Origin of the sequence: Pseudoalteromonas sp. BSi20495 (assembly GCF_000241185.1) — a bacterium.
GTDB classification, from domain to species: domain Bacteria; phylum Pseudomonadota; class Gammaproteobacteria; order Enterobacterales; family Alteromonadaceae; genus Pseudoalteromonas; species Pseudoalteromonas fuliginea.
Window position 1 is genome coordinate 1 of the sequence record NZ_BADY01000158.1, and the last position, 57,671, is coordinate 57,671.

A 57,671-nucleotide genomic window follows, 5' to 3' on the forward strand; every position below is an offset into this window, starting at 1 on the left:
CAATTAACTTTTAAGTTAATTGTTAGAAAAAGGTCACTTAGGTGGCCTTTTTTAATGCCTGAAGAAAAGTGATTTTCTCCTAGGCATAGCTTTATTGCCGTAGCTTGGGTTGAGTTTTACGAAACCCGAGGGAAAGTTCTTTGTGGTATTATTTGCCAAATAAGGCGGCTTTGGGCATCCTAAAACAGCTTTTAGAGTAAAGCTGTAGCAATAAAATAAAAAGGAATTAGTTTGGACCCTTTTTTTAACTACCTTATAAAAATAGATAGAAAATGTCCCACTTGGGACTTATTAATGTTTGTTATATTAATTTATTTACCAATATTACAGAGGGTTTATATGGAATTAAGTATTGCAGATCTTCTTACATTAATTATAGCTGGGATTACTGCTATTATTGCTTTTATAACGTATAAAGTCGCAGTTAAGTCACATGAAGCATCTAAACAGGCTGTTAAACTTTCTAAGTTGCAGCTAACCGCTGAGCTTTGCTTAAAGCTTTATGAATTGAAGGACTATATAGACATTAAAGAAAATACTTCAGGATTACTTCTTTTAGATTTCTACAGCTCAATTATTGACCGCGATGAATATAAACAGAAGTATGGCAGCCTTATATCATCAATAAAAGATAATGCAAGAGCATCAATATTAGATCAAAGGCTATCTGAAAAGCTAGTTAATGTATGTGACTTTATTTTGAAAGACTCAGATTCAAGACTCGAGCTAACGATTAATGAGAAAGTTGAGACCTTTTCGCCTAAAGAATTATTTAGGGCTAACATAGATAGGGTTAACACAGATAGTGATAACCCTAATATTTACTTTCAAGCTTTGCATAAAAATATTAATGAAACAGTTTTAAAAGCCATAAAAGAACTTAAGCACTAAAGGAAATTCAATAAGCACTAAAAGGTTTGCTATTTAACTTTCGCGATTAATGCTTTTTAGCATACTCTTCAGCTTGTTTTAAAACTCTTAATAAATTACCGCTAAGAATCTTTTTAATATCTTTATCGCTGTAATCTCTGTCCATTAAACCTTGAACAAGATTAGGGTAGCTAGATACATCTTTTAAACCGATAGGTAATGAATTGCCAACTCCATCATAATCAGAGCCAATACCTACATAATCAATACCAATTAGCTCAACTACGTGATCAATATGGTCAAGCACTTGCTCAAGACTTGCAAATGGGTATGGGTTTTTAGCGCGGTACGCAGCATCAAAATCTTTACTTAACTTAGTGCCTTCTTTTTTAGCTGACTCTTTTGTGTTTTTTAATTGCTTGCCCCAACTACCTGCTTTAGCGGTAACAAAGCTTGAGCCAAAGTTGATTTGAATAACGCCGCCATTTTCTTTCAGCGCTAATAACATATCGTCATTCATATTACGCTCAAAGCCAGGCGTGTATTTACGAAGTGATGAATGAGAGGCAATTACTGGTGTTTTAGAAAGCTCCATAACCTGATAAAACGCATCATCAGAAATATGCGATACATCGATTAGCATACCAATATTATTCATTTCAGTGACAAGCTCTTTACCAAATGGGCTTAAGCCTTTCCATTTACGGCGTATATCGTAAGACGAATCCGAAATATGGTTGCTTTGCGAGTGCGCTAGCGTGATGTAGCGAATGCCACGGTCGTAAAAGTGCTGAAGGTTTTTCATATCACCTTCGATAGGAGAGCCATTTTCCATACCCATGGCTATAGACAGCTTACCTTGTTTAAATTGCTCTTCAATATCAGTGCTTGAGCTCGCAATAGCAAACTTATCGGGTGCGCGCTGGGCTATCGCTTCCATACTATCAATCATTTGATTGGCTAGCTGATAGCTTTTTCCTTTACCTTCAAACTCTAAATGCGCAGGAATATAAATTGACATAAATGGGGCGTTTAAACCGCCTTTTACAGCGCGAGGATAGTCAAAATCGCCATCAGTTGTTGCTTTGGTTACATCAACCCAGCTTTCGTGAATTCGATAAGGTACGTCGATATGGGTATCAATTAAAATGGTATCTTTAGCGAGTTTAATTGCCTTGTCAGATGCTGTTATTGTTTGTTCTGCTTGGGCTTGGCTAGTTAAAGCTAGTGATATGGCTACCACTAGAGTGCTGAGTTTTATCATGTTTTGGCTCTTAGGGTAAAAAGCCATTGTGTACGTTCAATTCAAAAGTTACAAGTGCTAATCAAACGACTCTGCTTGATGCTCCTCACTTTGCAGCGCTTTAAATTCGCCTTTCGAAATAATGGTTACAGACTCATGAAGCTCTGAAAAAAACACCATGGCTTCGCCATTTTTAAGCTGAAGCTTAACCTGGTTTACTTTAGATTCAATACTAGCCTCTATTTCGCCATAGTCGGTGCCTTCGCGCAAAACATAGCTTTCTATTAAATTGTATAGCGTATCTTTATCGAGTTGCTCAAAAGGGATGATCATAGTTGCTCATTATTCACTTTATTTAAAACATATTGCCCAAAGTAATTGGGTACGGTTTTTTCTAACCAAAATATAGGCTTAAACGGATTTTTACCGGCAATAAAGCCAACATGCCCTCCTTTTTCAGAGATGCGCAGCGTAACATGCTCACTTACGTCTTGCCTACTCGGTACGGCTTTAATTGAGAGCATGGGGTCGTCTTTTGCATGAATAATTAATGTAGGCACAGCAATATGCTTTAAATATGGCATCGCACTGGCTTGACGATAGTAATCGTGAGCGTTTTCAAAGCCGTGCAAAGGAGCCGTTAGCTGGTTATCAAACTCTAATAGGTCGTCAATGTTCATTAATTGATCGGTAGTGATAGATATTTGCTGCTTAATTTGTGGCAACTTACGTTGCATCGACTTTTTCATGCGATCGAGCAAATACTTTTGATAAATTTTACCTAGGCTTTTACGAATTACATCGCTTGATGACGACAAATCATAAGGTGCAGAAACAACCGCAGCCGCGCTTAAAGGACATGCTAGTGCTTGTTCACCTAAGTATTTGGCAAGTACGTTACCGCCTAACGAAAAGCCAACGGCAACCATGGGTCTATTTGGATATTGTTGCTTTAGATGATTAATAAAAAAAGCTAAGTCGGCGGTATCACCACTATGATATGCGCGAGGCAAGCGATTTACTTCGGTTGAGCAATTTCTAAAGTGCATAAGCACAACTGCATAACCTTGCTTTTTTAATGCCTTCATCATGCCTTTAGCGTAAAAGCTATTTATATTACCTTCAAGGCCATGAAGGACTATAGCAAGAGGTGCAGTTTCGTTATGCGGAAGTGACCAAGCAAGTTCGATAAAATCGCCATCGGGTGTATCAAGTTGCTCAAGTTCGTAGCTAGTGTTATGAAATGGGCGGAAAAAACGCGGCATTATGGTTTGAACGTGACGGTTTGTCATCCACCATGCGGGTTTAAACTGTGGGATCATATTTGTACTACACACTTTGCAAAAAAGAATCGCTAGTGTATCAAAAAGAATAAAAAGCGCCTAATCAGTAACTGATAGGGCGCTTTGTGCGTCGTGCTTAATTTTGTTCAGGAACTTCTGCATCATGTATCTTTTTAAGAAAGAAAAAAGCAAAAAAGATACACAGAGAAACAACAATGGTTAAAAACCCAAAAGACATAAATAAAACTGGATCTGTAAAAAAGTCTCTAAAGAATACGCTCATAAGTTGCTCCCCTCGTTTTTGATGGGTTAATCATAAGCGGTGCTTGCAGGTCGCAATGTGATCGAGATCAATTTATTTACTTAAGCAGATGTAAGTGCGAAGCTAAGTTGATTTAGATCATGCTTTAAGAGGGTGTTCTATAGATTCGGTGCGTACTTCAACAATGTATGAAATGTATTTACTTACACGTATAGCTTTATATTGTTGGGTGTATCAGAAGTTTTTAATTTAAGACCGTTAGCGGTGCTTATGAGCATGCATTGCTGTTGTTTTTCAAGCTTTAGCTCGGCGCTTAGCAATTCTGCGCGTATTGTAGCGTAATCACTTATCGTATTCTGATTAGTTTTTAAATAGCTGCGTGCGGCGCGCAGGGGTTGTAATACGTGAGTATCAAACTCACTCACTACTTGCGTTAACTCATTTAGCTGTTGGGTATTAATACTTAAATCTAATGAATCTAAATAAAGCAGTAATAAGCATAAATTGACGTTTTTTCCTTGCTGGTTTTGTAGTGCCAGCAAGGTTGTTTGTTGCACAGGCTTTGCGTACAAGGTGCACGCAAACTGCCAAAAATGGTCGCTATTGAGCAAGTTCATCGGCGAATGCCTGTTCTTTTTCTTCCATTTCTTCAAGTGCCATAAGTAACTCTTCTTCAACGTCGTTAAGTTTAGGCGTAAGGGTTGCTTGCTTAGCTAATAACTCTTTAAGCTTGGCTTTGTTATCGTCGTTGTAGAGTTCGTTATCGCCGAGTGCTTCTTCAACTTCAGCTAGTTCTGCGGTGAATTTATCGAGTTGCTTTTCAAGCTTTTCAATTTGCTTTTTAAGTGGCTGAGTGGCCTTTCTAAACTCAGCCTCTAAGCGCTTTTGTTCCTTACGATTAACACCTGGGTTTGCTTTAGGCTCGTCGCTTTGCTGCGCTTTAACCGCTTCTTTATTGGCATTGAGTAACCATTGGTAATACGCATCTAAGTCGTAACCAAACTGGGTTACTTTGCCATCATCGACTAGGTAAAACTCATCGGCGGTATTTTTAAGCATATGGCGGTCGTGCGATACGGTAACCATGGCGCCTTCAAAGCCTTGCAGTGCCATAACAAGTGCATGGCGCATTTCTAAATCAAGGTGGTTTGTAGGCTCATCGAGTAGTAATAAGTTTGGCTTTTGGTATACCAACATGGCAAGTACTAAACGTGCTTTTTCGCCGCCCGAAAATGGGGCTACGGGCTCAAGGGCTTTATCGCCAATAAAGGCAAAACCACCTAAAAAGTCACGTAGTGATTGCTCAGTGGCTTTTGGGTCGAGGCGTTGCAAGTGCATTATTGCACTGGCTTTTAAATCAAGAGATTCAAGCTGATGCTGCGCAAAGTAACCAATATTTAATCCGTGATGCTGAATAACTTCACCCGCTTGCGGCTCTAAATCACCAGAAAGCAGTTTAATTAATGTTGATTTACCTGCGCCATTTCGACCAAGTAAAGCAATTCGGCTGCCTGGTACAAGGTTTAGCTCTATATTATTTAAAATAGTGACGTCACCATAACCCGCTTTGGCTTTATCTATTGTCATTAGTGGGTTTGGTAATGCTTTTGGCTCTGCAAACTCAAAGTTAAATGGCGAGTCGGCATGTGCCGGCGCTAGTTTTTCCATGCGTTCAAGTGCTTTCACACGGCTTTGTGCTTGTTTAGCTTTACTGGCTTTTGCTTTAAAGCGCGTTATAAACTGCTCAAGGTGCGCAATTTGATCTTGTTGCTTATCAAACATTGCTTGTTGTTGTAGTAAACGCTCTGCTTTTTGGCGTTCAAACTGCGAGTAGTTACCTTTGTAAACGTTGATAAGTTGCTTATCTACGTGCCAAATTTGATCAACCACCGCATCTAAAAACTCACGGTCATGCGATATAAGTACAAGGGTGCCGGTGTAAGCGCGTAAAAAGCGTTCAAGCCAATAAACAGCATCTAAATCAAGGTGGTTTGTTGGCTCATCGAGTAATAGTAAATCGGCGTCGCGTATTAATGCTTGGGCAAGGTTTAAACGCATACGCCAACCACCCGAAAACGAGCTTACAGGGTTTTCTATTAGGTTATTAGCAAAGCCTAAGCCGTGTAATAGCTCACCTGCGGTTGATTCAATGCTATAGCCTTTAATGTTTTCAAGCTGAATATGTACTTTGGCTTGTGTATCGCCATCGTTGTTTTGCTCGGCCTCACGCAGTGCTATACGCATTGCATAGTATTCTGGATGGCCTTGGAGTACATAATCAATTGCGCTTATTTCAAGGGCTGGAGTTTCTTGCTTTACTGAGGCAATAGACCAATCTTTTGGAATATTGCAATTACCGGCATCTAGTTGCAGTTCTGATTTTAGTAAACCAAATAACGTTGATTTTCCACAGCCATTAGCGCCAACAAGGCCTACTTTGTGTTCTGGAAATAACGTAGCTGATGCGTTTTTTAATAAGGCTTTACCGCCACGAAGTAGTTCTATTTCTGAGATTTGGATCATGAATGCGTTACTTTGCTGTGCCCTTGTTAAGTTGGCGCTATCATAACATAGAACTTAATGCGCTTATCAAGCGTATCAACAAGCGAAGTTATACGATAAAATAGCGGCAGTTCAAACCACAGGAAAAATGTTGTGAGACAAAAGAAGCGATTTATTGCTGGTGCATCGTGCCCTGACTGCAAAGCCATGGATACTATGATGCTATACAGAGAACATGATGTTGAAAAAGTAGAGTGTGTTGAGTGTGGTCATAAAATGGCGCAACCCGATAACGCTGTTCAGGCGTCTACTCGCCAATTTGAACAAGTAATTGGTGTGTTTAAACCGGGCGACTAACCCGGTTTTTTATTGCCTAATTTTTACCGGCTTTAGTAATGCGGTGGAGGCGGCTCAGGTGCTTCTGACATCATAGACGATGATGACTGCGACTCTTTAATTTTTTCTGCTAGCAGCTCAGTTTGGCGTTTCATTTTTGCTAAAAGTTGCTGGTGCACTTTTATTTCATCATTTAAGACTTCAATCGTTTCGTCTTGAAAAGCCACTTTGGCTTCAAGTTCCATTAAGCGATGTTCAATTGTGTTCATTATTCTCTCGTATAATAAATCGCTCTGCGATACCGCTGGAGCTTTCGGTTAACAACGACTTACCGTTATCTGTAAATGTCACATCTAGCACCACCGCCGATTTAGGCTTACTGCCTTCGCGCGGGGCAACCTGCCAAGTTTGAATTTTTTCACCGCTTGGTATTTGCCACAAATCTACGCGCTTATTTGGCGAGCCGGTTGCAAGCAAAGTGCCTTGTTCGTTAAAACGCACAGCAGTAAAAATTTTCTGACGCGCAATATACTTCAGTTTACTCACAAGATCACCTGTAGTCAGCTTCCATACATTTGCTTGTGCCATACTATCGGCCGTAAACGCATAGCGACCTTGTGGATCGAGCGTTACGTGGGTAACACGCGTTGGGTGATTAAAACGATGAATTACTTGCCCTGTACGTGTATCCCAAAAGTAAGCAACATAATCGTTAGAGCCGCTTAAAGCAAAGCGTCCGTTGGGCGATAAATCAACGGTGTTAACTTTATCTTGGTGGCCTAAAAATTCGATACGTCTGCCGGTTTCAAGGTTTATGAATACAACTACGCCGTCGCTACGGCCGTATAAAACACTACGGCCTTGATTGCTAATGGCAATATCGCGAATACTGGCTTTTTGTATTTTGTAATAACCTTTATTTTTGCCTGTGGTTATATCCCACACCGCAAACGTGGTTTTTTCGGCGGTAACGGCCACGCTGTTATCAAAAGCAATGGCTACTGCATACACTAGGCTATCTTGTGATTGTTGCTGAAACCACTGGTATTTTAGCACTTGCTGTTGATTATCCCACAGGGCGACCCCATGGTTAATAGAGGAGATCAAGCTGTATTTACCATCGTTCGATAGCGTTGATGAAAATGCACCTTGCGCAGCATGTTCGTAGCTTGCTACAGCCTGTTGTTTTTTATCGGTACAAGCTGTAGCTAAAAAACAGCTTAATACGATTAAATAAGTACGAAATATCGACATGTTACAGGTATTTCCTCTTAACTCTTAGTGACTGAGAGGTTAGACTAGGACGCGTTGAATGCCTAGGTTGTTTGTCTAATCACTGGATATGTTTTTAGTTTAGCTAACAATGTGAAATTTAGTCATTAAACAAGCAGCCTATCATGTAGGCCGTTAATCTTTAACTAGTAATAATACAATAAATGACAACTGCAAAGTGTGTCGGAGATTTAAAATGAAAAAGACGATTAAATTGTCATTGATTGCAGCGTCAGTTTTAGCGCTTACAGCTTGTAATCAAGAAGCAAAAAAAGAGCAAGCAGAAGTTAAGCTAGACACTGTTGAACAGCAACAAGCATACGGTATTGGTGCATCTGTAGGTAACTTTTTAAATAAAGATCTAGCAGACAAAACTGAAATTGGTATTGAACTAGACCAAGCACTTTTAATTCGTGGTTTTGAAGATGCACTTGCTGGTAATGCAAAAATTGACGAAGAAAAAATTCGTGAAGTGTTAACTGCATTAGATACATCAGTACGTACTAAGCAAGAAGAAACAGCAAAAGTTGAGTCTGAAAAAAGCAAAGAAGCGGGTGTTAAATACTTAGCTGATAACGCTAAAAAAGAAGGCGTTACAGTAACGGAGTCTGGCCTGCAGTACGAAGTGCTTAGTGAAGGTGATGGCGAAAAGCCAGTAGCAACTGATGTAGTTAAAGTACACTACAAAGGGACTTTATTAGACGGTACTGAGTTTGATAGCTCATATGCACGCAACGAACCTACAACTTTCCCTCTTAACCGCGTAATTGCGGGTTGGACTGAAGGTTTACAGCTTATGTCAGTGGGTTCTAAGTACAAGTTTACTATTCCTTCAGAACTTGCTTACGGCGACCGCGATTTAGGTAAAATTCCTGCTAACTCAACACTTATTTTTGATGTTGAATTACTTGAAATTCAAAACGATGAAGACGCAGCTCCTGCAAAATAATCATCATATAAACTAAAAGTTATTTAGCTTATAAATGCAAAAAGGGACCTTAGGTCCCTTTTTTAATACGTTACTTACACGTATTAATTTGTGTGATTAGAAAACAAGTTATCAATAAGCTCATCCTCTAACGCAAATCGTGCTTCTAGCGCTTCACCGATAACAGATAAATCGTTATCAAAATCTTTTAATAAGTCTTCTTTATCTACTTCTGCGTATTTATCGTTAAAATCCAGTGCAATATCAGTTGTACTAGAAATACGCGGGTAAATTGCATTGGCAAGTTCTTGGCTTTTTGGGCCTTTATTTTCACAAGCTTTAGCAATGTCATCATAAATTTCAAAATGACCGGCAGACAAATAATCCATCAGAATTTGGCAAAAAGATTCAATTTGAGCAGGCTCTGGTAAAGCATGATCTTTTTTATCATATGGAGAAAAACCAGCCATTTTACAAAAGAGCACAATAAGCTCTTGGCGTTCATTTAACCATTTATCGATTACTGTGTGGCTACCACCCCATTTCTGTTGAGCTTTTTCTACACGCGTCAGCATAACTGTTCTCCTAGCTGGGTTGGTCTTTAAATTAAGTATAATAAGTTTATATACATCAAGATATATTTAATTTGCGTGTATATCAACAAGTAAAATAGATGTTCTAAAAGCGATGTAATTTATTGAATGGTAAATGGTGAGATTTATTGCAGGCAAGAAAAAACCACCGGTTAAGGTGGTCTAATTTCTTTCATTGGCTTGTTATAACAAGCTTTCTTATTTTTATGAGATAATTTTTATTGTTGTTATTTTAAAACTTTTATTTTTATTATTTTAAGATTTTTATTATTGTTTTTGTTAACGCGGGACAAACAATAACAAGCTTTTTTCGATGTTGCAAACATATTAATAAAAAGTTTTAAATGTTATGGTTTGTTTGCTTGTTTTATAGTCAAAATAGGTTGAAACCGTAGATTATATTGATCTGCCTCTAGGTAAGGCTGTTTTCGTCCCTAAGCAATAGAGGGTCGGAGAATATGGTGGTACAATCTTGCACAATTTATACAAGTCTTAGGATCATTTACGCCATGAGCGAATTAAAAAACGACCGTTATTTACGTGCACTTGCAAAACAACCTGTTGATGTAACTCCGGTATGGATGATGCGCCAAGCAGGACGCTATTTACCAGAGTATCGCGCTACACGTGCACAAGCGGGCGATTTTATGAGCCTGTGCCGTAATGCTGAGCTTGCATGTGAAGTTACACTGCAGCCACTACGTCGCTACCCGTTAGATGCCGCTATATTATTTAGTGATATTTTAACGATTCCAGATGCGATGGGTTTAGGTCTGTACTTTGAAACTGGCGAAGGTCCTAAGTTCGAACGCCCTATTTCATCTCTTGCTGATGTTAAAAAAATTCCAAAACTTGATCCAACTGACGAGCTTGGCTACGTAATGAACGCGGTAAGCACTATTCGTCGTGAACTTAAAGGTGAAGTACCGCTTATCGGTTTTTCTGGTTCACCTTGGACGCTAGCAACTTATATGGTTGAAGGCGGTAGCAGCAAAGTATTTGGTAAAATTAAAAAAATGGCGTTTGCAGAACCGCAAACACTTCATTTATTACTCGATAAGTTAGCTGATTCAGTTATTGATTACTTAAATGCTCAAATTAAAGCTGGCGCGCAATCGCTAATGGTATTTGACTCATGGGGCGGTGTATTAAGCCCGCGCGATTACAACGAATTTTCACTACAATACATGCATAAAATTGTAGATGGCTTAATTCGTGAGTACGACGGTCGTAAAGTACCGGTTACTTTGTTCACTAAAAATGGTGGTCAATGGATTGAAGCTATTGCAGCAACAGGCTGTGATGCAATCGGTCTTGATTGGACTATTAATATCAGCGACGCTAAGCGCCGCGTGGGTGATAAAGTAGCTCTACAAGGTAATATGGACCCATCTATGTTACACGGTACACCAGAGCGTATTCGCCAAGAAGTAGGCACTATTTTAGAAGACTTCGGTACAGGCAATGGCCACGTGTTTAACTTAGGCCACGGTATTACACCAGATGTAGACCCTGAAAATGCTGGCGTATTCATTAATGCAGTACATGAGCTAAGTGCTAAGTACCATAAGTAATAGTCACTTAAACAAGCTTTAAAACTGTTTAAAAGTAAAAACCCGCTAAGTTGCGGGTTTTTTGTTACCTATTTATAAAGGCTTTTAAAACTACTTATTTAAATAAGCGATTTAAACCATTTAATGCCGCAACACGGTAGGCTTCAGCCATGGTCGGGTAGTTAAATGTGGTATTTACAAAGTAGTCGATATTATTGCCACCATTTTTTTGTTCCATAATAGCTTGGCCAATGTGAACAATTTCAGAGGCACGTTCGCCAAAACAATGTACGCCAAGTACTTCTTTGGTTTCGGTGTGGAATAATATTTTTAAACTACCTACTTCAGTACCAGCAATTTGCGCGCGAGCCAAATGCTTAAACTGAGCACGGCCAACTTCATATGGTACTTTAGCGGCTGTAAGCTCTTGCTCGGTTTTACCTACTGAGCTCATTTCTGGAATGGTATAAATACCAGCCGGAATATCAACAATCAGTCTGTCATCGCAGTTACCACATGCAATTGCATCAGCAGCTATACGACCTTGGTCAAACGCAGCACTTGCAAGGCTAGGATAGCCAATTACATCACCTACAGCGTAAACGTTATCAATTTCTGTTTGGTATGTTTCGTTAACTTTTAATTGGCCACGGCTATCGGCTTTTAAGCCAATGGCTTCAAGATTTAGTGTATCAGTGTTACCAGTACGACCATTAGCAAATAAAATACAATCAGCTTTTACGCGTTTACCTGATTTTAAATGCATTATAACGCAGTCGTCACGCGTCTCAATTCGGTCAAACTCTTCGTTGTGACGAATAACAATACCGCTATTCCAAAAGTGATAGCTAAGCGCGTCAGATATTTCTGCATCCATAAAGGCAAGTAGTCGGTCGCGTGTATTAACCAAATCAACTTTAGCGCCTAAACCTTTAAATATTGACGCGTACTCACAACCAATTACACCAGCTCCGTAAATCAGTACACGATGAGGGTCATGCTCAAGGCCAAGTATTGTGTCACTTTCGTAAATACGAGAATGCGTAAAATCCACCTCTGGCGGGCGATAAGGGCGCGAACCCGTTGCTATAACAATCGTTTTAGCAGTCAGTCGCTCAGTTGAACCATCATTTCGTTTTACTTCAATTGTGTGCTTATCTACAAAGCTCGCATCACCTTGAAACATATGAATGCGGTTACGATCGTAAAAGCTGCTACGTAAATTAGATTGCTTAGAAATAACAGAACTTGCGTGACGTAAAATATCAGGAAATGTCAGGCGGCTAGGGCGCTCACCAACATTAAATAACGGATTTGCTTTATATTCAATATAGCGGCTAACAGAGTGGCGAAGCGCTTTTGAAGGAATTGTTCCCCAATGTACACAACCGCCACCAACTGATTCTTGGCGTTCAATAACCGCTACTTTTTTATCGTTTTTTGAAAGGTTCATGGCGGTACCTTCACCGCCAGGACCCGTGCCAATAATTATTGCATCATATTGGTATGTCACGGGTACTTTTTTTTGTTCTGGTTGTTTGGCCACAGCCACTCCTAAATTAATTAAAAGAGGCTTTTAATAACCTCGCATTAAGTGCTAGCCATGCCTGTTTTTGATTTTCCCAGGCGGCTTCCAACTCATGGTATTGTGCCATTAATGCTGAGCGTTCACACTGCTTTGCCATGTTATTTTTTTTAACTTCTAACACTTGTTTTTGTAGTGAACAATAATTTTGCAGTTTTTTCAGCAGTAAATCGTACTCTTGTTGTAATAATGTAATCTTATCTTGTGCTAAAGGCAATTTTGCAAGACGCGTTTGCGTTTTGCTCATGAGCGTTTCGGCCTTCGCTTTTTCTATACGCTCAACAGGAGTACGCTTTAGCTTATTGGCTAAACCAACAGCAGCTAAAGAGCGGATCATCCATTTTGTTGGATCGTAATGAAACCACTTAATACCGTTACGGTAGTCGCTTGCAAAAATATGGTGGAAGTTGTGATACCCCTCACCGTATGTAAATAATGCTAAAAAGCCGTTATCACGTGCCGTATTTTTTTCGGTGTATGGGCGAGAGCCCCAAATATGTGCAACTGAGTTTATAAAAAAGGTAAAGTGTTGGCTTAGTACTAAGCGTAGTAAACCTGCAAGAATTAACATCCCCCACACATCACCAACCAATAAACCAAGTGCTAGAGGCAAGCCTACGTTCATAGCAATCACAAGCTTTAAGTAATGTTTGTGTTGCCACATAACTATTTTATTGCGCTGTAAATCACGACAATTACTATAATCACCGTAGCTATCGCCTTGGTAGTCACGTAACATCCATCCGATATGGCTATACCAAAAACCATTGGTCGCCGCGTAAGGGTCTTTTATTGGGTCGTCAACTTGACCGTGATGTATACGGTGATCGCTACTCCAATGCAATGCACTGTTTTGCAGCGCAAAAGCACCGCCAAGCGCAAAAATAAATTCAACTGCAGGGTGTGCGTTATAGGTTTTATGTGCCCATAATCGATGGTAGCCGGCAGTAATTGATAAGCCTGCATAAAACATGCAGCCTACAAAAGCAATCCAATGCGCGCTGGTAAATCCGTAGCTAATTGCGTACCAAGGTACAAGTGTGGCAGCCGCCAAAAAGGTTAGGCTAAAAAATAGGACGTTTGTCCAAATAATCGGTGGTTTATTCATAATTCTCAATCTCAGCGTACAACTGTAAGCTAAAATAGTATTTCAAACTCTTGTCGTCAAGTATTAGACTGTACAATTGAGCTAATATCACTAAATATTCATATAAAATAATTCAGGGAGCTGTTGATGTCGGGTGTTAGAGCGCAACAGAAACAAAAAACACGACAGGCGTTAATTCAAGCGGCATTTAATCAGCTGAGTGCTGATCATAGTTTTTCGAATTTAAGTTTACGCGAAGTAGCACGAGAAGCTGGTATTGCCCCAACTTCTTTTTATCGTCATTTTAAAGACATGGATGAGTTAGGTTTAACCATGGTAGACGAAGCCGGTTTAACCCTTCGCCAACTTATGCGTCAAGCTCGCAGACGAATAGCAAACGATGGCGGCAGTGTTATAAATACCTCAGTGGTTACTTTTATGGAGTTTATTGATAACTCAAGTAATCAATTTAGATTATTACTACGAGAACGCTCCGGGACTTCTAAAGCATTTAGAGCCGCAGTAGCGCGCGAGGTAAAACATTTTATTTTAGAGTTGGCTCATTATTTAGAAAGTGAAACTAAATGTAATGCTATGCACGCCTATATTCAGGCGGAATCTATGGTAACGCTCGTATTTAATGCGGGTGCAGAAGCGCTCGATATAGAAGGATTGCAACGCGACGAATTGATTGAGCGCGTTATTTGGCAGCTGCGTTATATTACTCGTGGAGCCGGGCATTACGTAAGAGAAACGAGTAAAGAAGCATAGCTTAAAAAAATTGTAAAAAGTTAATATAAGCACGGTATATTGCAGTGCTTATTAATTTAAGCGTCACTAGTCATGTATTTGTTATTTTAATTCTTAATAGGTGCCTTGGTTGAATTAAAAAACCCAATTGAATCGTTTTTAAATCTGTTTTGTGGAATTTTTATGCTTGCTTCCGTCGCTTTGTAATGTTAAAAATAGGCTTCACTGAACACACACACAAGAAAACAAGATGCATATTATTCGTTTAATTACACTAAAACTTAACCTCTTACTGCTATGGCAAGTAAGCGGGGATTAGTGTGTTTGCATCGAGTTGAACACTAAAAACCCCGCAATTGCGGGGTTTTTTTTATCTCGCGGCTGGGATTAATTGAAATTTGGGTAACATAGGAATGAGGGGCAGTTATGCAAGAGCAAGATAAAGTATGGATTTTTGATACCACCTTACGTGATGGTGAGCAGGCACTTAAAGCAAGCCTTACTGAAGATGATAAAATTCAATTAGCGCATACAATTAGCCGCTTGAATGTGGATGTGATGGAAGTGGGTTTTCCAGTTTCGAGCCCTGCTGATTTTCGCTCGGTGCAACGTATTGCAACCGAAGTAAAAGGCCCGATTATTTGTGGTTTAGCACGCTCTGTTGCCAAAGACATTGAAGCCTGTGGCGAAGCACTTCGCACAGCACAACAAAGCCGTATTCATACTTTTATTGCTACAAGCCCTTTGCACCTTGAACATAAATTACGTATGAGCTTAGACGATGCAACGGCAATGGCTGTTAAATCAATTAAATTGGCACGTAACTATACTGATGATGTTGAGTTTTCGTGTGAAGATGCCGGTCGTACGCCGCATTGGGATTTATGTAAAATTGTTGAACAGGCAATTAACGCCGGAGCTTCAACTATTAACTTGCCAGATACCGTTGGTTTTGTAACGCCAGACGAATACGCCGCGATGATCCGTCATTTAATGAATAACGTGCCAAATATTGATAAAGCGCGCTTAAGTGTGCATTGCCACAACGATTTAGGTTTAGCTGTAGCAAACTCTGTGGCCGCTGTACAAGCGGGTGCACGCCAAATTGAGTGTACTATCAATGGCATTGGTGAGCGGGCTGGTAACTGCTCGCTTGAAGAAGTGGCAATGATCATGAAAATGCGCAAAGACCATTTAAAAGTATACACAGATATTAAAAGTGAAGAAATTTACCGCGCATCTCGTCAAGTGGCTAAAATTTGTAATATGCCAGTACAACCAAATAAAGCGATTGTTGGCGAAAACGCCTTTGCACATAGCTCAGGCATTCACCAAGACGGTGTATTAAAAGCGCAAAATACTTATGAAATTATGTCGCCAGAAAGCGTTGGTGTGCCAAGCAACCAATTAAATATGACTTCGCGTTCGGGTCGCCATGTTATTGAACATCGCTTAGAAGAGTTAGGCTATCAAAAATCTGATTACGATATGGATGGCTTATATAAAAGCTTTATCGAATTGGCTGACCAAAAAGGCACAGTATACGATTACGACCTTGAGGCAATGATTTACTTTAATCAAATTAACGACAAAGACGAAAAATACCAATTAGAGTTTGTTAACTCAGCCTCTAACTCACAATCGGTAGCAAGCTCTACCATTGGCATGCGAATTGATGGCGAAGCTAAACAAGAAGCCGCGACAGGTAATGGTCCAGTAGAAGCCTCGTTTGCAGCTATTGAGCGCTTAACCGGTATGAGCGTTGAAATGATTGAATATAACTTAGAAGCGACAGGCCAAGGTGCAAGCTCATTAGGGCAAGTAAATATTATAGCTAAATACGATGGCCGACCTTACCACGGTGCGGGCATTGCAGCGGATGTGGTTGAAGCGTCGGTACGCGCCATGATCCGTGTTTATAACTTAATTTATCGTGCACAAAAAGTGTCTGATTTAAAACAACAAAGGAAAGCAGGATGAGTAAAACAAACTACAGCGTTGCCGTATTAGCTGGCGACGGTATTGGTCCAGAAGTGATGGCAGCAGCAGAACAAGTACTTGATGCTGTGAGCAATAAGTTTGGTTTTACCCTGAACCGTGAGCATTATGCAATTGGTGGCGCAGCCATTGACGAATTTGGTAAAGCATTACCAGAGAGTACACTTGCTGCATGTGAAAACGCTGACGCTATTTTATTTGGTTCGGTAGGCGGTCCTAAATGGGAAAACTTACCACCAAATGAGCAGCCTGAGCGCGCATCATTATTGCCGCTTCGTAAGCACTTTGGTTTGTTTTGTAATTTGCGCCCTGCACAGTTATTACCTGCATTAAGTGCAGCGTCACCACTTCGCGCTGATATTAGCGAAAAAGGGTTTGATATTTTATGTGTGCGCGAGCTAACCGGCGGCATTTATTTTGGCGAAAAAGGCCGCAGTGGTGAAGGCGCAGAAGAGTTTGCATTTGATACGCAAACATACTCACGAAAAGAAATTGAACGTATTGCACGCTTTGCTTTTGAAGCTGCAAAATTACGTAGTAACCATGTTACCTCTGTTGATAAAGCAAACGTACTTGCATCAAGTGTATTATGGCGCGAAGTAGTAACCGAAGTAAGCAAAGACTACCCAGAAGTAAGCCTAGATTACATTTACGTAGATAACGCCGCTATGCAGTTAGTTAAACAGCCTAGCCAGTTTGATGTACTACTTTGCGATAACTTATTTGGCGATATTTTGTCAGATGAGTGCGCCATGATCACAGGCTCAATGGGCTTATTACCATCGGCAAGCTTGAATCAATCGGGTTTTGGATTGTACGAGCCAGCAGGCGGTTCAGCACCAGATATTGCAGGTAAAGGCGTTGCAAACCCAATAGCACAAATTTTAAGTGCCGCATTAATGCTACGTTACTCGCTAGGGCAAGACGAAGCTGCACGCACCATTGAAAAAGCAGTAGCAGAAGCCGTAGAAGCAGGCGTTGGCACACCAGATATATATCCAAATGAAGGTTACAGCACAAGCGATGTGGCAGCAGCCATCGTTTCACGCATTTAATAACATAGTAAAGTTGCAGCACCGTTATGCTGCAACTCAAACAGATTAGGGAATTAGCAAGTGGCCCAAACGTTATACGACAAAATTTGGCAAGCACATACCGTTGCCAGCATAAATGAGCAAACCGACTTACTTTATATTGACCGCCATTTAGTGCATGAAGTTACTTCTCCGCAGGCTTTTGCAGGTCTACGTGAAAAAAACCGTACTGTACGTTGCCCAGAAAAAACTTTTGCAACGATGGATCACAACGTATCGACTAAGAGCCGTTCACTTGATGCGGCAAGCGAAGTATCTAAAAACCAATTAATGGCGCTTGATAAAAACTGTAAAGAGTTTGGTATTGTACTTTACGATTTAAACTCGATTAACCAAGGCATTGTGCACGTAATGGGCCCAGAGCAAGGTATTACTTTGCCTGGCACAACCATTGTATGTGGCGATAGCCATACTTCTACGCATGGTGCGTTTGGCGCATTAGCGCATGGTATTGGTACGTCTGAGGTTGAGCACGTATTAGCAACGCAAACGCTACAGCAAAAAAAGGCGAAATCATTAAAAATTCAAATTAATGGAGTCTTGCGTCCAACGGTTACGGCTAAAGATTTAATTATGGCGGTAATTGGCAAGTTAGGTACTGCTGGTGGCACAGGTTATGTAGCAGAGTTTTGTGGTGCAGGCATTGAAGCGCTTTCAATGGAAGCCCGTATGACGCTATGTAATATGAGCATAGAAATGGGTGCAAAAGCGGGTTTAATTGCATCTGACCGAATTACTTATGATTACTTAAAAGGTCGTCCGTTTGCACCTAAAGGCGCTGATTTTGATGCAGCCGTTAAATATTGGGAAACCTTAAAAACAGATGAAGGCGCACACTTTGATTTAGTTGTTGAGCTAAATGCCGACGACATTCAACCGCAAATTACTTGGGGCACAAGCCCAGAGCAAGTAATTGGTGTTGATGAGTGCATACCCGATCCAGATAAAGAGCCTGATTTAATTAAAGCCGATGCTATTCGCAGCGCACTTAAATACATGGACTTAAAAGCGGGCGATAAATTATCAAGCGCAAAAGTAGACACGGTATTTATTGGCTCATGTACTAATAGCCGTATTGAAGATTTACGTGCTGCGGCAAAAATTGTTGAAGGCAAGCACGTTGTAGCCGGCATAGAGGCGTTAATTGTACCGGGCTCTGGCTTAGTTAAAAAACAAGCTGAAGACGAAGGCTTAGCCGATATTTTTAAAGCCGCTGGCTTTGAATGGCGCGAACCAGGTTGTTCTATGTGTTTAGCGATGAACGATGACCGCCTAGGAGCAGGCAAGCGTTGTGCATCTACTTCTAACCGTAACTTTGAAGGTCGCCAAGGTCGTGGCGGGCGTACCCATTTAGTTAGCCCTGCAATGGCGGCAGCCGCTGCAATACATGGTCACTTTGTTGATATTAGAGGAGAAGCCTAATGAGCGTATTTTTTAGTGGCTTAATGGCCCCACTTGATAAAAACAATGTAGATACTGACCAAATTATCCCTAAGCAGTTTTTAACATCAACTAGCCGCGAAGGCTTTGATGCTGCATTGTTTTATGATTGGCGTTACCTAGATAACGACGAGCCAAACCCTGACTTTATTTTAAATCGCCCGTGTTACCAAGGCGCGCAAATATTATTAACGCGCGACAACTTTGGTTGTGGCTCATCTCGCGAGCACGCGCCATGGGCACTTAAGCAATATGGCTTTGAAGTTATTTTAGCTGAAAGCTTTGCAGATATTTTCTTTAATAACTGTGGTAACAACCAAATGTTAGCCATTGCATTACCTGCCGATACGCTTGAGCAATTGTTTGTATTTAGCGAGCAGCACGACGATATAAACATTGAAATCGACCTTGAAAATCAAACACTAACAAGCAGTAAGTTTGCGCCAATTAGTTTTGATATTCGCAAAGACGTAAAAGAGCGCCTATTAAGTGGCTTAGATTTTATTGGTGTAACCGAAACACTAAACCCACAAATTGATGCGTTTGAAAAACAACTAGCGACTGAGCGTTCTTGGCAGTAATTTCTTAACCGTGTGTATTAAAAATCACGTATTAAAAATCACGTATTAAAAAGCACGGCAATTGCCGTGCTTTTTTGTGGGTAAATATTAGATGTGGTAGCGAAAGGTTAATGCCTAAAGTCAGCCATTAACGCAGGTATACCGGGTAACATGCCTACAATTGCCATTACAGTGGTAAGTAACACAAACATAATAAGTGGAATCACCCAGCGGCTCATTTTAGTTAGCTCAGCGCTGCGCTCTTTACAGCCAATAAGCCCTAAGTTATCAAGTAACATAGTAAGCGACCAACCAAAAGCCGGATTAACTAAGGTTGAGGCAAATACCACAATAGCGGCTGATTGCGTTGTTTTACCTTCGCGCGTCATTTCCATGCCAGCCTCAAGTAGCGGGATAAACACGCCCACAATAAGTGCTACACAGAGCACAGGCTGCCAAATTGCTAAATCCATAGGGTAACCCCATAAACCAGCAATAATACAAAATACGGCTGTTAAAATGGCGCCAGCCGGAATAGGGCGTTTAGCAATAGCAGCAGGTACAATGTAGGTTCCCCAAGAGGACGCAAAGTTAGCACCACCGGCAAGTGAGCCAAATGTTTGTCTAACCGATGCGCTTAGCATGGTGTCGTCGATATTCATTTGTACTTTTTCAGTGCGTTGCGGATAGCTTATTTTTTGAAATACTTGATGGCCTAAAAAATCAGGAGACCACATAGCAACGGCGAGCACTGCAAATGGGAGTACAACAACAAAGCTTTCAAGCGTTGGTAGGCCAAGCATCCAGCCCGTGTTTTCACCCCACCAGTAAGCTGGGTTCATATTTGGTAAACCTGGTGCAGTATGAAACTCAAACGGTGCGCCTAAGGCAAAGGCAACCACGCCACCAATAAGGCAACTTAACGGCACGGCTAACCAACGCTTTTTAAAGTGCTCTAATAGCGCATACAATAAAATGGTGGCTAAAATAACAATAAACGCAATATGCGCCATATCAATGGCTTCAGCCCAGGCAAACAGCTTTTTAACCTGCGAAATAGTACCAATAAAGCCTAAATAAATGAGTAGCCCGCCACATACACCTTTACTGGTTAGGCGCGCGAGCATACTTCCTCCTTTGGTTATGGCCAAAATAAAACCAAAGGCACCAATGAGTAAGCCAAACGCCATAGGGTGGCCGCCAGCTGCAACTACAATAGGAATTAACGGTATAAGAGGGCCATGAGTACCAGCCAAGTTAGCTGTTGGTAAAATAAAGCCTGAGAATAAGATGATAAAAATAGAAACAATGAGTAATTCGTAGCGCACGTTTTCTAAAACAAACGCATCGCTTAAACCAAGAGGCGCTGCAAATGTTGCCGCAATAGCCCCCACCATAACGACTTTACCAATAGTGCCCGCCATTGCAGGAATGGTGTCTTCAAATTCAAATCGGTAATCTCTAAACGGTAAATTAGGACGCCAGCGTTTAGGCTGCATAATCTGTAATTCATGTTCGAGATACTCGTCGCGAGTATTAAACTCTGAACTCGGTTTGTGAAGCTGCTCGTAGCTTTGAGCATTCTTGTGCGTGTTTGATGGTGCATCACCGGGTGGTGTAGTTTGCATGCGTTCTCCTGCAACATTGTTGCTTAATCAAATAAATACGGCTTTTGTTAAAGCAAATGAATATTGAACATGCAGGGTAGATCAGCTTTTGGGCTGCTATGTATAGGCAAAAGGTCGTGCATGGTTGTTTTTAATACAGTTAATCTGACAATCAGCTTTACGTTAAAAATTATAAAACCACACAAAATGATTTAAAGTTATTACAAATCAATGTCTTGGTTTTTATTTCAAGGAGTTTTATCACTGTTTATAGCGGGAAATAGTGTTAATGGCAGGTTGTTATCCTTTAGTCTTAGTGGTTGTAAAAGCCGCTTTGTTTGAAAAGCTTATTGATAGCAGCCGTTAATTTCGTTTTATTTGTGGAGAAATAATACTTCTGTTACTTTCGGATTGTTAATAAAAACAATAAAGAATAGAGATGCAACTAAACTCCCCTAAATCAATTGGTATTTATGCTGCGTTATCGCCTATTTATGGGGAATAACCACACTACATAGGCTCTGCCTTGCCTAAAAACCAAACACTAACAAGCGATAAGTCTGGCCAATTAGTGTTGGTATTCGTAAAGACGTAAAAGAGCGTTTATTAAGTTGCTTAGATTTTATTGGTGTCACCGAAACGCGGTTAAGGCCGCGTTTCATTACGCTAGTATGATGGAAAACAAACTATTTGTCTTACATCACCGTTACCGCTATTGGTAACAACAACTTTGCATTGGTATCGCTTACTTCTGGCATATCGTTCGATTGCAGCTTCAATTTCTCTGACTCTTTCCCAGCGATCCATTTCAGAAACTTTACTAATTTCAAAACCAAATTGACTGCCTCCTAGAGACATTGCGGATACGTCGTTCATGGTGTCACATGATGATTGAGTTATTAGACATAGACCAACGGGCTTTCTGTCGCTACCGACAGTGATCACTTGAAATTGACTTGATTCACTTGTTTGATTCTGTGTGGCAGCATCAAAAACAGCATTAACACTTCTAGTGCCTAAATTATTTGCAATACTTTCCAAAAGGGTATTGGCCAAGTCTCGCTTGCTTTTTATTGTTCTACGTTCTACAACAGGCTCATTACGTGAAAGTAATTTGCTATTTTCTGTATTAGCATTTTCTTCAAATGAGTAGTTTTCGTGACAATCAAAACATGGCCTAAGCTCAAAGTATTCGTAATTTTCCTGATTCATAGTTGAAAATACAAAATCGTAAAAAGCGTTATAAGGGTTAGTATTTTCAGGAACAGTGAAAGTATATTGCATAATCCCTGAGGCATCCCTTTTTGCAATTGCTTTAATTTCATCGCCATTAGCTGAGTTGAAATAAAATACCCTCGCATCATTCGCCATTAGCTTATGAGGGAGTAGTGCCAACATGATAACTATAGTAAAAAAAATTAATCATTGTTTTATCCATTAAATTAATAGTGATATCCTTTTTGCTCGAATTTTAATCATAAGATTTTTTCCCCCATGTGTCAATTTTGGGTGCAATCGCTTTAGCACTATTGAGAGGTGTTTTGACACGACTATAGCTATTTGTTAAATCATAAGTTCAGGTTTAACTCGTATGAAGGCATTCAACGTTAGCTGTGTTATACACCTTTAATCTATTAAATTTCCTTTATCAATGAGAAACCGTTAATCTACTTCATTAAATATTTTTTGGAACTTGCTATGAAATTATTAACGGCAGCAACTCTAATACTTGCCACATCAACAGCCTTTGCACGCCCTGCACCTTTGGTGTCTATTCCTACTCACGATGCCTTTTTTAACGGTATTGCCACGCATTGTGGTAAAGCGTTTGAGGGTAAAGTAAGTGTAGATAATGCAAAAGGACCAAGTTCATTTGAGAATAAAAAACTGGTTATGCATGTTCGTAAATGTACCGACACTGAGCTACAAGTACCGTTTCATGTGGGTGATGATGCATCACGTACATGGATCATAACAAAAACAGGAAGTGGCTTGAGTTTAAAGCACGATCATCGTCATAAAGATGGCAGCGACGACGCATCAACTATGTATGGTGGCCATACGCTTGATGCAGGGTTTGCACAAATGCAGTCGTTTCCAGCAGACCAGTACTCTAAAGAGTTATTTGTAAAACAAGGGATTGCACAGTCTGTAGGTAATACATGGCAAATGTATATTTACCCGGAAGTATTTACTTATCGATTAATTCGCCAAGCACGTGAGTTTAAGGTGGATTTTGATTTAACTAAACCGATTACTCCACCATCAGCACCTTGGGGTTATAAAGACTAAGGTTACTTGCCCTTGCTTGTATCTTCTTTAGTTTCGCATTGTAGTAAAACACTTAAATCTGGTTGATAGGCGCGTGGTTTAGTTGGAAAACGTTCGTATTCTTGCACGCCTTCAAGCACTTTCAACATAAAGGTGTTGCCACGACATAAGCGCTCAGCATGGCGTAATAAAAATACGCTTTGGTTGGAAAAGTGTTTGTAATCGTCAGACTTAATTTTTATTTTATAATTGTCTTCGCCAATTTTTGTTTGGTAGTAATGCACTTTGTTGTCAAAGTCGTAGAGTTTTTCTGTTTCGGCTTTTTCAGCAAAGGCTGTATTTGCGCTCGAAAGGGCCACCAGTATCGCACCTATAGTGAAGCGTGGGGAGTTTAATCCTTTCATAAAAATGTATCCTTTAATTTGCGAACTTTATACCCATTAATTACTTATACAAGTTCGATTTCTTTATATTCAGTCTAACACCCAAAAAGGGATAACGTGATGTTCAAACAAATAAAACAGCTTTTTGCAGTATTCGATGACCAGCAGCCAAGTATGCAAAAGCACGATTTAAAAACAGCTGTGGCTGCATTGCTTATTGAAGTAATGCGTGCCGACACCAAGCTTGAACATGATGAACAACAAACCCTGACTGTAACCTTAAAAAAGTACTTTAATTTAACAGATATCGAAGTTGATGAGCTCACTACTAATGCGGCGAGTAGTTTGGATGGTGCGATAGATTACTTTCAGTTTTCAAAACAGATTAATGAGCATTGCAGCGCGGTACAGCGAATAGAAATAATAGAACTATTATGGCGCTTAGCGTATGCCGATGGAGAAATAGATCCCCAAGAAGACTACGTAATACGTAAAGTCGCAGGGCTTTTATATGTAACGCATACCGATTTTATCGCCGCAAAAATAGCGGCGACAAAGTAAGTAGGCGGGCGTGCAAGTTATCTTAACTTACTTGCAACGCTTACTAACTGATGAGCGAGGGCTGATACTTTTTCAGCCGTTACAGGTTCATTTATTTGCCCATTCTCATTAAACAGTGTGTGCACAGCGGGTACTGCAAGTTGATCGGCAAGTACTAACGATCCAATGCCGCTTAATATATCACGCACATGATTTAAACCGCGTAAGCCGCCAAGCCCACCAGGCGATGCTGCAAACAAAGCAACCACTTTATTACGAAAAGCAGGAACAGCACCTTGCTCTGTACGCGATGCCCAATCAATCGCATTTTTTAGTGCTGCGGTAATAGAGCCGTTGTACTCTGGGCTTGCTAGTAAAATACCGTCGGCTGTACGTAGCTTATCTTTTAAAAGCTGTACATCGCTAGGTGTACCTTGCGCTTCAATATCTTCGTTAAATAGTGGGATGTTTAATTCGTTTAGTTTTATTACTTCTACTTCAGCACCTGTTTGTAGAGCAAAACGTGCTGCCTCATTAATAATTTTTTGATTAAAGCTTTCTTGGCGAAGGCTTCCAGCTAGGGCGATAATTTTTGGTGCTGACATGGTAGTGGCCTTTTAATGTTTTAAGTTACATGACTAATGTAGCAAAATTTCACTTGTAGAAAACCCTAATAAACGCAACACTTATGTGCGTATATGCACATAAGTAAAAGGTAGGCAGCATGGCGATAAAATTTGAAGATTGGCAAGATGTTAAAGTTGCGTTTGAAGTAGCACGGTTAGGCACGCTGACAGCGGCGGCCGAGGAGCTTAATGTGCACCACAGCACAGTGCTTAGACGCATTAATAATCTTGAAGAAAACTTAAATGCACGGCTTTTTCATCGCCATGCTCGTGGCTACAAGGTTACTGAAATTGGCACCAAGTTATTTGCAACAGCACAAACAATCCATAGCTCCTTAGAGCAGTTACATAACGATATAGTAGCAGCCGATAGCACCCTTAGAGGTAGTTTGTTGCTAACGACAGTAAGTGGCTTTATGGATATACTTGGTGATGTCTGTGAGCAATTTCAGGCGCTACATCCACAAGTGCAGCTTGAGGTCATTTTAGAACAAAAAAGGCTAAGGCTCGATCACGGACAAGCACACATTGCAGTGCGTGCAGGCCCAAGACCTGATGAAGGCGATTATATTGCTCAGCATTTGGCGCAGCTTTCATCGGGTTTATACGCTAATAAACGTTACATTAATAAGTACGGTATGCCTAAATTATTAAGTGATTTACAACAACATAATTTTGTATCGGGCGTGGTAGGTTTTAATGCCCGCGTGCCTTATTTTTCATGGGCTGATGAACATATTCCTGCATCGCAAATTAAGCTGCGAGTATCTGAAACCGCAGAAGCGACTCGTGCAATAATTAAAGGGCTAGGCATTGGCGGATTGCAGCATGACGTAGCGGCGCAATATCCTGATTTAGTGCCTATATTACACAGTGAGTTAAGCTGGCCTACCGATGTATGGTTAGTCACGCATCACTTAGTGCATCGTACTGCTAAAGTACAAGCTTTTGCAGGGTTGTTAAAAACACACTTTAGTGAGTTAGCTGCTAATCAATAGTTTTAGCAGCGTTTTAAATGATTATAGTGTTTTTTTTACTTCTATCCCTAGGCGTTTAGCCAAGCGTACTAAGTTAGCTCTATCTAATTCAAGCACTCTTGCTGCTGCTGACCAGTTGTAGTTATGCTTCTTTAATTGCTCAGTAATTACGTTGTATTGCAACGATTCTACAGCTTGCTTTAAAGGTTGGTTGATTAAGGTGTTGGTTGTACTTTGGCTTGCTACTAGAGAGTTTTGCGGCGCACTTGGGGTTAAATCACAGTGCTCGCTTGTAATGGTTATTATTGGATTTTGCCATTGGCTTTGTTTTGCTTTTAGGGCGCTGCGGCTAATGACATGTTCAAGCTCGCGAACGTTACCTGGCCAGTTGTACTGATTAAGCAGTACTTGTGCTTCAGGGCTTAGTTTTAATTGTTTTATCCCTAATTTACGGGCTGTTTGCTCAATAAAATAACCAGCTAAGAGTGTTATGTCGTGCTCGCGTTTACTAAGTGGTGGCACAGTAATAGGGTAGACACTGAGGCGATGGTATAAATCGGCTCTAAAGCGACCTTGAGCTACTTCTTCCTTTAAATTTCTGTTGGTTGCGGCAACTACGCGTACATCTACGTACTTTGGCGTGTCTTCTCCTACCGTTTGTATTTCGCCACTTTGTAGCACTCGTAATAGTTTACTTTGCATGGCAAGGGGTAGTTCGCCAATTTCATCTAAAAATAACGTGCCGCCATCAGCTAATTGAAATTTACCTTGGCGCGAGTTTTGTGCGCCTGTAAAAGCCCCTTTCGCATGACCAAAAAATTCACTTTCAGCAAGATTTTCAGGAAGTGATGCACAATTTAAGTGAATAAGCGGTTGATCTTTTCGAGCTGAATTTAAGTGAATATTACGCGCTACAAGCTCTTTCCCTACTCCTGTTTCACCTAATATAAGCACACTAAAGTTAGATGCTGCAACGAGTTTAATTTCGTTTTTAAGTGTTTGCATTAGCGGACTTTGACCAATAATTTCACCGCCGTCCCGTGTTAACGCTTCACGATTTAGTTCTTGCACTAATGCACTTGAGTGCTGTGCATGCTGTTTGTAATGGGCAAGCTCTAAAGCTGTTTTAAAGTGCGCACTACACAGCGTTTGTAAGGTATTGAGTGTATCAGCGCTTATGCTGTTAAATGCATTGGCGTTAAGGCTATCAAACGTAAGTACGCCAAGTAGTGCGTTTTTATCATAAAGGGGTAAACCTAAACATGCATGTACCGGTATGTCGCCGGTTTTAGCTAATAGCAATCCGTCGTATGGATCGGGTAGTGGGCAGTCGTGCGCAAATTGTAGCGCGAGTGTGCTTTTGCAAATAGCTTCTAGGCGAGGGTGCTCTACTATTTTAAATCGTCTGCCAAGGCTGTCGGACATTAACCCTTTAATTGCCAGTGGTTTTAATTGCTCGCCCTGAAGCACTAATAACGCACTTGCATCACTAGGGATCACCCGTTCAACCGTTGCTAGTAATTGATCAAAGCTATGCTCGTGTAGTGTACTTTGAGCAAGCTCTAGAGCAACTTGGGTAAGGTTGAATTGCTGATTCATGTCAAAATGACCTATTCGAGTTTTTATGAGTTAATTTATAGTAGGTCATAAAGACTCATAGTGTAAAGTAGTTTAATTTAACTTGTTGAATTTAATTGAATAAATTTTTTGGCACAGTATGTGTAAGAGCTAAGTAACGTAGTTAGTTACAGAGATCGCCATGAACACACTAATGCTGAATAATTTAAATAATCAAACACAGTTTAGTTCACTATACGAAACAGTATTATTTGCTGCCAATACTGCATTAGCTGTGAGTTTAGTGTGTATTACGGCAAGTATTTTAATTAGCTACCCGTTTGCTGAGTACTTTTCCATGGCGGTGCAAGTATCAGCTCATATTGGGACTATTGTTATTGCTGCTATTTTAAAAGTAAGTTACGTACTGCGCTGTGTTGCACAACATGGTTTAGGGCAGGAGGTACGATAATGCGCCCTATAAACTTAACTGAGCCAATGCCAGCACGCGTTGCTATTCATCAAGTATCTCAATGGCCGTTATGGATGCTTGCTTTTAGGCCTTTCTTTTTGGGTGGTGGTTTATTAGCGTTTTTTTCGGTGGGGTATTGGCTACTTATTTTAACAGGCCATGCAAGTTGGCACTTATCTATACCCGCTACATTATGGCACGCGCACGAAATGCTGTTTGGCTTTGCGGGAGTTGTAGCTGTTGGCTTTTTACTTACCGCTGCACAAACATGGACAGGTGTACCGAGCATAAGTGGCAAAGCTCTTATGTGGCTTGCGTTTATATGGCTTGCAGCACGCTTAGCATTTTTTGTAGTACTGCCTGATATTGCTCATTTTAATTTATATGCTGCACTTACATTACAAGTTATTTGGTGGTTAGGCGCCATAGCCGCGTTGGCTAATATGTTATTAAAAGCCAATAGCAAAAGTAACTATCCATTTTTAGCTATTTTAGCTGTGCTTTGTGGGCTCAATGTATTGTATTTAATACTCATTTTACAGAAAAACATGCAACTTGCACTTGGTGTGGTTGATACCGCAGTACTGGTTATTACTTTACTAGTTGGCATTGTTGCGGGTCGCGTTTTACCATTTTTTACCGCTAAAGGTCTGGGTTTAACCGAGCAAGTTCGCACTCCTAAAATAGATAAAGCGGTGATGTATTTATCTATTGTGGCTATCACTTTATTTTTTATCGACAAGTTGTTTTTGAACACGATTAATCCTGCGTTGGTTGTTGCAACGGTTGCTGTGCTTCATCTGGTCAGGGCTGGTTGTTGGTGGGATAGCAAGGTATTGAGAGTACCTTTGTTATGGTCTTTGCATTTTTCGTACCTTGCTCTAGGTGTTGGTTTGATGCTGGTGGCAATAAGCTTTTATAGCAGTGCAATACAATTTAAAGATGCGCTGCACTTAATCACTATTGGCACAATAGGTATGATGATTTTAGCAATGATGACGCGTGTATCGCATGGTCATACAGGGCGTACACTCGCTATTCCTCATTACATGACTGTTGCTTTTGCGTTTTTGCTTGTGGCCGCCATTACTCGTTCATTACTCCCTTTTATTATTGGGCCTCACCTTGCTTGGCAAATAAGTGCTTTGCTTTGGTTAGTGGCTTTTTCATTATTTTTAATTCACTGCACACCTATATTAACGCGGCGTCGTGTTGATGGGCGCCGTGGTTAGTTTACCCATAGGAAAACACATATGTTATCTGATAAAACCATTGAGATCGTAAAAAGTACTGTTCCGTTATTAGCGCAGGCGGGTACGGTTGTTACTGATCATTTTTATAAGCGTTTATTTAGTCATAATCCTGAGCTTAAAAATATTTTTAATATGGCGAATCAAGATACAGGTCGTCAGCAATTTGCACTTTTTAATGCATTGGCTGCGTATGCACAAAATATTGATAATTTAGCCGTATTAAAAGAAGCGCTAACACGTATTAATCATAAGCATACAAGCTTGAATATTTTACCTGAGCATTACCCTATTGTAGGTGCGCATTTAATTGGTACATTAAAAGAGCTTATTCCTGAGCAATTTACTCCCGATGTTGAATACGCTTGGCGCGAAGCTTACGGCGTACTTGCTGATATTTGTATAACCGAAGAAGCTGCTTTGTATGAGCACAGTAAAAATAAACACGGTGGTTGGGCGGGAACTCGCCAATTTAAAATAACCAACAAACAGGCTGAATCAGAACTAGTAACAAGCTTTACACTTACGCCAGTTGATGGCGAAGCTGTTATTACACATAAACCAGGGCAGTATTTAGGTATTAAAGTTAAGCCAGAGGGCGCCAAATATGAAGAAATTCGCCAGTATTCTATTTCACAAAAAAGTAACGCTAAAAACTACCGTATTAGTGTTAAAAAAGAGCTACAGCCAAAGCCTGGTATGGTGTCTAATTATTTACACTCATTAGAGCAAGGCACTATTGTTGAGTTATACCCGCCGGCTGGAGACTTCTTTTTACGCAATAACACAAACCCAGCGGTACTCATTTCAGCAGGTATTGGGCAAACGCCAATGCTGGCTATGCTTGAAACGTTATTAAGTGATAATTCTAATCAAGAGATTATGTATTTACATGCCTGCGAAAATACTCAGCAGCACTCGTTTTCAAAATATTTAAATGATCTAACAGCGCAGAATAACCACTTGCAAACAATAACGTGGTTTAATCAAGCGACAGAGGGCGCTGACTTTACTGGGTTAATGAGCTTAAACGCAGTACAAGCACAGCTACCATTGAGTAATGGCGACTTTTACTTGTGTGGCCCTGCGGGGTTCATGGCATTTATAAAAAACCAGTTACTTGGGCTCGGTGTTAAAAGTGAGCATATTCATTACGAAATATTTGGCCCGCATCAAGACTTATAATACCGTTTAAAAGTGGGCATATTTTAGATAATTATTTAGCCTACTAACTTAATCGCGCACTATAAGGTTTACTCAATAGTGCGCAACCAATTAAATTATAGCTTTTTAGTATCACTTTGCGCTGCAAACGTTTGTTTTTGCCATGCATTAAAGAGCTTTTGTTGCTTATCTGATATCTTTAAACCGTAGGTTTTTTGCATATAAGCATAGGTGTCGGCTATACGTTTTCGCGCATAAACAGGCGGTTCAACTACACGTTGTTTAAAGTTTACTTTTACTTCGCAGCGACCATACTGTGTGGCGTTTTCGCTAAGCATGCCAAATCGATAATTGGAGCGATCGGCATTAATTTCGCCAATAGCTGGCGCTAAGTTGTTTATATCGGCTTCCATTTTTCTAAATTTAGCACTTACTTTTCTACAATTTTTTCGCCCGCCATCTTGCCAACATTGTAGTTGATGACCAAATTCCCACGCCGGAACAATGTGTTCCCACTCAATGCGTAGTGCTCGCACGTTTATCTTACCTGAGCGTGTAAGCGTATTTCTCGGAACGTAACCACAGTTTGCGGGATCTGGAACGAGTTTTTTACCTTCTTTTTTAATGTCGCAGCCGCAGTAGATGCTTTTAGCGTTGTCAGGTAGGGTTTTAATAAGGTGTTTTTTTGCAGTAGAAAAACGGGTGAACTGCTCCGCTGATACCGAAACACACAAAAAACAAGCCAATAAGGCCAGAATAAATCGAGTCATATCCATCACATATGTGAACTACAGGAATGGCTAGTTTAAGCTGTTGATTAAAAAAGATAAAGGAGACTTAGAATTTAGCTTGAAATGGTTACTGGTACTTGCTCTTTTTATTTTTGTAAAAAAGCTGATAGTGCGGGGAAACTATCAGCTTTGTATAAGCTATTTAACCTGAGCTTTGGTTAAGATATTTACTTACATACTATAGCGAATACCTAAAAAGAATTGCCTACCAGTATGGTTATACTCTCGTGGTAAATTAAGTGTTCCGTCACCAGTGGTATACAAGCGCTCGTATTCATCGGTTAAGTTAATAGCTTCAAATGTTACGGTTACATTGTCATTGAGGTTATAAAAAGCAGAAAGGTCATAATGTGCTGGACCTGTTGTTGCTTCTTCAGCATTACCATTACTGCCAGTATAATCAGTAATGTAGTTATCGCGTTTATTCATTGAAACGCGAGCGCCATAATTTTCTTCTTCGTAATAAAGTGTGAAATTATATGAATTTTTAGAAAGCCCCGTTATTTCTCCTGCGGATACGTGAGTGTAGTTAGAAACAATACCGGTATTTTTTAATAACCCCGGTAAAAAGCTAAATGGCTGTTGATATATTAGCTCAATACCTTTAACAACAGTTCCCTTGCCATTTACAGGTACGTAATGGGTGTAGGGTGTTGTTCTTGGGTCAAGTGCACTTGATGGATCGTATTGCGGATCGTTATCAATGAAAGGTAAGTATGCAGGGTCAACTAATTTTTCTTCAGTTGAGCTGGTGATGAAAGTACCTATATCTTTATAAAAACCAGTTAAAGCAAGTAGCGACTCTTCATCAAAATACCATTCGATACCTAAATCAGTATTTGTTGAGGTGAATGGGTCTAAAAATGGATTACCCGCACTGACTGTTCCATTTAAATAGGAGAATGATGGGTTACCTGGGTTTAGTGAGCCAAGGCTTGGACGAGTCATGGTTTTGGATAACCCTAAACGTACAACAACATCTTGCGTTGCATCCAGTGCTAAATTTAAAACAGGTAAAACATTATCGTAACTATTTTCAATTTCAACAGGATCGCTTTGAATAAAGCCCGTTGATGTTGTTTCTGTTTTTACATAACGTAAGCCTACATTTGTTCGTAGGAGCATATCAGATATTTCATATTCAAAATCTGATTGAATATAAGCAGCGATGGTTTCCTCTTCAACTTCCCAGCTTTGTGCACTTCGCGCCGTCCACTCTTTATTGAGTAGTTGTGATTCAATTGCATCAAAATCGGCCACAATAAATTGCGGCAACGTACCATCATAGCCTGAACCATAATCATCGTAAGGCATTAATTGTGAAAAGCCGACGGCTGACTCTTGATCCGGAAATCCATTAATTTGCGATTCATCATAGTTTACTGTTCTATCGTTATAAGCAACCCCACCTTTAATGCTCATAAAGTCTGTTTCGTAAGTTAAATCTAATTTGGCAGTATCATTTTTTCTGAGTACATCCGTAGCACGAAGTCGACCGTCTGTTAAATTAAATGAACTTGCATCTAAATTATCATAGCCATAATCCATCACTGCAGTATTTGCGCTATTTCCAAAATCAATTGAGACGGTATGAGGTGTATTGCTGGTCATATTATAACGATATTGCTCAGAGCGAGCATTTGACTCAGCGGTGCCGATCATTGCATCTAATTTTAAGTAGTCAGATAGGTGGTATTTACCAGATAACACATACTGTTTAAATTTTGTTTTAGATACCTGTTGACGGCTTTCTGCACGGGACTTTACTCCACTAAATGTACCTGCCTGAATTTGTTTTCCATTTTCGGCAACTGTAATAGAGTCTGGAGTGATCTCGCTAAATGTATTTCTGAACATTTCGAAGAAATTATACATCGTACGACTGTTGTCGAGGGTAGAATGCAAGGTATCGAAGGTAATTACTAAGTCATCGTTAGGCGCATACTGTAATGAGCCTGTAAAACCTAATCTATCTTGTTCATTACCAAAAAAATCAGGGCGGGGAAGTCGAGGAGTCCATAGGCAATTTACATCATCAACTTGCTCACCTTCAAATTCACAATTTCCCACATCAGCTGTGCCAATAACGTCAGTATTTGATGTGTCAGCATAGACACCGCCGCCGTCTTTGACGGGGGTTGTCCAGCGAACAGTACCAAAACCTTCTTGGCGAACTGTGCGCTCTGATTTAGCGACAGAGAATAAAGCCCCAAAGGTATCGTCAGCAAATGTATTACTGATCATAAATACCATTCTAGGGTCTGTCTCTTCTGTTAAATCGTTATAGCCTGCCTGTGCCGACGCAGCTACATGAAGACCGGGGGAATCAAAAGGTTTTGCTGAATACATATCGACAGTACCTGCAATACCTCCTTCTTCGGTTGCAGCTGTTGGTGATTTTTGAATATCAACGCGATTGAATAGCTCTGATGCAAAAACGTTGAAGTCAAATGCTCTGCCGCCATTTACACCACCACCCGAATCAGTCCCATCTGTACTAGCAGGAACTTCCATACCATTAAGGGTTGAGCGGGTAAAAGATGGGCCTAAACCACGTAGAGTAATTTGACGTCCTTCTCCTCCTTCTCGCGAAATTGCGACACCAGGGATTCGCTGTAGTGACTCTGCGATATTTAAATCTGGAAATTTACCAATGTCTTCGGCTGCAATTGATTCCGTGGTATTTACTTCAAACCTTTTGGTAGCCAGCGATTTATTAAGTGATGATCTAAAGCCTGTAACTTCGATTAACTCAATTTCACTTTTCTTTTTTATATTTGTTTGTTCGGCTTCTTCAGCACTGATTTGAGCTGTCGTGCTAATTAATAATGCACTAATAATGTAATTAAGTGGCCTGAGAGTGAATCTTTTTGACGTTTTCATTGTGTGTTCCTGCTGAATTTAGGTAATGCCACTCAGTTCAGATTTTACACTTATTTTTTGTGTTATAAGTAAGCGTAAATATGAGTGAGGTGTGTTTGGCTTTATTTAAATACACCTCTTTAAGCAGTGTATTTAACCCGCACACTTAAAATGCCACCGGTGGCATATGAAAGTCAAGGTTATTTTTTATACTTTTTTAAACAATAATTCACTTAATTTTAATCCTCAAAGGTCAACAGGCCATGGAGTTTATAAAAAAGTATTGTTTGTACTTAAAAATGATAAATATTAAATAATGGACTATGAATGCGTAAAACTATCTATTTACCATATAAAACAGCTTATATTACATAGTTGATTTGGTATAAAAGTAAAACTGCGTTAAAGTTTGCGGTGTAATCATTAGAGGATAAATACTAAACAATGTCGGAAATTCAATTTTTAAATGTAGATCTTGAGCTTGAATCAAAGCAAGATATTAGTTTGCTAGTGGCAGACTTGAAAAAAGTCGCGACGATTTTACATTATGACAAAGACGAATACCGTCAATTAGCCCGCATTGAAGCAACAGGTGTAGTAAACACGCCTGACAAAGCAATTAACCATATCTGTGAGCTTATTGAATCGTGTTCGCGTAATGCGTTAAAGCAATGGCTAAGTTGTTCACGTAGAACATTTGATATTGGTTTTGAATCAGGCACATCGCCTAAGTGTTTTAACCAAGCTTTAGATGCAGATACATTATTACGTATATCTGCTATTGGTGCGGGTATGGAAATTACAATTTACCCAATCGAAAAGTAACAGTAAGTAATTATCTTCGCTCTACTACGGCTGCGGTCATTCTTGATACGCAGCAAAGCTCGTTTCGACTATTAGTAATTTTTATTTCCCAGACTGAACTACGCTTACCAATATGAAACGCTTTTGCGGTGGCTGTTAAAGTACCATTACGAGATGCTTTTAAGTGACTGGCGCTAATTTCTTGTCCGACACAATAAAACTGAGTGAAGTCGACTACGAAGTTAGCTGCATAACTTGCTACTGTTTCGGCAAGCACTACGTTGGCTCCTCCATGCACCATGCCCATTGGATTATGATGCGCTGGTATGGCAGGCATAGTTGCTACGAGGTAATCATCACCAATTTCGGTAATTTCAATTCCCATGGTTTTCATTAGTGTACCGTGGCCATTAACGCCTTTCTCTAACTGCTTGCACAACTCTAAAGTGATGGGCTGGTACCAAATACTCATAATATCTCCTTTGCATTTTTAATCATTTATAAACTTAGCTTTAGTTATATCTTTGAAATGTACACAAGTGAAATTACTTTAGCTATTTTAAGGCTTAATTTAAATTTGCGATTTTTATTTAACTGTATATACTCACAGTTAAATGTACTGTATGGAAAACCAGTTGTATGCGACCATTAACGAAGCGCCAAGCTCAAATTCTCGAATTAGTTAAAGTTTTTATTAAAGACACTGGTATGCCTCCTACACGTGCTGAAATTGCACAAACATTAGGCTTTAAAAGTGCCAATGCTGCTGAAGAGCACTTAAAAGCGCTTGCTAAAAAAGGTGCTATTAAGATGAAACCAGGTGCAAGCCGAGGTATTCAACTTGTTGAGGAAGAAGAGCCTGAACAGTTAGGTTTACCTCTTATCGGGCGAGTCGCAGCGGGAGAGCCTATTTTGGCGCAAGAGCACGTTGAGAGTCATTGTAAAATTGATCCATTAATGTTTAAACCTGCTGCTGATTTTTTATTGCGCGTTAACGGTATGAGTATGAAAGATATAGGTATTATGGATGGTGATTTGTTAGCTGTGCATAAAACTCAAGTTGCAGAAAATGGACAAGTTGTAGTTGCTCGTGTTGATGATGATGTTACCGTAAAGCGGTTTGAAAAAGCAGGCCGAAAAGTATTATTGCATGCTGAGAATGACGACTTTTCGCCAATTGAAGTTGATCTAGAAAATGAATCTTTTAATATAGAAGGTTTAGCCGTTGGAGTTATTCGTAACGCTGATTGGATGTAGTTTTTAATTTATTTTTATGAATGCGTGCTTTTTAGCACGCATTTTTGTTTTAACATTAGCACTAAAAATAGGACGTAAACAGCCAACTAATTATTTTAGCTGTAAATTTTTTTGCACTTATATTTTCCCCCTCCGAATGCGTTAAACCCCTTTGTTTTGCTCATATTTTGAACTTTCTGTTGACTAGTTGATTACTGACTTTTTATTAATTACTCAATATCACCTGATTGTTTTTTATACTGAAACTTGCTTGTTGTTCGTTTTTTAGCTAATTATTAATGTGCTGAGCTAATAATAACTCACAGCTTTTTAGTTTTGAGAACACACAATATACACAAACTCGTTGTTGGCGCAGCAAAACCAATCAATATTAAATGAGATTGGCTAAAAAAATAAAAATAACGAATTGGCGTTTAAGCCGTATGCCTCTTCGCTTTGCATTCGCAATAGCATCAAAGGAGCCGTCACATGGGTAAACTGACCTCTACCTTGTGGCTTATATTATGTGTTTTTACGCACCCAGTTTTGGCTAATAGCCAATACAATATGCGCAAAGGCGTAACCGATATAAGCAATAATGTATATCAGCTGCACATGACCATATTTATAATATGTTGTGTGATTGGGGTGATAGTGTTCGCAATTATGTTTTGGGCACTTATTCATCACCGTAAATCTAAAGGGGCTGTACCTGCCCAATTTCACGAAAGCACTAAAGTAGAAATACTTTGGACTGCAATTCCGTTTGTTATTTTAATTGCTATGGCAGTACCAGCCACTAAAACCCTAATTGCAATGGAAGATGCCAGCAAAGCTGATCTCACTATTAAAATTACGGGTTCGCAATGGAAATGGCATTATGAATATATGGGCGAAGATGTAGAGTTCTACTCTATTTTATCTACCCCGCAAGATGAAATCGCGAATCTTGCAGATAAAAATCCTAACTACTTACTTGAGGTTGATAAGCCTCTTGTACTGCCAATAAATCAAAAAGTACGATTTTTAATGACTTCTGACGATGTTATTCACTCTTGGTGGGTACCTGATTTTGCAGTTAAAAAAGATGCGAACCCCGGCTTTATAAACGAAACATGGACGAACATAAACGAAGAAGGTACTTACCGAGGACAATGTGCTGAGTTGTGTGGTAAAGACCATGGCTTTATGCCTGTTGTGGTGGTCGCTAAATCTGAGGCTGATTTTAAAACATGGCTTGCAGATGCAAAGCAGGCGAAGCAGAAAGCAGCATTAGCAGATGCCGCATTACTTGATAAAACCCTCCCAAAAGAAGAGTTAATGACTTTAGGCGAACAAGTATATATGGCTAATTGTGCAGCGTGCCATCAGCCTACGGGCATGGGGTTACCGGGTGTATTTCCTGCACTTAAAGGCAGCCCGATAGTGCTTGGCGATATAAAAGATCACATTGATGTAGTTATCCATGGACGACCCGGTACGGCAATGCAAGCTTTTGCCAAGCAGTTATCTATAAAGCAATTAGCTGCGGTTATTACTTATAAACGTAATGCGTGGGGTAATGATACGGGTGATGTTATTCAACCGAGTCAAATACAGACAGCACTTGATGCCAAAGTGGAGGCGAACTAATGAGTAGCATAGTAGAACAACCTAACGCCAATGAAGCTCATCATGCTCATCACCCAGCTAAAGGTTTTAAACGCTGGCTTTACACAACTAATCATAAAGATATAGGTAGTTTATATTTAATTTTTTCGCTGACCATGTTCTTAATTGGTGGCGCAATGGCTATGGTGATCAGAGCTGAACTATTTCAACCAGGCTTACAGTTGGTCGACCCTCACTTTTTTAATCAAATGACCACAGTGCATGGTTTAATTATGGTGTTTGGTGCGGTTATGCCCGCCTTTACAGGCCTTGCTAACTGGATGATACCACTCATGATTGGCGCGCCAGATATGGCATTGCCAAGAATGAATAACTGGAGCTTTTGGATTTTACCGTTTGCGTTTTTAATCCTATTGGCATCGTTATTTATGCCTGGTGGGGGCCCTGCATTTGGCTGGACTTTTTATGCACCATTGTCCACAACATACAGTAATGATAATACTGCATTGTTTGTATTTGCCGTACATATTATGGGGATTAGCTCAATAATGGGCGCAATCAATGTGATTGTAACCATAGTGAACTTACGTGCCCCCGGCATGACATGGATGAAGTTGCCCTTATTTGTATGGACGTGGTTAATTACTGCCTTTTTATTAATTGCGGTAATGCCAGTGCTTGCAGGGGCTGTCACTATGGTACTTACCGATAAGTACTTTGCGACCAGCTTTTTTGATGCTGCAGGCGGTGGCGACCCGGTGATGTTTCAGCACATTTTTTGGTTTTTTGGTCACCCTGAAGTGTACATAATGATTCTTCCTGCCTTTGGCATTATATCTACAATAGTACCTACCTTTTCTCGTAAAAAACTTTTTGGCTATGCCTCAATGGTATACGCCACATCCTCCATAGCACTATTGAGCTTTATTGTATGGGCTCATCATATGTTTACTACTGGGATGCCGGTCGCTGGCGAGTTGTTTTTTATGTACGCGACCATGCTTATATCGGTACCTACAGGAGTAAAAGTATTTAATTGGGTTGCCACAATGTGGAAAGGCTCAATAACTTTTGAAGTGCCAATGCTTTTTAGTATTGCGTTTATTGTGCTGTTTACCTTAGGTGGTTTTTCGGGATTGATGCTGGCAATTACACCTGCTGACTTTCAATATCACGATACTTATTTTGTAGTGGCGCACTTTCATTATGTATTAGTAACAGGGGCTGTATTTTCGATAATGGCGGGGGCCTATTACTGGCTACCCAAGTGGACAGGCAATATGTTTAATATCACATTGGCTAAATGGCATTTTTGGCTATCGCTGGTGAGCGTGAACGTACTGTTTTTTCCTATGCATTTTGTAGGGCTTGCCGGTATGCCGCGTCGGATTCCCGATTACGCTCTTCAATTTGCCGACTTTAATGCAATCATAAGTATTGGTGGGTTTGCCTTTGGTTTATCGCAATTGTTGTTTGTAGCTGTGGTAATTAAATGCGCGCGTGGCGGTGATAAAGTGCCTGCAAAAGTATGGGAAGGGGCAGAAGGGCTTGAGTGGGAAGTTGACTCTCCAGCGCCATATCATACTTTTTCTACGCCGCCGGTTATTAAGTAATGACACACACACCGCTACTCAAACGTTTGGTACTTATTTGCATAGGCATGTTTGCCTTTGCCTTTGCTTTAGTACCTTTGTATGACGTGTTTTGTGATGTAACAGGGCTTAATGGAAAGCCTTCGCTTGAGCAAGCAGAGCAAAGTACACAAATAGTACAAAACCGAGAAGTCGGCGTTAGCTTTACTACTCACACACAAAGTGGTGCACCGTTTGAAGTTAAATCAAAAGAATACAGTGTAGTGGTAAAACCAGGTGCAATGCGTGAGGTAATGTTTAGTGCTAAAAATAACAGCAACCTAGATAAAGTAATGCAGGCTGTACCATCAGTCTCACCAGGTAAAGCGGCAAAGTATTTACATAAAATAGCCTGTTTTTGCTTTGATCAGCAACCTCTAAAAGCAGGGGAAGAACTTGAATTTAAATTGCTTTTTTATGTTGATACCGCACTGCCAAGCGATATTGAAGAATTAACTTTATCTTATACCGTATTTGATATTAGTGAACAGCTGGTGGCAAGTAATAACTAGCTTTTTAAACTAGTGTGAAACTAGGAGTAAATAAAATGAATCAAGAATATGAGCATTATTATGTACCTGAGCAAAGCCCGTGGCCTATTGTAGGTGCTGTTGCATTGTTTTTTATTGCAGTAGGGGCAGGCTTAACAGTTATGAGTGTAGGTAAAGAAGGTGGTAGCGGGGTTTATCTGCTTTATGCCGGTATTGCTGTACTTGTGTATATGTTGTTTAGCTGGTTTAAAAATGTAATTAGTGAGTCGGACCAAGGTTTGTACTCAGCACAAATGGATCGCTCTTTTAGACAAGGTATGAGCTGGTTTATTTTTTCTGAAGTTATGTTTTTTATGGCCTTTTTTGGTGCGCTTTTTTATGCACGGGTATTGTCGGTACCTTGGCTTGGAGGCGCAGGCAATAATGCAATGACTAACGAGGTATTATGGCCTACTTTTGAAGCCGTTTGGCCGCTAGTTTCAACACCTGCTGGCGAAACTACTCAAGCTATGGGCTGGCAAGGCTTACCACTTATAAATACCTTAATACTGCTTACTTCCTCAGTTACTTTACATTTTGCCCACGTAGCGATGGAAAACAATAAACGCACTCCACTTAAGGTTTTTTTAGGCGCTACTATTTTATTGGGCGTTTGCTTTTTAGGGCTGCAAGTTGAGGAGTACATGCATGCATATAATGACCTTAACCTAACGCTAGATGCGGGCATTTACGGTAATACGTTCTTTTTATTGACTGGTTTTCATGGCATGCATGTAACGCTAGGAACCGTACTTTTATTTGTAATATTTTTACGGATATTAAAAGGGCACTTTACTAAAGATAAGCACTTTGCTTTTCAAGCAGCTGCTTGGTATTGGCACTTTGTAGATGTGGTGTGGCTGTGTTTGTTTGTATTTGTATATGTGCTGTAGCGTTTATTGGCGAATTATTTGCTTTAATAAAACCAAGTTTAAGCGCTGCAATAACAACAACTAAAACAACGACCGAAAACAATACGCGACGACCTAAAAAGTGAGACATAGGTCGTCCCTCAGTTTTCCCTGACACCATAATAAACAATGCTCTAAATAAGTTAAAAAGTATAAATATTAACAACAGTACGATAATAATTTTAATAATCACTGAGTTGACCCTTTATGCAGTTAGTTTTATGGCACAAACAAAAGCTTAGCTCACTAATCACACTTTGTATGGTTGTGGTTGTTGTACTTGTGTGTGTGCGATTAGGGTTTTGGCAGTTGGAGCGAGGTGAGCAAAAGCAGCAACAACTAACCGCTATTGCTAAGCAACAGACTCGAGGTGTGATGAGCTGGTCTCAATTACTTAACCTGCCTGATAGCTGGAACAAAACTGGTGTATTGGTTGAGTTAAAAGGGCGATTTGTGCAAAACCAATATTGGCTTTTAGATAATCAAGTTTATAACGGGCAAGTAGGGTACGACTTACTTGCTTTACTAAAGCCAGACAGCGAAGAAAAAGTGATTTTAGTTAATTTAGGATGGGTAAAAGCGCCTATATCTAGAGATACACTGCCAAAGGTTACTCTGCCTACAGGTGTTTTTATTCTTAAAGCGCAAATAAAAGAAAATAACTTAAGTAGCTTTACGCTTGAAGATAAAACTACAAATAATGACTTACCTACAAGAATCCAATCTATCGACTTGAATATGCTGAGCACTCAAAGCCAGCAATCATTAATTAATTTTATGGCTTACAGACAAGGTAATGGTGATGAGATTGCAACACCTCATTATGAGGCAGTTGTTATGAGCCCTCAAAAGCATAATGCCTACGCTGTGCAATGGTTTTTAATTGCTGTTGCATGTGCTGCTGTGGCTATTTTTGCGAGTAAAAAAAGGACACATAATGAAAAATAATCCCCTTGTGTTGTTTGTGGGCTGCTGCGCTATCCCATTAATTTTGGCATATGGCGCATTAAAGTTTGATTGGTTGCCTACTGCAATTACTAATAATGGCGAGTTTTTAAGCCAAGAAATAAAACTTAAAAATTGGCCGCAAAATAATCCCAAGCAATGGACTATCGCACTTAATTATTCAAACGAATGTAACACCCCATGCAGCGAACAACTCAATGCACTTAATAATTTATATGTGGCACTTGGTAAAAACCAAGGCAAGGTTGATATGGCTGTAATGGGAAGTCCCGACAATAAAAAACTACCATGGAAAATTATTACCGAACAACAGAGTTTAAATCCTGCAAGTTTGTATTTAATTGATCATATGGGGTTAGTGGTACTTGAATATCCCTTTAAGGCCGAGCCACAAGAAAACCGTTTAGTACAAAAAGGGTTATTAAAAGATCTAAAAAAATTACTTAACTATTCTCGTTCTAGCTAATTAAGTTGAGCTTAAGTTGGAGTATCTGATGTATAAAAATTATAAAAACTTAGTATTAATAACAGGGTTACTCGCTTTAATTGTGGTTGCTTTAGGTGCGTATACACGCTTAAGTGATGCAGGTTTAGGCTGCCCCGATTGGCCTGGCTGTTACGGCTTTTTAACGGTACCTAAGCATGAGGCCGATATAGCCTTAGCAACTCAAAGCTACCCCGATATGATGTTCGAAACCGCAAAAGCGTGGAAAGAAATGATTCATCGCTACTTTGCAGGTGCTTTAGGTTTACTTATTTTAGGTTTATTTGTGTTGGCTTTTTTAAAGCGCCAATATCCAACTACGCCAGTTCAATTGCCTTTGGCTTTACTTCTACTCGTGGTGTTTCAGGCTGCCCTTGGTATGTGGACAGTAACCATGAACCTTCAGCCGCTTATTGTAATGGGCCACTTATTAGGTGGCTTTAGTATTTTGTCACTTATAACGCTTTTATATTTACGGCTAACCGCAAAACCCATTATGGGTGGCGATAGCGGCGCAAAACGCTATTTCGGTTTAAGTTTAGTGGCGCTCAGTGTATTAATTATCCAAATTGCACTTGGTGGTTGGCTGGCTGCAAATTACGCCGCTCCACATTGTAGTGGTTTGCCATTGTGTAATTACGCACAACCGTTTTCATTAAGTAGCGTATTTCAATTACCACTTGAGCACAGTAATTATGAGTTTGGTGTGTTATCGCAGCAAGCGCGTATGTCTATTCATTTATTACATCGTATTTGGGCACTGGTTACTTGCATCGTTCTGGCGCTAATTATGTGGAAAATATACAGCCAAGCGTACTCTAAAAAAATTAAAAATTGCGTTGTGAGCGTATTACTTGTCCTGCTTTGCCAAATTAGCTTAGGGCTTATTTTAGTACATTTGCATATTCCGTTGGGAGTTGCACTGGCGCATAACTTGATGGCTGCCATACTGTTATTAAGCATGGTTAGGTTGTGTTATTACCTAAAATCACGCACATAAAGGGGAAATATAATGGCACTTATAATTGATAAAAAAATACTGCTACCCGTTAATACTCAATCGCTAATTTCGCGTACTCATAGTTTGCTGCAAGACTACTTAGCAATTAGTAAATTTAAAGTGGTAGCCATGCTGGTACTAACAGCTTGGGTTGGTTTAGCGCTGGCTCCCGATGTAGGACGTGGTATGGCTGTACAGTTTATTAGCTTGTTAGGTATAGGGCTACTTTCTGCTGCTGCAGCGGTTATTAATCACGTGGTTGATAGTGAGATAGACTCAAAAATGGCAAGGACTCGTCATCGCCCTGTGGCTAAAGGGCGTTTAAGTAAAACACATGCGCTTAGTTTTGCAGCTGTTATTGGGGTTGCGGGTTTTATTATGCTAATGGTGTGGGCTAATACCTTAACCGCTATATTAACGTTATTTGCATTGGTAGGTTATGCATTTGTTTATACATCATTTTTAAAGCGTGCTACACCGCAAAATATTGTTATAGGTGGGTTGGCTGGCGCAATGCCTCCATTATTAGGCTGGGTGTCAGAAACAAACCAAATGGCAGCAGCCCCTTGGTTACTTGTAATGATAATATTTACCTGGACTCCGCCACACTTTTGGGCGCTGGCTATAGCACGAAAAAGTGATTATGAACGCGCTAAAATCCCTATGTTACCAGTAACCCATGGTATCGATTTTTGTAAAACCTGCGTTGTTGCTTATTCTGTTTTACTCGCTGTTGTTTGCGTATTGCCTTATTTAATCGGTATGTCTGGAGTAATTTATTTAATAGGCGCATGTGTATTAAATGCAGTGTTTATATATAAGGCGGTCAAATTAAAAATTGCTGGAAATGATGAGACTGCAATGGACTTATTTCGTTTTTCGATTATTCATTTAATGGTACTCTTTGTAATCTTATTTATAGATAAATGGCTCCCTTTATGAAGCAGTTATGGCTTGGATTAATTGTTGTTTTAGTTTTGTTTTTATCAGCATGTTCAAATGAAAATAGTCCACCAGATGTAGATGCATTAGTTTACGAAAATGCAAAGCCACTATCTGATTTTACGTTAAACGATCAGCGCGGCGAATTAGTGACTAAGCAACAATTTTTAGGACAGTGGAATTTAGTATTTTTAGGCTACACAAGCTGCCCAGATATTTGTCCATTAACACTAGCTAAGTTAAATGCTGTTTATAAAAACTTACAGGCAGATTATCCGCTACAAGTTTGGTTTTTATCGGTTGATCCAAAACGCGATACACCAGCTAAACGAAAGCAATATATAGATTACTTTAACCCTGATTTTTTAGCTGTATCAGGGGAACATAAACACCTTTTTCCTGTTGTTCGAGAGCTTGGCTTAATTTACGCCATTAGCGATAGTAGTGAATCAGAATATGCAGTTGATCATAGTGCTTCGGTCGCTATGGTTGATCAAAATGGAGCCGTAATAGCTATTTTTAAACCCGAATTTAAACAAGGTAGTGTGCCATTAATTAATGCGACGACTTTAACTGAAGAGTTTAAAAAAATAGCCGATTACTATAAAAACTAGTTTTTAACTTTTCATGTATTTTAAAGGAGCTTTATGCTCCTTTTTTTTGTTTTTCATTCCTGTTACAAAAATTAATTTAATTTTTTAGGCCCTTTTATGGCATTTTTAATAACTAGGTCTAAGCTTTTATTATGAAATAAATTGACAAGGAATGCACTTACTAAATGTTAAAACTTCCACGTGAACTTGTCATTATGCAAGCTGAAACACTGCATCAAGATTTACTAAAAGAACTCAATAGTAATAATGATATTTGTCTTGATATTAGCGATGTAATGTCTGCCGATACTGCCTCAATTCAACTTTTATGTGCTTTGCAAAAACATCTGCTTATCATTAAGCATAAAATAATTTGGGTAGGGGCGAGTGAAGCATTAACACATTCAATTGAGCAACTCGGTTTAAGTCATTACTTAATACTTGAAAGTAAAGGTTAGGAATTCATATGAAAAAAATTTTAGCGGTTGATGACTCAGCATCAATGCGTCAAATGGTAAGTTTTACTCTAAAAACAGCAGGGTTTGATGTAATTGAAGCAAAAGATGGAAGTGAAGCGTTAGCTATCGCTAAACAACAAGATTTTGATGTCGTAATTTCGGATGTAAACATGCCAATAATGGATGGTATTACGTTGATTAGAGAGCTGCGAGGCTTACCTAATTATAAATTTACACCATTACTTATGCTCACTACAGAGTCGGGCTTAGAAAAAAAGTAGAAGGTAAAGCCGCTGGCGCAACAGGTTGGATAGTTAAACCGTTTAACCCAGAACAGCTATTAGCCGTTATTAAAAAGGTTATTCGCTAGCGAAGGAGTATTGTGTGAGTATAGATTTGAGTCAATTTTTTGAAGTTTTCTTTGAAGAGAGTTTTGAAGGCCTAGATACTATGGAGGCTGAGCTTTTAAACTTAGTGCCAGGTGAGGAAGACTTAGAAACTATCAACACTATTTTTAGAGCTGCTCACTCAATTAAAGGGGGAAGTGGTACTTTTGGTTTTAGTTCTGTTGCTGATTTTACCCATGTACTTGAAACACTATTAGACCAGATCCGCCAAGGAGAGCGAGAGCTTAGCACTGAACACGTTAATTTATTACTCAAAGCAGTTGATTGTTTGCGAGGTTTACTTGCCGCGCTTCAAGCAGATCAAGCGTCTGATTTAACTGAAGCTAATGCTTTGCGGATGCAATTTGAACATGTGTTAGAGAAAAAAGACAACGTATTGGAGAGCAAGCCACAAAACGAAGCTGTGCTATCGACTAGCAACACATATCAAATTAACTTTAAGCCTCATCATCACTTATTTAAAACAGGAAATGAGCCGCTGTACATGATCAGTGAACTTGCTGAGTTAGGTGAATTAAAAACAACCGTTTTTTATGATTCAGTGCCTGATATTACGGAGTTAAGTTATGATGAATGTTTTTTACACTGGCGCTTTTTTTTAAATACAAGCCATGACGAAAAGGCGATAAAAGAAGTCTTTGAATGGGTAGAAGATGATGCAGATATTACAGTTGAATTATGTGTAAGATCATTTGATGATGAACAACCAGCTAGTATTTCAGATCATAACCATGATTTAGCTCTCTCAGATCAACCTGAAAAATTAGAAAAAACAACAACCTTACCCGCCAAATCAAAACCAAGTAGCAATAAAGATAAAAAAGTCGCTAGTGCGCCAGAGTCAACCTCAATCCGTGTTGGCATTGATAAGGTTGACTCATTAATAAACATGGTTGGTGAACTGGTAATTACTCAAGCTATGCTGAATCAGCTAAGTGAACAGGAAATAACATCAACTACGATTACGTCGTTGAAAGAGGGTTTAGCGCAACTTGCACACAATACACGTGACTTACAAGAAAACGTAATGCGTATTCGTATGTTACCAATTAATTTTGTATTTAGTCGCTTTCCTCGATTGGTACGCGACATAGCACAAAAGCTAAATAAGAAAGTCGAGCTTAAGTTGATTGGTGAGCAAACCGAACTTGATAAAACCGTAATGGAAAAAATTTCAGATCCTATGGTGCACTTGCTTAGAAACTCACTTGATCATGGGTTAGAAACCGTAGATCAAAGAGTGCTTGCAGGAAAAAATCCAGTGGGAATTGTCACGTTAAATGCATTTCATCAAGGCGGTAATATTGTTATTGAGATAATGGATGATGGTCAAGGCCTTAATACCAAAAAAATTAAAGAAAAAGCAATCGCAAATGAGTTAATTACAGCCGATAGTAATTTAACGGACGATGAAATCAATGAACTAATTTTTATGCCTGGCTTCTCTACTATGGATGAAGTGAGTGAGCTATCGGGTCGAGGTGTAGGCATGGATGTTGTTAAGCGTAACATTCAATCTTTAAATGGTTCAGTTGAAGTAACATCGGCCCCTGGCATTGGTTCAACATTCACAATTCGATTACCGCTTACGCTAGCTATTTTAGATGGTCAGCTCGTTAAAGTCGCTCAACATACCTATATTATACCGCTCATTTCGATTGTTGAGTCATTACAAATTGATATCACAAAAGTAAGTCGAGTGGGTAAAGACCTTGATGTACTCAGACTTCGAGATGAATATATTCCTATTTTACGTCTATACGCTATTTTTAATCATCAAAATGCGATTGAGTCTTTAGATAAAACATTACTCGTAGTAGTTGAAACTGATAACCAAAAAGTAGGACTTTTAGTTGATGATTTATTGTCTCAGCAACAGGTTGTGATTAAAAGTTTAGAAGCTAACTATCACAAAGTTGATGGCGTATCGGGTGCCACTATTTTAGGAGATGGGCGCGTATCGCTGATTGTGGACATTAGTGGCTTAATAAAGCTCTCAGGTTTAAAAAAACCAGGCAGTCAAGAACTAACCATTGAAACGCAAGCCACTTTGGAGGCGTTATGAACTCAGAGCAAAGCCAGCTCAGTAACCAATTAAACCTTCAGCAGCAACAAGGAGTGAAGCAATTTTTAACTTTTATTATGGCTGATGAAGAGTACGGCGTTGATATTCTAACAGTACAAGAAATTCGTAGCTGGGAGGAAATTACAGTACTACCTAACGCACCTGAGTTTGTGAAAGGCGTAATTAACTTGCGGGGCACAATTGTGCCAATTATTGATTTACGTTTACGGTTTGGCTTACCAAGTACTGATTATGGACCATTGACAGTGGTTATTGTTATAAAAATAGAGTTTGAACAGGGCAGTAAAATTATAGGTATTGCAGTAGATGCAGTCTCTGATGTTTACAGTATTGTAGAGCAAGATGCTAAAGCTGTTCCTAGTTTATCTGAATCAAATAATTGTGAGTACGTTGCTGGGTTGGTCAATGTGGGCGATAAAATGGTGGCGTTGATCGACTTACAAAAAACAATGAATATTTAGTTTATAAAATAACTAAATAAAGTAATAAAAAATAAACTTAAAGGTGGTGATGGGCATGGGATGGTTTAGTAATCCAAAACAGTCAGAATCAAGTAATGATTTAATTGTAAGCGCATTAAATAAGTCATTAGCTGTGATTGAGTTTGAGCCAAGCGGAATAATAATTACCGCAAATGCTAACTTTCTTAGCGTAATGGAATACCAATTAGAAGACGTACAAGGACAACACCATTCTTTATTTGTAGATTATGATGATGCTAAAAGTAATGACTACAAAAATTTTTGGCAGCGTCTTCGCAATGGCGAGTTTATTTCCGATGAATTTAAGCGTTTTGCTAAAAGTGGTAAAGAGGTTTGGATTCAGGCTACTTACAATCCAATTATTAACTCTGAGGGCCAAGTACTCAAAGTCGTTAAACTTGCTACAGATATCACAGATCAAAAGTTGGTATCGGCAAATGCTGCCGGACAAATTAGTGCAATTAGTAAATCCCAAGCGGTTATCGAATTTAGTTTAGATGGCAGTATTATTAGCGCTAATGATAATTTTTTAAATGCTCTTGGTTATCAGCTTGATGAAATTAAAGGTCAGCATCATAGATTATTTGTCGCACCGGAATATGCAAATAGCAATGAATACAAAGAGTTTTGGACTAAACTTGGTCGAGGCGAGTTTGATTCAGGTGAGTATTTACGAATAGGAAAGCAAGGCCAAGAAATTTGGATACAAGCCTCTTATAACCCAATCTATGATATGAATGGTAAGCCTTTTAAGGTTATTAAGTACGCTACAAATATTACAGCGCAAAAAGAGCTTGAAAAAGCTTCTAGAAAGGCAGCCGATTTAGCTAATGCCCTAAAAGTTTGCCAGGCAAATGTAATGATTGCCGATGAAGAGCTTAATATTATTTTTGTGAACGATTGCGTTCAAAAAATGCTTAAAATACGAGAAAAAGAACTGCAAACAGTATTACCAAACTTTTCTGTAGATAATCTTATAGGTACCTGCGTTGATGACTTTCATAAGCACCCTGCGCACCAACGTGAGTTACTAAAAAATTTGGATAAACCACATAAAGCTGAATTACTTTTAGCAGGTGTTACTTTTACCTTAATAGCTTCACCTTGGATTAGTCAAGAAGGTAAAAAGTTAGGCACAATTGTGGAATGGGAAGATAGGACTGCTGAAGTTGCTATAGAAAAAGAAATTGCGACGCTCATTAGTGCAGCAGGTAAAGGCGATTTAGATACAAGAGTTATTGAAAATGGAAAAGAAGGATTTTTCTTACGTTTAGCTCAAGGGCTAAATAGTTTAGTTAAAATTGTTGATGATGCTGTCGCCGATACTGGAGATATGCTTGATGCTATGGCAAATGGTGATTTGTCAAAACGAATCGAGAAAGAATATAAAGGCTCATTTGATAAACTCAAACGTGATGCAAATACGACAGCAGATAAGCTCACCGAAGTTATAAATCGGATAAATTCATCGGCTACGTTAGTTGCAAGTGGCGCAGAGGAAATCTCTCAAGGCAATGCTGATTTGAGTCAGCGAACAGAAGAGCAAGCCTCGTCACTTGAAGAAACAGCATCAAGCATGGAAGAGATGACCAGTACCGTTCGCCAAAATGCTGATAACGCAAAAGTAGCAAATGATTTGGCAGAAGAAACCTGTGAAAAAGCAATACAGGGTGGCGAAGTCGTTAACAGGGCTGTCACGAGTATGTCGGCGATTAATGAATCAAGCAAAAAAATTGCTGACATTATTGGGGTTATTGACGAAATAGCATTTCAGACCAATTTATTGGCGCTTAATGCTGCTGTAGAGGCTGCTAGAGCTGGTGAACAAGGGCGAGGCTTTGCGGTTGTTGCAGGGGAAGTTCGTAACTTAGCTCAGCGCTCAGCAGGCGCAGCTAAAGAAATTAAAGAATTAATAAGAGACAGTGTAGGTAAGGTCGCTGATGGTTCTCAATTAGTTAATGAATCAGGCGCTACACTGAAAGAAATTGTTGTTTCAGTACAACGAGTCACACAAATGATTTCTGATATTACAGAAGCATCCGAAGAGCAAAGCGCCGGTATTGAACAGGTAAATAAAGCTATTTCACAAATGGATGAAATGACTCAACAAAATGCTGCTTTAGTAGAGCAAGCCTCTGCCGCTGGCGAGTCTATGGCTGAGCAGGCAAATGAAATGCGCCGGTTACTCAACTTTTTCTCTTTAGGTCAGCAAGATACAGCGATGATTTCACCTACGATGCGAACGCCAGCGCTATCTCAAAGGCCGCAGAATAATTATATTCGCAGTAAAACGCGAGGAGATAATTTTGTTGACTCGGCAGATGAATGGGAAGAGTTTTAACAACTCACCTTCTCGGCCTCGTTGTTATGTAATTACATTGAGGCATTGCTTGTTGGCTTGATTGAGAGTGAATAATGAAAGAGTTTTTATTTACCGACCGAGATTTCAAAGAGATTGCCGATCTTGTTTATAACGCATGCGGAATTGTATTAGGTGAACATAAACGAGAAATGGTTTATTCGCGTTTAGCAAGACGTATTAGAGAACGAAGCCTTGTTGATTTTAAATCATATTTAGCTTTTTTGAAAAAGAATAAAGATCAAGAGTTCGATGCCTTCATTAATGCTATAACAACGAACTTAACATCTTTTTTTCGTGAAATTCATCATTTTGAATTTATTAAATCTGAACTTATCCCTGTCCTTTTAAAAACAAATAAGCACAGCAAACGCGTGAGATTTTGGTCTGCTGGTTGCTCAACTGGGGAGGAGCCTTACAGTTTAGCAATGACATTAAATGCTGCATTTCCGAGTGATTGGGATGTGAAAATCTTAGCCACAGATTTAGATTCAAACGTGTTAGCAAAAGCGCAAAGTGGCATGTATACCGCTGCAAATGTTAATGGACTCAGTGAGCAGCAGCTCAAGCGTTGGTTTTTAAAAAGTAAGGATGGTGAGGCATATAAAGTAAAGCCAAAATTGCAGGAGTGTATAGCGTTTAAACGTTTAAACTTATTACAAGAGTGGCCAATGAAGGGCCCTTTTGATCTTATTTTATGTCGTAATGTAGTTATTTACTTTGATAAAGAAACGAAAGATCAGCTTTTTGAACGCTACGCTAATATATTGAGTGAGCAAGGGCATTTGTTCTTAGGTCACTCAGAAAGTATGGGTAAAGAGCATTCTCAATATAAAAACTTAGGTAAAACGATGTATCAAAAGGGCAGTAATGCACGCGGAATTTAGAACAGTATTACCTAGCTTTGAGCATATTAAGCGGTATTGGGATTCAGGTCGGCAGAGTGTTGTTGCCAAAGTGCTCCCTGGTGAGTTTTATGTGTCGAAAAACAATGAACTTATTTCAACAGTACTCGGTTCGTGTATTGCGGCTTGCGTTTATGACGAAGTACTAGGAATTGGCGGGATGAACCATTTTATGCTGCCAATTCAAAAAGGAGTGGAGCTTAATAATGCACATAGCTTAAGTTGTCGTTACGGTAACTGGGCTATGGAATATTTAATAAACGAAGTGCTAAAAAATGGAGCTTCACGTCGAAACTTAAAGATTAAGCTGTTTGGTGGGGGGAAAATTATTAGCGCGATGACTGATATCGGTTTGGGTAATATTAGTTTTGCTACCGCTTATGTTCAAGAGGAAGCCCTTAATTTAGTGGCGCATGATATGGGAGGCCCTTGGCCAAGGAAAATATTTTTTCATCCCCACACTGGTAAAGTTCATATGAAAAAGTTGAAAAACCTACATAACAATACCATTGAGAAGCGTGAAGTTCGTTATTTACAAAGCCTTAAAAAACAAGATGTAGTTACGGATATTGAACTGTTTTAGGTGTGTTTATGATTAAAGTACTCATAATAGATGACTCTCCTTTAATTAGGCGATTACTCACTGACGTTTTACAGCAAGCTGAAGATATTACAGTGGTAGGTAGTGCTGAGGATCCATATAAAGCACGAGAAATGATTAAACAACTTAACCCTGATGTACTTACATTGGATGTAGAGATGCCAAAAATGGACGGTATTAGCTTTTTAAAAAATCTAATGCGCCTAAGGCCAATGCCTGTAGTGATGATTTCTACATTAACACAAAAAGGTTCACCAATTACATTAGAGGCACTAGAGCTCGGTGCGATTGATTTTATAGCTAAACCAACGGCTAATATAAAAGATAAAATGAGCCAATATGCGTATTTAGTTCAGCAAAAGGTACGAGTAGCCGCTGGTGCAAGAGTTAGAAGTTATAAAAAAGCGTTACCATCGAGTGATCCTTTACCTATCAATGCTCAGTTTTTATTAAATAAAGTTATTGCTATAGGCGCATCAACTGGGGGCACTGAAGCGATAAAAGAAGTATTAATAAAAATGCCTATTAATTGCCCGCCGATTGTTATTACTCAACATATTCCCCCTGTATTTAGTACTTCGTTCGCTTTAAGGATGGATCGTACATGTATCATTAGTGTTAAAGAAGCAGAGCAAGGTGATAAGCTAGTCGCAGGTTGCGCTTATATTGCTCCTGGTGGTTTGCATTTAACCATTAAAAAATATGGGGGACACTTATATTGTGAACTTGATGATAATGAGCCTGTAAATCGGCATAAACCAGCAGTGGATGTATTGTTTAATTCATTGGTAGAAATTAACGCTAAGAATGTTGTAGCAGCGTTGTTAACCGGAATGGGGAGTGATGGCGCAAAAGGATTGCTCGCTTTAAGGGAGGGTGGCGCGTACACACTAGCTCAGGACGAATTTTCGTCTGTGGTTTGGGGAATGCCAAAAGCTGCTGTGGAGTTAAACGCAGCAAACGAAGTTGTTGCGTTGGATAAGGTAACTGAGCGGCTATTGAATCAGGCTATTAAAATTTAATTATTTTCAATAACCCACGGCTGTGAGAACCAATAATAGTCACTCGGGTTTTTAATCGAAGGCGCAGTGCAATTAAAGCGAGAACGGCCATTATTTAGCTCTTTTGGAGAAGTGACTTCAACCGTATTTTTACTTATCCAATTTAAGCTTGCTTGGCCAACATTTGAGACATAGCAGGCAAACTGTGTTTTATGAAAATCTCCCATTTCAAACTCTATGGTTAGTGTTGGTGGGTTTTGTGTTGTCACGCTATCTTGATACGTTAACTTTGTAATATTAAAAGCATGAGAATTTAGTTTTGTGATTAACGTATCTAGTTTACTGTAAAACCCAGAAGCTGGGAAACGCGGCAAGCGACTGAAGTTTGAGTTTTTATTCACCGCCCCAGAGTGTTGACCAATACCTATAAAGCCAAGATCAGTCACAAGAGCTTGTAATTCGTTATTAAATTCACCATACGGGTAGGCTAAATATTTGTAGTCTTGGCCAACCTCTTCTTTTATACGTTGTTGTGAATACAAAATATCTTGTTTGATACGTATTTTCCACTGGGCATCCGTTTCCTTATCAAGTTTAATATGCAAGTAATCATGTTGAGCACTGTGGTTGCTTATAAGCGCGCCCTTTTTGCTAAGCTCTTTGAGTTTATCCCAGCCCATTACATAACTTTGGCCTTCATCAATTAATTTTGGATTTACAAAAATAGTATATGGATAATTAAATTTCTCTAAAATTGGCGCTGCTTCGTCGTAATTGTTGTTGTAACCGTCATCAAAAGTGATTGCGATGGTTTTCTCAGGTAATGTTTTACCTTGCTGAAGTGCATTTATTAGTTCATTAAGAGGAATAACGTTAAAGTTATGCTCTTTCAAATAGCTTAAATGTTTAGTGAATGTATTCGCGCTAACACTCGTTACGGCAGGAAGGCTTTCACTAACATGATGGTATTGTAAAATAACAGCAGCTTGAACGCGTAGAGATACACTAATGAGAGAAAATAATACTAAATGAAACAATTTCTTATACATAATAAAGCACACCATAAAAGCTTGTTGTTGTTAGCCGGTCCGATGATACTATCAAATATCACAGTACCACTGTTAGGAATTGTTGATACTGCTGTCATTGGGCACTTAGGGAGCGCTCACTATTTAGCGGGTATTGCGCTTGGTTCTGCTGTTATTTCTATTTTATTTTGGCTAGCGGGATTTTTAAGAATGAGTACGACTGGCATGGTCGCTCAGGCTTACGGAGAAAATGATTTAACTCAATTAGCCGCCTTACTTAAACGTAGCTTATTACTTGCAAGTCTTGTTGCTGTACTACTTATCGCTTTATCTCCTTTGATAAAACATGCTATTGCATTTTTATCTGCTGCTAATAGCGATGTACTCGCACAAGCATATCAGTATTTTAGTATCCGCATTTTTAGTGCTCCAGCAGCATTGTGTAATTTAGTGTTACTAGGTTGGATGCTTGGTGTACATTACGGGCGAGGGCCATTTTATTTATTATTAGTAACAAACATAGTCAATATAGTACTCGATATTTACTTTGTTGTTTACCTTGATTGGGCGGTTGCTGGTGCTGCATGGGCGTCACTTATTGCTGACTATACCGCACTAATTTTTGCACTTTTTTTAGTGGTTAAACTAGCTAAAAAACAAGATATTGAGCTAAATGTACCGAATTGGTTGAGTATTAGCAAAATGGCTGAATTATTGAGTTTGAATCGCGATATTTTTATTCGCTCTTTAATACTGCAATTATGTTTTAGCTTTATGACATTTTATGGTGCACGTATTGGCGAAACGACACTCGCTGCTAACGCCGTGCTACTTAACTTTTTAATGTTAGTTAGTTTTGCTTTAGATGGTATTGCATATGCTAGTGAGGCAAAAGTAGGGCAAGCAAAAGGCCAAAAAAGTGTAAGTAATATCGAGTTATGGGTAAAAATCAGTGTATTTTGGGGAATGTTGTTTGGATTGTTGTATAGCCTGTTTTTTGCCGTTTTTGGTGCCCAAATTATTATGCTTTTAACCAATGTGCCAGAGGTTATTAATGAGGCGACGCTTTATTTGCCTTGGGTTATTGCACTTCCATTACTTGCTATGAGTTGTTTTTTATTTGATGGTGTTTTTGTGGGTTTAACACGTGCAAAAGATATGCGTAATAGTATGCTTTTTTCGGCTACAGTTGGATTTTTTGGGGTGTTTTGGATATTTAACGAATTACAAAATAACGGACTATGGTTAGCTATGAGCTGTTTTATGTTAATGCGGGGCGTGACTTTGATTATTAAATACCAAAGGCTTAAAGAAAATAACAAACTATTAGATTAAGTGCGATGATTATTTATTTCCATAAATCGGGATCGTGATTTTTTGGGCCAATGCCTTTAATGACTTGTGAAAAGCGGTTAGCAAAAATCCCGCAATAACCCCAAGCTGCAAAAAACAGTGCAGGGACTAAAATTGCAACGCCAATTATTTGCAAACTGTAGTGAGTGTAATACCCAAGGGAGATAAATACCACGGCTAGCACAAATAGTGCTAAGCCGCGAAAAAAGTGCTTTAAGCTAAGTTTAGGGTTACTCCCTAAACGATAGATAAGTGGCTTTAGCATTTATAATAATTAATAGTAAGAGTGATCGCCCGCTTCGTGCTCTGTGATATCAGCAACACCGGTGATTTCTTCAAATTTAGCGATCATTTCTTTCTCGATGCCTTCTTTTAGCGTTACATCGATCATAGAGCAACCATTACAACCACCACCAAACTGAAGTATAGCAATGCCTGCAGCTGTTATTTCTACTAGACTTACTTGGCCGCCATGGTTTGCTAGTTGCGGGTTTACTTCAGTTTCAAGCATGTGCTGCACGCGTTCATTTAATGATGCATCATCACCAATTTTACGAGCTTTAGCATTCGGCGCTTTTAGCGTTAATTGAGTGCCCATTTTGTCAGTAACAAAATCGATCTCGGCTTCTTCTAAAAATGGCGCACTTTCTGCATCTACAACAGCATCAAAACCATTGAAATTTAGACGAATATCGCTGGCTTCAACAGCGTCTTCTGGACAATAAGACACACCACATTCCGCTTGTGATGAACCAGGGTTTACAACAAAAACACGAATATTGGTTTGTTGTGATTGATCTGCTAATAGTTTAGCAAAATGCGCTTGCGCTGTTTCGGAAATAGAAATCATAAAAACGGCTTTATACCTGACTAAATTACTCGGATACTGCATATCATACTCCGCTCATCGTGTTGCGGCTAGTGTTGAGCGTAAAAAGTTGGCATCTATTTTAAGCAATGGTAGCGTGCAATTAACAAACATTTTTAGAGTGATTTATATGCGGTTCATGTTAACAATAATGGTGGTACTACTGAGTTTTTCAAGTATGGCAAAGCCACTATCTTATTATTTTGAGCAAGATGTTCAATTTGACCCTACCATTCCCACCCCTGAAGCAGTGCTAGGTTATCAAGTGGGGGAGTGGCATGTAAGACACGACCAGTTAGTACGCTATATGGAAGTACTTGCGAAAAAAAGTGACCGCATAAACTTTGAAATTATTGGCCGTACACATGAGCAACGCCCGCTTGTGATGCTAACAATTACTGCCGCCAACAAGTTGCCAAACATAGAGCAAACTCGCCAAGCTCATTTGGCGCGTTTAAGTAACAACAGTGACAAAACTAAAGACCAACCTGCTGTTGTCTGGATGGGTTATAGTGTACACGGCAATGAATCATCGGGCAGCAACGCTTCATTATTGGTAGCCTATTATTTAGCAGCTGCTCAAGGTGCTGAAATAGATGAGCTATTAAATAACACAGTTATTTTACTCGACCCTTCACTTAATCCTGATGGGCTTGCTCGTTTTGCTAATTGGGCCAACAGTAACCGAGGTATGAACTTATCGTCTGATCCTAAGACCCGTGAACATGTTGAAAATTGGCCAAGTAGCCGTACTAACCATTATTGGTTTGATTTAAATCGTGACTGGTTATTACTACAGCATCCTGAATCGCGCGCGCGAATTGCCAAATTTCATCAGTGGAAACCAAATATTTTAACTGACTTTCATGAAATGGGGCCAAATAGCAGTTACTTTTTTCAGCCAGGTATCCCAAGTCGTAAACACCCAATAACACCAGATGAAAATGTAACTTTAACGAAAGCGATTGCTAACTATCATGCAAAAACGTTAGATGAAAATAACGCACTTTATTTTACAGAAGAAAGTTTTGACGATTTTTATTACGGAAAAGGCTCGACCTACCCGGATGTAAATGGTGGTGTAGGCATTTTATTCGAGCAAGCGAGTTCTCGTGGGCATATTCAAGAAACTATAAACGGACCTTTAAGCTTTGCATTTACTATTAAAAATCAGCTATTAACGAGCTTATCAACCTTTAAAGCAGCCATTGATAATCGCCAGGCGTTACTAGATTACCAAGCGAATTTTTATAATCAGGCAGCTGATTTAGCCAGTGACGAGAGCTTTGAAGGTTATGTTGTTGAAGGCGCGAGCGACAACACCCGTACTAAGCACTTTTTAGAATTACTAAAACAGCATCAAATTAACGCTTACCCACTTACTAAACCATTAAAAGCAAATGGAAAAAGTTTTAGTACTCATAGTTATTTTGTGCCATTAGCGCAACCGCAATACCGTTTAGTAAAAGCTATTTTTAGTGAGCAAAAAAACTTTGCTGATAATACATTCTATGATGTTTCGGGTTGGACTCTAGCGCATGCTTTTAATTTACCGTTTG

57 protein-coding genes and 1 pseudogene (1 of these 58 running past the window's edge) are annotated in these 57,671 nt (G+C 39.5%); 36 read left to right on the top strand and 22 right to left on the bottom strand.

Going from position 1 to position 57,671, the window contains the following annotated elements:
• Positions 1-339: 339 nt before the first annotated feature.
• The gene (locus P20495_RS03070) at positions 340-891 is read left to right on the top strand and encodes a hypothetical protein (RefSeq protein ID WP_033016316.1); all 552 of its coding nucleotides are present in this window, start codon (positions 340-342) and stop codon (positions 889-891) included.
• A gap of 46 nt (positions 892-937) precedes the next feature.
• On the opposite strand, the gene P20495_RS03065 is transcribed toward P20495_RS03070, so the two are convergent.
• From P20495_RS03065 to P20495_RS03045, 5 genes are all read right to left on the bottom strand, one after another.
• Positions 938-2,134, bottom strand: a complete 1,197-nt coding sequence (locus P20495_RS03065; protein WP_008138652.1) for a dipeptidase — start codon at positions 2,132-2,134, stop codon at positions 938-940.
• A 57-nt stretch (positions 2,135-2,191) separates the two neighbouring features.
• Positions 2,192-2,446: a YheU family protein gene (locus P20495_RS03060; RefSeq protein ID WP_008138653.1), complete on the bottom strand. Its 255-nt coding sequence runs from the start codon at positions 2,444-2,446 to the stop codon at positions 2,192-2,194.
• Positions 2,443-3,435, bottom strand: coding sequence for a hydrolase (locus P20495_RS03055; RefSeq protein WP_008138654.1), 993 nt, complete (start codon positions 3,433-3,435; stop codon positions 2,443-2,445). Before P20495_RS03055 ends, P20495_RS03060 begins: the two co-directional genes overlap by 4 nt.
• A 426-nt stretch (positions 3,436-3,861) precedes the next feature.
• Positions 3,862-4,275 carry a TIGR02444 family protein gene (locus P20495_RS03050; protein ID WP_033016319.1) on the bottom strand — a complete coding sequence of 138 codons (414 nt, stop codon included), beginning with the start codon at positions 4,273-4,275 and terminating at the stop codon, positions 3,862-3,864.
• Positions 4,259-6,181, bottom strand: a complete 1,923-nt coding sequence (locus P20495_RS03045) for an ATP-binding cassette domain-containing protein (RefSeq protein WP_008138656.1) — start codon at positions 6,179-6,181, stop codon at positions 4,259-4,261. Before P20495_RS03045 ends, P20495_RS03050 begins: the two co-directional genes overlap by 17 nt.
• Positions 6,182-6,313: 132 nt before the next feature.
• On the opposite strand from P20495_RS03045, the gene P20495_RS03040 reads away from it, so the two are divergent.
• Positions 6,314-6,517, top strand: a complete 204-nt coding sequence (locus P20495_RS03040; RefSeq protein WP_007378899.1) for a YheV family putative zinc ribbon protein — start codon at positions 6,314-6,316, stop codon at positions 6,515-6,517.
• Positions 6,518-6,549: 32 nt separating this feature from the next.
• Here P20495_RS03040 and P20495_RS03035 read toward each other — a convergent pair whose 3' ends face one another.
• Complete coding sequence (locus tag P20495_RS03035) at positions 6,550-6,765, bottom strand: SlyX family protein (protein WP_007378900.1); 216 nt, start codon at positions 6,763-6,765, stop codon at positions 6,550-6,552.
• Entirely contained in the window at positions 6,752-7,750 is a 999-nt protein-coding gene (locus P20495_RS03030) for a WD40 repeat domain-containing protein (RefSeq protein ID WP_008138657.1), read from the bottom strand. Before P20495_RS03030 ends, P20495_RS03035 begins: the two co-directional genes overlap by 14 nt.
• 214 nt (positions 7,751-7,964) lie before the next feature.
• On the opposite strand from P20495_RS03030, the gene fkpA reads away from it, so the two are divergent.
• Positions 7,965-8,717: an FKBP-type peptidyl-prolyl cis-trans isomerase gene (gene fkpA, locus P20495_RS03025; RefSeq protein ID WP_007378902.1), complete on the top strand. Its 753-nt coding sequence runs from the start codon at positions 7,965-7,967 to the stop codon at positions 8,715-8,717.
• An 83-nt stretch (positions 8,718-8,800) separates the two neighbouring features.
• Here fkpA and P20495_RS03020 read toward each other — a convergent pair whose 3' ends face one another.
• Positions 8,801-9,271, bottom strand: coding sequence for an Rsd/AlgQ family anti-sigma factor (locus P20495_RS03020; RefSeq protein ID WP_008138658.1), 471 nt, complete (start codon positions 9,269-9,271; stop codon positions 8,801-8,803).
• A gap of 527 nt (positions 9,272-9,798) precedes the next feature.
• Between P20495_RS03020 and hemE the strand changes: the two genes are divergently transcribed.
• Positions 9,799-10,863: a uroporphyrinogen decarboxylase gene (hemE, locus tag P20495_RS03015; RefSeq protein ID WP_002961084.1), complete on the top strand. Its 1,065-nt coding sequence runs from the start codon at positions 9,799-9,801 to the stop codon at positions 10,861-10,863.
• 94 nt (positions 10,864-10,957) lie between these two features.
• Here the strand turns inward: hemE and sthA are convergent, their stop codons facing one another.
• Together sthA and P20495_RS03005 are read right to left on the bottom strand one after the other, a co-directional pair.
• A complete protein-coding gene (gene sthA, locus P20495_RS03010) occupies positions 10,958-12,388 on the bottom strand; it encodes a Si-specific NAD(P)(+) transhydrogenase (RefSeq protein WP_007378904.1) in 1,431 nt (476 codons plus the stop codon).
• A gap of 13 nt (positions 12,389-12,401) precedes the next feature.
• Positions 12,402-13,535 carry a fatty acid desaturase gene (locus P20495_RS03005; RefSeq protein ID WP_008138662.1) on the bottom strand — a complete coding sequence of 378 codons (1,134 nt, stop codon included), beginning with the start codon at positions 13,533-13,535 and terminating at the stop codon, positions 12,402-12,404.
• A gap of 126 nt (positions 13,536-13,661) precedes the next feature.
• Here P20495_RS03005 and fabR point away from each other — a divergent pair, with 126 nt between their 5' ends.
• The 5 genes from fabR (at position 13,662) to leuD (ending at position 19,377) form a co-directional block, all read left to right on the top strand.
• A complete protein-coding gene (gene fabR, locus P20495_RS03000; RefSeq protein WP_002961087.1) occupies positions 13,662-14,285 on the top strand; it encodes an HTH-type transcriptional repressor FabR in 624 nt (207 codons plus the stop codon).
• A 405-nt stretch (positions 14,286-14,690) separates the two neighbouring features.
• The gene (leuA, locus tag P20495_RS02995; RefSeq protein ID WP_002961090.1) at positions 14,691-16,244 is read left to right on the top strand and encodes a 2-isopropylmalate synthase; all 1,554 of its coding nucleotides are present in this window, start codon (positions 14,691-14,693) and stop codon (positions 16,242-16,244) included.
• Positions 16,241-17,317, top strand: a complete 1,077-nt coding sequence (gene leuB / locus P20495_RS02990) for a 3-isopropylmalate dehydrogenase (RefSeq protein ID WP_008138666.1) — start codon at positions 16,241-16,243, stop codon at positions 17,315-17,317. Before leuA ends, leuB begins: the two co-directional genes overlap by 4 nt.
• Before the next feature lie 60 nt (positions 17,318-17,377).
• A complete protein-coding gene (gene leuC, locus P20495_RS02985) occupies positions 17,378-18,778 on the top strand; it encodes a 3-isopropylmalate dehydratase large subunit (RefSeq protein WP_008138668.1) in 1,401 nt (466 codons plus the stop codon).
• Positions 18,778-19,377, top strand: a complete 600-nt coding sequence (leuD, locus tag P20495_RS02980; protein WP_008138670.1) for a 3-isopropylmalate dehydratase small subunit — start codon at positions 18,778-18,780, stop codon at positions 19,375-19,377. The genes leuC and leuD overlap by 1 nt, the downstream gene beginning before the upstream one ends.
• Positions 19,378-19,484: 107 nt before the next feature.
• Here the strand turns inward: leuD and P20495_RS02975 are convergent, their stop codons facing one another.
• Both P20495_RS02975 and P20495_RS02970 read right to left on the bottom strand, forming a co-directional pair.
• Positions 19,485-20,984 (bottom strand): DUF3360 family protein, encoded by a 1,500-nt coding sequence (locus tag P20495_RS02975; RefSeq protein WP_008138672.1) that lies wholly within the window; start codon positions 20,982-20,984, stop codon positions 19,485-19,487.
• Positions 20,985-21,629: 645 nt separating this feature from the next.
• Complete coding sequence (locus tag P20495_RS02970) at positions 21,630-22,334, bottom strand: hypothetical protein (protein ID WP_158308539.1); 705 nt, start codon at positions 22,332-22,334, stop codon at positions 21,630-21,632.
• Positions 22,335-22,661: 327 nt separating this feature from the next.
• Between P20495_RS02970 and P20495_RS02965 the strand changes: the two genes are divergently transcribed.
• Positions 22,662-23,255: a hypothetical protein gene (locus P20495_RS02965; RefSeq protein ID WP_008138677.1), complete on the top strand. Its 594-nt coding sequence runs from the start codon at positions 22,662-22,664 to the stop codon at positions 23,253-23,255.
• Between the two features lie 2 nt (positions 23,256-23,257).
• Here P20495_RS02965 and P20495_RS02960 read toward each other — a convergent pair whose 3' ends face one another.
• On the bottom strand, positions 23,258-23,638 hold the full coding sequence (locus P20495_RS02960; RefSeq protein WP_008138679.1) for a hypothetical protein: 381 nt from the start codon (positions 23,636-23,638) through the stop codon (positions 23,258-23,260).
• Positions 23,639-23,737: 99 nt separating this feature from the next.
• On the opposite strand from P20495_RS02960, the gene P20495_RS02955 reads away from it, so the two are divergent.
• On the top strand, positions 23,738-24,178 hold the full coding sequence (locus tag P20495_RS02955; protein WP_008138681.1) for a TerB family tellurite resistance protein: 441 nt from the start codon (positions 23,738-23,740) through the stop codon (positions 24,176-24,178).
• Positions 24,179-24,195: 17 nt separating this feature from the next.
• On the opposite strand, the gene P20495_RS02950 is transcribed toward P20495_RS02955, so the two are convergent.
• A complete protein-coding gene (locus tag P20495_RS02950; protein ID WP_008138682.1) occupies positions 24,196-24,762 on the bottom strand; it encodes an NADPH-dependent FMN reductase in 567 nt (188 codons plus the stop codon).
• A 119-nt stretch (positions 24,763-24,881) separates the two neighbouring features.
• Between P20495_RS02950 and P20495_RS02945 the strand changes: the two genes are divergently transcribed.
• On the top strand, positions 24,882-25,781 hold the full coding sequence (locus P20495_RS02945; RefSeq protein ID WP_008138684.1) for a LysR family transcriptional regulator: 900 nt from the start codon (positions 24,882-24,884) through the stop codon (positions 25,779-25,781).
• Positions 25,782-25,802: 21 nt separating this feature from the next.
• On the opposite strand, the gene norR is transcribed toward P20495_RS02945, so the two are convergent.
• Complete coding sequence (norR, locus tag P20495_RS02940) at positions 25,803-27,359, bottom strand: nitric oxide reductase transcriptional regulator NorR (RefSeq protein WP_008138686.1); 1,557 nt, start codon at positions 27,357-27,359, stop codon at positions 25,803-25,805.
• Between the two features lie 160 nt (positions 27,360-27,519).
• On the opposite strand from norR, the gene P20495_RS02935 reads away from it, so the two are divergent.
• From P20495_RS02935 to hmpA, 3 genes are read left to right on the top strand one after another with little or no spacing between them, the layout of a single operon-like run.
• A complete protein-coding gene (locus tag P20495_RS02935) occupies positions 27,520-27,789 on the top strand; it encodes a hypothetical protein (protein WP_007584928.1) in 270 nt (89 codons plus the stop codon).
• Positions 27,789-29,021, top strand: coding sequence for an NnrS family protein (locus P20495_RS02930; protein ID WP_008138689.1), 1,233 nt, complete (start codon positions 27,789-27,791; stop codon positions 29,019-29,021). The genes P20495_RS02935 and P20495_RS02930 overlap by 1 nt, the downstream gene beginning before the upstream one ends.
• A 21-nt stretch (positions 29,022-29,042) precedes the next feature.
• Positions 29,043-30,224, top strand: coding sequence for an NO-inducible flavohemoprotein (hmpA, locus tag P20495_RS02925; RefSeq protein ID WP_008138691.1), 1,182 nt, complete (start codon positions 29,043-29,045; stop codon positions 30,222-30,224).
• Positions 30,225-30,319: 95 nt separating this feature from the next.
• On the opposite strand, the gene P20495_RS02920 is transcribed toward hmpA, so the two are convergent.
• The gene (locus P20495_RS02920; RefSeq protein ID WP_033016336.1) at positions 30,320-30,973 is read right to left on the bottom strand and encodes an endonuclease; all 654 of its coding nucleotides are present in this window, start codon (positions 30,971-30,973) and stop codon (positions 30,320-30,322) included.
• A 192-nt stretch (positions 30,974-31,165) separates the two neighbouring features.
• Positions 31,166-33,877, bottom strand: coding sequence for a TonB-dependent receptor (locus tag P20495_RS02915; protein WP_008138694.1), 2,712 nt, complete (start codon positions 33,875-33,877; stop codon positions 31,166-31,168).
• A gap of 423 nt (positions 33,878-34,300) precedes the next feature.
• Between P20495_RS02915 and P20495_RS02910 the strand changes: the two genes are divergently transcribed.
• Entirely contained in the window at positions 34,301-34,681 is a 381-nt protein-coding gene (locus tag P20495_RS02910) for a hypothetical protein (protein WP_008138697.1), read from the top strand.
• A gap of 10 nt (positions 34,682-34,691) precedes the next feature.
• Here the strand turns inward: P20495_RS02910 and P20495_RS02905 are convergent, their stop codons facing one another.
• Entirely contained in the window at positions 34,692-35,132 is a 441-nt protein-coding gene (locus tag P20495_RS02905; RefSeq protein ID WP_008138699.1) for a PaaI family thioesterase, read from the bottom strand.
• Between the two features lie 167 nt (positions 35,133-35,299).
• Here P20495_RS02905 and lexA point away from each other — a divergent pair, with 167 nt between their 5' ends.
• The 5 genes from lexA (at position 35,300) to P20495_RS02880 (ending at position 40,561) form a co-directional block, all read left to right on the top strand.
• Positions 35,300-35,917, top strand: a complete 618-nt coding sequence (gene lexA / locus P20495_RS02900; RefSeq protein WP_007376396.1) for a transcriptional repressor LexA — start codon at positions 35,300-35,302, stop codon at positions 35,915-35,917.
• A gap of 468 nt (positions 35,918-36,385) precedes the next feature.
• Positions 36,386-37,528, top strand: coding sequence for a cytochrome c oxidase subunit II (coxB, locus tag P20495_RS02895; RefSeq protein ID WP_008138700.1), 1,143 nt, complete (start codon positions 36,386-36,388; stop codon positions 37,526-37,528).
• On the top strand, positions 37,528-39,120 hold the full coding sequence (gene ctaD / locus P20495_RS02890) for a cytochrome c oxidase subunit I (protein WP_002959615.1): 1,593 nt from the start codon (positions 37,528-37,530) through the stop codon (positions 39,118-39,120). The genes coxB and ctaD overlap by 1 nt, the downstream gene beginning before the upstream one ends.
• Positions 39,120-39,650, top strand: coding sequence for a cytochrome c oxidase assembly protein (locus P20495_RS02885; RefSeq protein WP_008138701.1), 531 nt, complete (start codon positions 39,120-39,122; stop codon positions 39,648-39,650). The genes ctaD and P20495_RS02885 overlap by 1 nt, the downstream gene beginning before the upstream one ends.
• Before the next feature lie 35 nt (positions 39,651-39,685).
• Positions 39,686-40,561, top strand: a complete 876-nt coding sequence (locus P20495_RS02880) for a cytochrome c oxidase subunit 3 (protein WP_002959610.1) — start codon at positions 39,686-39,688, stop codon at positions 40,559-40,561.
• On the opposite strand, the gene P20495_RS22735 is transcribed toward P20495_RS02880, so the two are convergent.
• Entirely contained in the window at positions 40,464-40,772 is a 309-nt protein-coding gene (locus tag P20495_RS22735) for a DUF2909 family protein (protein ID WP_081824568.1), read from the bottom strand. The genes P20495_RS02880 and P20495_RS22735 overlap by 98 nt on opposite strands.
• A 14-nt stretch (positions 40,773-40,786) precedes the next feature.
• Here P20495_RS22735 and P20495_RS02875 point away from each other — a divergent pair, with 14 nt between their 5' ends.
• The 13 genes and pseudogenes from P20495_RS02875 to P20495_RS02820 all read left to right on the top strand — a co-directional run bounded on the left by P20495_RS02875 (position 40,787) and on the right by P20495_RS02820 (position 52,884).
• Positions 40,787-41,527, top strand: coding sequence for an SURF1 family protein (locus P20495_RS02875; RefSeq protein WP_008138702.1), 741 nt, complete (start codon positions 40,787-40,789; stop codon positions 41,525-41,527).
• A complete protein-coding gene (locus tag P20495_RS02870) occupies positions 41,517-42,011 on the top strand; it encodes a hypothetical protein (protein WP_008138703.1) in 495 nt (164 codons plus the stop codon). Before P20495_RS02875 ends, P20495_RS02870 begins: the two co-directional genes overlap by 11 nt.
• 28 nt (positions 42,012-42,039) lie before the next feature.
• Entirely contained in the window at positions 42,040-43,029 is a 990-nt protein-coding gene (locus P20495_RS02865; protein ID WP_008138704.1) for a heme A synthase, read from the top strand.
• 12 nt (positions 43,030-43,041) lie between these two features.
• Entirely contained in the window at positions 43,042-43,971 is a 930-nt protein-coding gene (cyoE, locus tag P20495_RS02860; RefSeq protein ID WP_008138705.1) for a heme o synthase, read from the top strand.
• Entirely contained in the window at positions 43,968-44,585 is a 618-nt protein-coding gene (locus P20495_RS02855) for an SCO family protein (protein ID WP_008138706.1), read from the top strand. The genes cyoE and P20495_RS02855 overlap by 4 nt, the downstream gene beginning before the upstream one ends.
• Positions 44,586-44,749: 164 nt before the next feature.
• Positions 44,750-45,022: an STAS domain-containing protein gene (locus P20495_RS02850; protein ID WP_007376404.1), complete on the top strand. Its 273-nt coding sequence runs from the start codon at positions 44,750-44,752 to the stop codon at positions 45,020-45,022.
• 8 nt (positions 45,023-45,030) lie between these two features.
• Positions 45,031-45,392 (top strand): annotated as a pseudogene (locus P20495_RS21000) (response regulator).
• Between the two features lie 14 nt (positions 45,393-45,406).
• Entirely contained in the window at positions 45,407-47,494 is a 2,088-nt protein-coding gene (locus P20495_RS02845) for a chemotaxis protein CheA (protein WP_008138710.1), read from the top strand.
• A complete protein-coding gene (locus P20495_RS02840; RefSeq protein ID WP_007376407.1) occupies positions 47,491-47,976 on the top strand; it encodes a chemotaxis protein CheW in 486 nt (161 codons plus the stop codon). Before P20495_RS02845 ends, P20495_RS02840 begins: the two co-directional genes overlap by 4 nt.
• A 55-nt stretch (positions 47,977-48,031) precedes the next feature.
• A complete protein-coding gene (locus tag P20495_RS02835) occupies positions 48,032-50,338 on the top strand; it encodes a methyl-accepting chemotaxis protein (RefSeq protein ID WP_033016339.1) in 2,307 nt (768 codons plus the stop codon).
• A 74-nt stretch (positions 50,339-50,412) separates the two neighbouring features.
• The gene (locus P20495_RS02830) at positions 50,413-51,243 is read left to right on the top strand and encodes a protein-glutamate O-methyltransferase CheR (protein ID WP_008138714.1); all 831 of its coding nucleotides are present in this window, start codon (positions 50,413-50,415) and stop codon (positions 51,241-51,243) included.
• Positions 51,227-51,844: a chemoreceptor glutamine deamidase CheD gene (gene cheD / locus P20495_RS02825; RefSeq protein WP_007376410.1), complete on the top strand. Its 618-nt coding sequence runs from the start codon at positions 51,227-51,229 to the stop codon at positions 51,842-51,844. Before P20495_RS02830 ends, cheD begins: the two co-directional genes overlap by 17 nt.
• Positions 51,845-51,852: 8 nt before the next feature.
• On the top strand, positions 51,853-52,884 hold the full coding sequence (locus P20495_RS02820; protein ID WP_008138716.1) for a chemotaxis response regulator protein-glutamate methylesterase: 1,032 nt from the start codon (positions 51,853-51,855) through the stop codon (positions 52,882-52,884).
• Here P20495_RS02820 and P20495_RS02815 read toward each other — a convergent pair.
• Positions 52,881-53,912 (bottom strand): polysaccharide deacetylase family protein, encoded by a 1,032-nt coding sequence (locus P20495_RS02815; RefSeq protein ID WP_008138718.1) that lies wholly within the window; start codon positions 53,910-53,912, stop codon positions 52,881-52,883. The two genes, P20495_RS02820 and P20495_RS02815, sit on opposite strands and share 4 nt — an antisense overlap.
• Here P20495_RS02815 and dinF point away from each other — a divergent pair.
• Entirely contained in the window at positions 53,892-55,226 is a 1,335-nt protein-coding gene (dinF, locus tag P20495_RS02810; protein WP_008138719.1) for an MATE family efflux transporter DinF, read from the top strand. The two genes, P20495_RS02815 and dinF, sit on opposite strands and share 21 nt — an antisense overlap.
• A gap of 13 nt (positions 55,227-55,239) precedes the next feature.
• Here the strand turns inward: dinF and P20495_RS02805 are convergent, their stop codons facing one another.
• Together P20495_RS02805 and nfuA are read right to left on the bottom strand one after the other, a co-directional pair.
• Positions 55,240-55,509, bottom strand: a complete 270-nt coding sequence (locus P20495_RS02805) for a hypothetical protein (RefSeq protein WP_008138721.1) — start codon at positions 55,507-55,509, stop codon at positions 55,240-55,242.
• 9 nt (positions 55,510-55,518) lie between these two features.
• On the bottom strand, positions 55,519-56,094 hold the full coding sequence (gene nfuA, locus P20495_RS02800) for a Fe-S biogenesis protein NfuA (protein WP_002959571.1): 576 nt from the start codon (positions 56,092-56,094) through the stop codon (positions 55,519-55,521).
• Between the two features lie 148 nt (positions 56,095-56,242).
• Here nfuA and P20495_RS02795 point away from each other — a divergent pair, with 148 nt between their 5' ends.
• Positions 56,243-57,671, top strand: partial view of a M14 metallopeptidase family protein gene (locus P20495_RS02795; protein WP_033016343.1) — the 5' portion only. The gene runs 1,121 nt beyond the window's last position; the window shows 1,429 of its 2,550 coding nt (coding positions 1-1,429); it begins with the start codon at positions 56,243-56,245; the stop codon falls past the right edge of the window.

Bases quoted from the DNA above. Each gene is read 5' to 3' on its own strand.
- P20495_RS03070 (WP_033016316.1), top strand. From the start codon at position 340: ATGGAATTAAGTATTGCAGATCTTCTTACATTAATTATAGCTGGGATT.
- P20495_RS03065 (WP_008138652.1), bottom strand. From the start codon at position 2,134: ATGATAAAACTCAGCACTCTAGTGGTAGCCATATCACTAGCTTTAACT.
- P20495_RS03060 (WP_008138653.1), bottom strand. From the start codon at position 2,446: ATGATCATCCCTTTTGAGCAACTCGATAAAGATACGCTATACAATTTA.
- P20495_RS03055 (WP_008138654.1), bottom strand. From the start codon at position 3,435: ATGATCCCACAGTTTAAACCCGCATGGTGGATGACAAACCGTCACGTT.
- P20495_RS03050 (WP_033016319.1), bottom strand. From the start codon at position 4,275: ATGAACTTGCTCAATAGCGACCATTTTTGGCAGTTTGCGTGCACCTTG.
- P20495_RS03045 (WP_008138656.1), bottom strand. From the start codon at position 6,181: ATGATCCAAATCTCAGAAATAGAACTACTTCGTGGCGGTAAAGCCTTA.
- P20495_RS03035 (WP_007378900.1), bottom strand. From the start codon at position 6,765: ATGAACACAATTGAACATCGCTTAATGGAACTTGAAGCCAAAGTGGCT.
- P20495_RS03030 (WP_008138657.1), bottom strand. From the start codon at position 7,750: ATGTCGATATTTCGTACTTATTTAATCGTATTAAGCTGTTTTTTAGCT.
- fkpA (WP_007378902.1), top strand. From the start codon at position 7,965: ATGAAAAAGACGATTAAATTGTCATTGATTGCAGCGTCAGTTTTAGCG.
- P20495_RS03020 (WP_008138658.1), bottom strand. From the start codon at position 9,271: ATGCTGACGCGTGTAGAAAAAGCTCAACAGAAATGGGGTGGTAGCCAC.
- hemE (WP_002961084.1), top strand. From the start codon at position 9,799: ATGAGCGAATTAAAAAACGACCGTTATTTACGTGCACTTGCAAAACAA.
- P20495_RS03005 (WP_008138662.1), bottom strand. From the start codon at position 13,535: ATGAATAAACCACCGATTATTTGGACAAACGTCCTATTTTTTAGCCTA.
- fabR (WP_002961087.1), top strand. From the start codon at position 13,662: ATGTCGGGTGTTAGAGCGCAACAGAAACAAAAAACACGACAGGCGTTA.
- leuA (WP_002961090.1), top strand. From the start codon at position 14,691: ATGCAAGAGCAAGATAAAGTATGGATTTTTGATACCACCTTACGTGAT.
- leuB (WP_008138666.1), top strand. From the start codon at position 16,241: ATGAGTAAAACAAACTACAGCGTTGCCGTATTAGCTGGCGACGGTATT.
- leuD (WP_008138670.1), top strand. From the start codon at position 18,778: ATGAGCGTATTTTTTAGTGGCTTAATGGCCCCACTTGATAAAAACAAT.
- P20495_RS02975 (WP_008138672.1), bottom strand. From the start codon at position 20,984: ATGCAAACTACACCACCCGGTGATGCACCATCAAACACGCACAAGAAT.
- P20495_RS02970 (WP_158308539.1), bottom strand. From the start codon at position 22,334: ATGGCGAATGATGCGAGGGTATTTTATTTCAACTCAGCTAATGGCGAT.
- P20495_RS02965 (WP_008138677.1), top strand. From the start codon at position 22,662: ATGAAATTATTAACGGCAGCAACTCTAATACTTGCCACATCAACAGCC.
- P20495_RS02960 (WP_008138679.1), bottom strand. From the start codon at position 23,638: ATGAAAGGATTAAACTCCCCACGCTTCACTATAGGTGCGATACTGGTG.
- P20495_RS02955 (WP_008138681.1), top strand. From the start codon at position 23,738: ATGTTCAAACAAATAAAACAGCTTTTTGCAGTATTCGATGACCAGCAG.
- P20495_RS02950 (WP_008138682.1), bottom strand. From the start codon at position 24,762: ATGTCAGCACCAAAAATTATCGCCCTAGCTGGAAGCCTTCGCCAAGAA.
- P20495_RS02945 (WP_008138684.1), top strand. From the start codon at position 24,882: ATGGCGATAAAATTTGAAGATTGGCAAGATGTTAAAGTTGCGTTTGAA.
- norR (WP_008138686.1), bottom strand. From the start codon at position 27,359: ATGAATCAGCAATTCAACCTTACCCAAGTTGCTCTAGAGCTTGCTCAA.
- P20495_RS02935 (WP_007584928.1), top strand. From the start codon at position 27,520: ATGAACACACTAATGCTGAATAATTTAAATAATCAAACACAGTTTAGT.
- P20495_RS02930 (WP_008138689.1), top strand. From the start codon at position 27,789: ATGCGCCCTATAAACTTAACTGAGCCAATGCCAGCACGCGTTGCTATT.
- hmpA (WP_008138691.1), top strand. From the start codon at position 29,043: ATGTTATCTGATAAAACCATTGAGATCGTAAAAAGTACTGTTCCGTTA.
- P20495_RS02920 (WP_033016336.1), bottom strand. From the start codon at position 30,973: ATGACTCGATTTATTCTGGCCTTATTGGCTTGTTTTTTGTGTGTTTCG.
- P20495_RS02915 (WP_008138694.1), bottom strand. From the start codon at position 33,877: ATGAAAACGTCAAAAAGATTCACTCTCAGGCCACTTAATTACATTATT.
- P20495_RS02910 (WP_008138697.1), top strand. From the start codon at position 34,301: ATGTCGGAAATTCAATTTTTAAATGTAGATCTTGAGCTTGAATCAAAG.
- P20495_RS02905 (WP_008138699.1), bottom strand. From the start codon at position 35,132: ATGAGTATTTGGTACCAGCCCATCACTTTAGAGTTGTGCAAGCAGTTA.
- lexA (WP_007376396.1), top strand. From the start codon at position 35,300: ATGCGACCATTAACGAAGCGCCAAGCTCAAATTCTCGAATTAGTTAAA.
- coxB (WP_008138700.1), top strand. From the start codon at position 36,386: ATGGGTAAACTGACCTCTACCTTGTGGCTTATATTATGTGTTTTTACG.
- ctaD (WP_002959615.1), top strand. From the start codon at position 37,528: ATGAGTAGCATAGTAGAACAACCTAACGCCAATGAAGCTCATCATGCT.
- P20495_RS02885 (WP_008138701.1), top strand. From the start codon at position 39,120: ATGACACACACACCGCTACTCAAACGTTTGGTACTTATTTGCATAGGC.
- P20495_RS02880 (WP_002959610.1), top strand. From the start codon at position 39,686: ATGAATCAAGAATATGAGCATTATTATGTACCTGAGCAAAGCCCGTGG.
- P20495_RS02875 (WP_008138702.1), top strand. From the start codon at position 40,787: ATGCAGTTAGTTTTATGGCACAAACAAAAGCTTAGCTCACTAATCACA.
- P20495_RS02870 (WP_008138703.1), top strand. From the start codon at position 41,517: ATGAAAAATAATCCCCTTGTGTTGTTTGTGGGCTGCTGCGCTATCCCA.
- P20495_RS02865 (WP_008138704.1), top strand. From the start codon at position 42,040: ATGTATAAAAATTATAAAAACTTAGTATTAATAACAGGGTTACTCGCT.
- cyoE (WP_008138705.1), top strand. From the start codon at position 43,042: ATGGCACTTATAATTGATAAAAAAATACTGCTACCCGTTAATACTCAA.
- P20495_RS02855 (WP_008138706.1), top strand. From the start codon at position 43,968: ATGAAGCAGTTATGGCTTGGATTAATTGTTGTTTTAGTTTTGTTTTTA.
- P20495_RS02850 (WP_007376404.1), top strand. From the start codon at position 44,750: ATGTTAAAACTTCCACGTGAACTTGTCATTATGCAAGCTGAAACACTG.
- P20495_RS02840 (WP_007376407.1), top strand. From the start codon at position 47,491: ATGAACTCAGAGCAAAGCCAGCTCAGTAACCAATTAAACCTTCAGCAG.
- P20495_RS02835 (WP_033016339.1), top strand. From the start codon at position 48,032: ATGGGATGGTTTAGTAATCCAAAACAGTCAGAATCAAGTAATGATTTA.
- P20495_RS02830 (WP_008138714.1), top strand. From the start codon at position 50,413: ATGAAAGAGTTTTTATTTACCGACCGAGATTTCAAAGAGATTGCCGAT.
- cheD (WP_007376410.1), top strand. From the start codon at position 51,227: ATGCACGCGGAATTTAGAACAGTATTACCTAGCTTTGAGCATATTAAG.
- P20495_RS02820 (WP_008138716.1), top strand. From the start codon at position 51,853: ATGATTAAAGTACTCATAATAGATGACTCTCCTTTAATTAGGCGATTA.
- dinF (WP_008138719.1), top strand. From the start codon at position 53,892: ATGAAACAATTTCTTATACATAATAAAGCACACCATAAAAGCTTGTTG.
- P20495_RS02815 (WP_008138718.1), bottom strand. From the start codon at position 53,912: ATGTATAAGAAATTGTTTCATTTAGTATTATTTTCTCTCATTAGTGTA.
- P20495_RS02805 (WP_008138721.1), bottom strand. From the start codon at position 55,509: ATGCTAAAGCCACTTATCTATCGTTTAGGGAGTAACCCTAAACTTAGC.
- nfuA (WP_002959571.1), bottom strand. From the start codon at position 56,094: ATGATTTCTATTTCCGAAACAGCGCAAGCGCATTTTGCTAAACTATTA.